Source organism: Bacillus sp. JJ1562 (assembly GCF_036962705.1).
In the GTDB taxonomy this organism is placed as follows: Bacteria; Bacillota; Bacilli; order Bacillales; family Bacillaceae_L; genus Ferdinandcohnia.
In genome coordinates this window covers 1-57,671 of sequence record NZ_JBALOQ010000013.1, presented here as the reverse complement: position 1 = coordinate 57,671, position 57,671 = coordinate 1, and the positions used below count along the sequence as shown (strand labels likewise).

Sequence of the window (57,671 nt, the reverse complement as noted above, 5' to 3'; positions counted from 1 at the left end):
TGGTGAGATCTACCAACTTAATCCTGATGATTATCCTGATGAAGGTGTCATTGTGAAAGCATACCTCTCTGTCAATAGCTTTCTAGGAGAAACAGTAGACGCAATAAAAGAGGCTATCAACAATCTATTGCTTTTTGATATTGACTTGGGACATAACAAAATCACTATTAGTGAAGTTCATGAGGAAGAATGGGCTACAGCATGGAAAAAGTATTATCACCCTGTCAAAATCTCCGAGAAATTCACCATCGTTCCGACATGGGAAATGTATGAGCCTGTTCATAGTGATGAATTAATTATCGAGCTAGATCCCGGAATGGCCTTTGGAACAGGTACACATCCTACAACAGTCATGAGTATTCAAGCTCTTGAACGAACCGTCAAAAAGGGAGATACAATCATCGACGTCGGAACTGGTTCTGGTGTGTTAAGCATCGCTGCTGCAATGCTTGGTGCAAGCTCTATTAAAGCTCTTGATTTAGACACGGTCGCTGTTGAAAGTGCTAAGCTTAATATAAAATTAAACAAAGTACATGAAGTAGTTAATGTCTCTCAAAATAATCTGCTTGATGATATAAATGGACCGGTGGATCTCATAGTGGCGAATATTCTTGCTGAAATCATTGTCCGATTTACAGATGATGCAGCAAAAATCTTAAAACCAAATGGAGCATTTATTGTATCTGGGATCATTAATACGAAAAAACAGGAAGTAAAAGATTGTCTTCTAGCTTCTGGTTTCATAATTGAGGAAGTACTTGTTATGGAAGACTGGGTATCAATGATTGCTAGAAAGAAGAGTGAGTAAAGGATTCTTGCAGGTGGTGGAAAAATAGATGCAACGATATTTCGTTAATCAAATGAGCGAAACACAAGCCACAATTTTAGGTGAAGATGTTAACCATATTACACGAGTCATGAGAATGTCAGTTGGAGACTCTATTTATTGTTGTTATAATGGAAGGGTAGCACTGTGTGCAATTACTGAAATTACCAATGATATGATTTTGGCAAATGTTGTAGAATGGGTAGAGAACGCGAGCGAGCTCCCCGTTAAGGTATGTATTGCAAGTGGATTACCAAAAGGGGACAAGCTTGAATATGTAATCCAAAAAGGGACGGAGCTTGGGGCATCTGAGTTTGTCCCTTTTGTTGCGGGTCGTTCAATTGTCAAATGGGATGAAAAAAAGGGACAAAAAAAGGTAGAGCGCTGGGGAAAAATTGCAAAGGAAGCAGCAGAGCAATCACACCGTACAGTAGTACCTGGTGTGAGTAAACCTTTGTCTTTTAAAGAATTATTGTCTTTTAGTCAATCCTTTACTTATAAAGTAGTAGCATATGAAGAAGACGCAAAGCGCGGTGAGAGTTCAAATCTGGCACGTGTTTTATCACAATTGAAACATGGAGATTCTCTTTTTGTTGTGATCGGGCCTGAAGGTGGGCTAACCGAAAAAGAGGTTACAACATTGATAGAGAATGAATTTATTTCCTGTAGCTTTGGTCCAAGAATTTTACGAACTGAGACAGCACCATTATATGTTTTATCTGCTGTATCATATTATTTTGAATTAGCGAGGTGACAACAATGTCATTAGTTGCATTCCACACATTAGGATGTAAAGTCAATCATTATGAAACAGAAGCAATTTGGCAGCTATTTAAAGACAATGGGTATGAACGTACCGAATTTGAAAGCACTGCTGATGTGTATGTTATTAATACTTGTACTGTTACAAATACAGGAGATAAAAAGAGTAGACAGGTCATTCGTAGAGCAATCCGTAAGAACCCTGATGCTGTTATTTGTGTTACGGGTTGTTATGCGCAAACTTCTCCAGCAGAAATCATGGCGATCCCTGGCGTAGATATTGTTGTAGGAACACAGGATCGAAAGAAAATGCTTGAGTATATTGAGCAATACAAACATGAACGCACGCCAATTAATGGTGTAGGTAATATTATGAAAACACGTGTATATGAAGAACTAGATGTACCTGCATTTACAGACCGTACTCGTGCGTCATTAAAAATTCAAGAGGGCTGTAACAATTTCTGTACCTTCTGTATCATTCCATGGGCTCGAGGTTTAATGCGTTCTCGTGATCCAGAAGAGGTCATTAAACAAGCACAACAGCTTGTTAATGCAGGGTATAAAGAAATTGTCCTAACAGGCATTCATACAGGTGGCTATGGTGAGGATATGAAGGACTACAATCTAGCTGCCCTTTTACGTGATTTAGAATCTAAGGTAATTGGTCTTAAGAGAATTCGTATTTCGTCCATCGAGGCTAGTCAGATTACCGATGAGATTATTGAAGTACTTGATCAATCGACAAAAGTTGTAAGACATCTACATGTTCCATTGCAATCTGGTTCGAACACTGTGTTAAAACGTATGAGACGTAAATACACAATGGAATTTTTTGCTGAGCGTTTAACAAAATTACGTCAAGCATTACCAGGATTAGCGTTAACATCTGATGTTATTGTTGGATTCCCTGGTGAGACAGAAGAAGAGTTTATGGAAACTTATAATTTTGTAAAAGAACATCAATTTTCTGAATTACACGTTTTCCCGTACTCTAAGCGCACTGGTACACCAGCAGCAAGAATGGAAGACCAAATTGATGAAGAAGTGAAAAATGAGCGTGTACACCGTCTAATTTCACTTTCTGACCAATTAGCGAAGGAATATGCATCTAATTACGAAGGAGAAGTATTAGAGGTTATTCCTGAGGAGCTAGAAAAGGACAATCCAACAAGCGGCTTATATATTGGATATACTGACAACTATTTAAAAGTTAAGTTTGATGCGTCTGAAGATATGATTGGTAAAATCGTGAAAGTTAAAATCACAAAAGCTGGTTATCCATATAACGAGGGTCAATTTGTAAAAGTCGAAGAAGATCTTCCAATTGAAGCAGAAGAAGCAAGAACAACCGCATAACTTAAAAAGTAATGAAAAGAAGTTAATCATTTGATTAGCTTCTTTTTTTTGTCCCATACTATAAAGTGAAACTTCAATCAGTGGGTGTTTTCCTGCCCGTTAATGCGGGATAAATGCTAGTCAACCTAATCCAATAATGATATGATGTTAGAGGTACGTACAACTAAAAAGGTAAAAGGAGAAATACATAATGACGAATATTGCTAAAATGATTGACCATACAGCATTAAAAGCAGATACAACGAAAGAGCAAATTGAAAAGCTTTGTGCAGAGGCAAAGGAATATGGATTTATGTCTGTTTGTGTGAATCCAACATGGGTTGAAACAGCTGCTAGCCTGTTAAAAGATTCTGAAGTAAAGGTTTGTACTGTTATCGGATTTCCATTAGGAGCAAGTACTTCAGAAACGAAAGCATTTGAAACAAAGGATGCTATTGAAAAAGGTGCAACTGAAGTGGATATGGTCATTAATATCGGTGCCCTTAAGGATAAAAATGACGAATTAGTTGAAAAAGACATCCGCGCTGTTGTAGAAGCGGCAAAAGGCAAAGCACTTACAAAGGTTATTTTTGAAACTTGTCTACTAACGGACGAGGAAAAAGTAAGAGCCTGTGAACTTTCAGTTAAAGCCGGGGCTGATTTTGTGAAAACATCAACTGGTTTCTCAACCGGTGGGGCTACTGTGGAAGACATTCGCTTAATGCGTAAAACAGTCGGACCGAATATTGGAGTAAAAGCATCTGGTGGAGTTCGTGACGTAAAAGGCACCCAGGATATGATAGATGCTGGAGCAACTAGAATCGGGGCAAGTGCAGGAGTAGCAATCGTTAACGGACTAACAGGATCTTCTGACTATTAAAAATTGCAAAAGCTGGCTGATTTTGGCCAGCCTTTCTTATGTAGTTCGGTGGACTTTCTTGATAAAATTCGTCAACATCCCGACAAAAGGTAAAAAGAGCAGTGAAGTAAGAACATTGAAAATTAAACTAACATGGGCAATTTGAACATCAGGATGGGATGTAAGCAACATGGCAATTTGGCCAAGTACATTTATTAACGGGAAAAATAAAACAACACCGATCACATTGACCCAAATATGGGTATATGCAGCTAATTTTGCTTCATGTCTACTCCCAATACTCGCAATATAAGCAGTAATACATGTCCCAATATTCGCTCCAAGTAACACTGCAATTCCAGCATTTAAAGTTAATAGCTGTTCATTCATAAACCCCATAATGATTCCAGTAGTTGCAGTACTAGATTGAATAATAGAAGTCAAAATGGTCCCTACACCTACCCCAAAAAGACCACTTTCATTTGTATGCTGAAAAAAGGTATGAATGGAAGGGAATTGTGAGATTGGCCTTGCAAGCTGCTCAAATCCATTCATTGCAACAAACATGCATCCTAATCCGAACAAAAAAGCACCAAAGCTAAAAACCTGTTGATTACTAATAAACAAACATAAAAACCCTATTATTAAAATCGGAACAATCCATTCAAATATATCAAAGGTTATCATTTCTGCCGTAAAGGTTGTTCCTATATTGGTACCAAGAATGATTCCAATTGATTGTTTAAAGGTTAAGTATCCTGTTGCAATTAAACCGACAACAAGCACCATGACAGCAGAGCTGCTGTGAATAATGGCGGTAATGATCATCCCAGTAAATAATCCCTTTATCGGGTTATCGGTAAAACGAATCAGCCAAACCCTTACTCTATCTCCGGTAAGATTATAAAGGCCTGTCCTCATCACAGTCATACCAAAGAGAAAAATCGTAATAAATACAGCAAATAACGATATAAGTTCAATCATGCATTCTCACCCCTATCACATTGTATGGACAAGGATACGTGAAAATGACTACTTCAACTTTTTTTACCTTATACATACTCAATTTAAATTAGTTACTACACAGACTATAAAAAGAGAGGATTTAACAGGAATAACAGTAAAAAAAATTATCAAAACTAGTAGAGGACAGATGATTTATAGCGATACTATTGTGAATTACAGTTGACCAAAAATCATGCATATATTATAATTGCAAAGTACATGTTTATTTTTTCGACGATTTTTTTCGATCGACACTTAGAAAATGAAATAGAACATGTGTCTTAATTAGAGTTAGTGGTTGTTTTCGGAGGGAGGGAATTAGAATGTCAAAAACGGTCGTTCGTAAAAACGAATCGCTTGAAGATGCTCTTCGCCGCTTCAAACGTACTGTATCTAAATCAGGTACGATTCAAGAAGCTAGAAAGCGCGAATTCTATGAAAAGCCTAGCGTAAAGCGTAAGAAGAAATCTGAAGCTGCTAGAAAGCGTAAATTCTAAAAGAGGGTGTAGTTTTATGAGTCTTCTCGAGCGTTTAAATAGTGATATGAAAACAGCGATGAAGAATAAAGAGAAAGATAAGCTATCTGTTATTCGAATGGTGAAGGCTGCACTTCAAAATGAAGGTATAAAGTTTGGAACCAGTGAACTATCAGATGAAGCAGAACTAACAGTTCTAACTCGTGAATTAAAACAACGAAAAGATTCCCTCCGCGAATTTAGTAACGCTGGTCGTGAAGATCTTGTTAATAAAATTCAAACTGAAATTGAGATATTAGAGGTATACCTTCCAGAACAATTATCTGAAGAGGATCTTGTTGAGATTGTAAAAGAAACAGTACAAGAGGTCAATGCTTCTTCAAAGGCTGACATGGGTAAAGTGATGGCTGCAATCATGCCTAAGGTAAAAGGTAAGGCTGACGGCGGTCTCGTTAACAAACTTGTTCAGCAGCAATTATCTTAAAAAAAACACCTTACATCGAGTAAGGTGTTTTTTCTTTTTAATTGCATCCTCAAATAGATATATAACAGGTAAGTATTACCAATAGAAAAGTTGCATAGAAACATGCAAAAAGTGAAACCAGTTGTTCATTTCAAACGTATAACATACTATCAAGACGTAAAAATGAAAAGAGAGGGGGGAACACGATTTGAAAAAATGGAGAATCCTTTTATTCCTTTCCATTATTCTCTTGCCACTAATTCTCACATTAACGCCAAATAAAAGCTTAAGCGCTGCAGACCAGGTGGTGTATTTTATCCCATTAGAAGAAACAGTCGAAAAAGGTTTAAGCGCTTTTATCGACCGTTCGATTACAGACGCTGAGAATAAGGGAGCAGACATCATTATTTTTGAAATCAATACCCCTGGTGGGGCGGTTGATGCTGCTACACAAATTGGGAAACGAATCCAAGAATCGACCATTCCTACCGTTGCCTATATTAATAACGATGCTATTTCAGCTGGTGCTTTTATCGCATTAAATGCAGATATGATCTATATGTCTGAGAATGGTAGAATGGGAGCTGCTGGCATCATTGACCAAGCTGGAAATACTGCTGATGAAAAAGCCGTTTCCTACTGGCTTTCAGCGATGAAAGGTGCTGCAGAAAACAATGGACGTGATCCGATTTATGCTTTAGCAATGGCAGACAAAGAGATTGATCTTCCAGAGTTAGGAGCTGAAAAAGGAAAATTCCTAACCTTAACAGCCAAACAAGCCCTTTCAGTTAATTATGCAGAAGGAATTGTAAAGGACAGAGCTGATTTATTAAAGACACTAGGCTATGAAAAGGCTGCTGTTGAGCAAGCTGAGGTTAGTCTAGCTGAAAAAATTGCTCGCTTTATTACAAATCCAATTGTTGTTTCGCTTCTTTTAACAATCGGAAGCTTAGGATTAGTTGTTGAATTATACTCTCCTGGGTTTGGTATTCCTGGTATAATGGGAATATCAGCACTATTGCTCTTTTTCTATGGGCATTTAGTAGCGGGGCTAGCAGGAATGGAAACCATTATCCTATTTGTAGTAGGAATTGTATTAATATTATTGGAGTTTGTTTTGCCGGGGGGGATTATTGGTTTGATAGGATTAGGAGCTATTTTAACGAGCTTTTTCTTAGCAGGAAGCAGTGTAATGGTAATTGGTATTTCACTATTAGTAGCGTTAATAGCAACGATTGTTGTATCAATCATTTTAGTGAAAGTATTCGGCAAGAACCTGCATGCATTTAAAAAGATTATCCTTTTTGATTCTACCGATACCGAAAGTGGGTATGTCTCAAATAAGAATCGGGAAGATCTAATTGGAAAACAAGGCATTGCATTAACCACATTAAGACCTTCTGGTACTGCCATAATCAATGATGAAAGAATAGATGTTGTTACACAAGGGAATTACATTGAGAAAAATTCAAAAATTGAAGTCATCAAAACAGAAGGTTCTCGAATCGTGGTTCGAGAAATTGCTGATATTGATAAATAAAAATTAGTAGGAGGAAAAATAGAATGCCAACAAGTATGATTACAATTCTTATTTTGGTTGCACTAGCTATTATTTTATTGGCTGTACTATTTACATTTGTGCCAGTTGCACTGTGGATTTCGGCGCTTGCTGCTGGTGTCCGTGTAAGTATCTTTACGTTAATCGGGATGAGGTTACGTCGGGTTATCCCGAACCGTGTAATTATCCCGTTAATTAAAGCTCAAAAAGCAGGTTTACAACTTAATACAAACCAATTGGAGAGTCACTATTTAGCTGGTGGTAATGTTGACCGTGTTGTAAATGCATTAATCGCTGCACAACGTGCAAACATTGATTTAACATTTGAAAGAGCAGCTGCAATCGACTTAGCAGGTCGTGACGTGTTAGAAGCAGTTCAAATGAGCGTTAACCCTAAAGTTATCGAGACACCATTTATTTCAGGTGTTGCGATGGATGGTATCGAAGTAAAAGCAAAAACTCGTATCACCGTTCGTGCCAATATTGATCGTTTAGTCGGGGGAGCAGGGGAAGAAACTGTTATTGCCCGTGTAGGAGAGGGTATTGTTAGTACAATTGGTTCTCAAAAGGACCACAAAAAGGTTCTCGAAAATCCTGATATGATTTCTCAAACGGTTTTAGCAAAAGGGCTAGATGCAGGTACTGCATTTGAAATCCTATCTATAGATATTGCAGATATTGATATCGGTAGAAACATAGGTGCCGTGCTTCAAACAGACCAAGCGGAAGCCGACAAGAAAATAGCCCAAGCGAAGGCTGAAGAACGCCGTGCAATGGCTGTTGCAAGTGAACAAGAAATGCGCGCTCGTGTAGAAGAAATGAAAGCGAAGGTTGTAGAAGCAGAAGCTGAAGTTCCTCTTGCAATGGCTGAAGCATTACGCTCTGGTAACCTTGGAGTTCTTGACTATACAAACCTAAAAAATATCATGGCTGACACTGATATGAGAGATTCAATTGGTAGAAGCACAAAAGATCATGACGAAGATAAATAATTATCAAAAATAAACCTCAATACGTGAAAGGAGGTTTACACTTTGGATTTGCTTTTACAAAATCTAATTGAAAAGATTATGTCAAATGCCTGGATTCTTATTGTCATAATTGGATTTGTACTTAATGCGTTTAAACGTTTTAACAGTGGTGAAAAAGAGCCTACAACTCAGATCCCAATGCCAAAACAGTTCAATCCGTTTGACCAAGAACCAAAACCTGAAAAAGAAGATCATCCGAAAGAAACAAAGTATGATTATGAAGAAATTGAATCTAAAGAGGTTTCTGATACTCAAGTTCCAAATACGTTCTATGAACGATATCAAGAGCTTCAGCAACAGGGAACCTATAGTGAAACAACAATCGAGGAAGAAGAACCGGCACTAACGGTTATTAAACCGACAGTAGCCACTTCAGAACAAAGAGGCGTCAAAAGCTTCTCGAAAAACAAGGTCGTTGAAGGGATTATTTGGTCTGAAATTCTTGGTCCTCCAAGGGCAAAAAGGCCTTATCAAACCCGTCGCTAAAATTTTTAACGTATAGTACTCCTATACAAAAAATGTTCTATGAACCCCCTTTTACTCATAAACATGAGTTGAAAGGGGGTTCTTTGTTATGCCTAAAAACCTAGGATTACGCATGAAAAGATGGATCACAAACAAGATGGAACTTCCTGCTGACGTCATGATGGATCTTCCAAGAATAACTATGATTGGTCAATTACATATTTACATAGAGAATCATCGAGGATTAATAACCTTTTCAGATAAAGAGGTACGGCTTTTATTGAAACAGGGACAACTTCTGATCAAAGGAAATGCATTTGTAATTAAAACCATATTACCTGAAGAAATAATGCTCGAAGGAAAAATTGAACATGTGCAATACATTGAGAAATGAAACACTAGGGGGATAAGCATGAAAAACCATTGGATGCATTTTTTTAGTGGGAGTGTCAAAGCTGTTATTTCTGGAAAAGGGACAGAGCGATTTATAAATGAATGTGTAAGACAAGGTATCGTTGTGTGGGATGTAAGGAAGCCAGGTACTCACGTCTTAAGCTTCTCAATGTATTTAAAGGATTTAAAAAAAATTCGAAGAGTTGTCCGTAAAAATGATTGTAAGCTTCGTTTTATTGGGAAGAAGGGCTTACCATTCCTTATCCAAAAGGCGTTATCTAATAGTGGCTTTTTAATCGGTGCTATTTCGTTTTTTATTATTGTTACATTATTATCAAATATGGTCTGGGGCATAAAGGTGGAGGGTGCTAAACCAGAAACAGAGCACCGCATTATTCAAGAATTGAAAAAGCTTGGTGTAGAAAAGGGGAAACTACAATTCTTTATTGAAGATAATGAATCGCTTCAAAGACACCTGGAGGATGCCATTAACGATATTACATGGATTGGTGTGGAATTAAATGGGACGACCTATCATTTTGAGGTTGTTGAAAAGAACCAGCCAGAGCCTACAGAGCAGTTTAGCCCAAGAAATCTGGTTGCTAATAAAAAGGCGACAATCAAGAAACTAATTGTGGAGGAAGGTAAGCCTGTTGTAGCTGAAAATGATTTTGTCAAAAAAGGCGATCTTTTGGTTACTGGTAAAATTGGAAAAGAGGGAGAGGAAGTCTACGTACCTGCACGTGGAAAAATTTTTGGTGAAACTTGGTACAAGTCCAAAGTAACGGTAGATATTACTACGAAACTAGATGTACTAACAGGGGATAATATAACAAAACATTATATTTCTTTAGGGGATATACGTATTCCGATCTGGGGATTTGGTAAGATTGAATATAAGGAGTATCAAACAGAACTAAATGAAAGACATATCAAATTTTTTAATTGGGAACTTCCAGTTGCGTATGAAAAAGAGACAATTAGGGAAAGTGAAAAAATCACCAGAACGTATACAACAAATGAGGCCATTGAAGTAGCAAAAGATATCGGAAGAAACAAATTAGCACAGCAATTGGGTAGTGATGCTGAAATTATAGAAGAAAAAGTTTTGCGTCAATCCATTAACAATGGTAAAGTAAAATTGGAAATAAAATATAATGTTATTGAGAATATCGTCACTACGATACCATTAGTTCAAGGAGACTAAAGGATGTCAGAAGATTTAGTAATGAGTAAACACCAACTAGAAAATCCAAATGAGGCACTTGTTTTATTTGGAAACAATGATCTTCATCTTAAAAGGATTGAAGAAGAATTAAATGTTTCAATTATCACAAGAGGTGAGGCTGTTCACGTCTCAGGTGACCCAACAAATGTTCAAATTGTTGAGGAAATACTTGAAAAGCTTCTTGGTGTGATACGAAAAGGAATACGTGTAAGTGAACGTGATGTTATTTACTGTATTCAAATGGCAAAAAGCGGAAGATTGGATTCGTTTGAAGAGTTATATGATGAAGAAATTACAAAAACCGCAAAAGGAAAATCCATTCGTGTTAAAACACACGGACAACGTCAATATGTGGCTGCCATCAAACAGCAAGATTTAGTATTCGGAATCGGGCCAGCGGGTACCGGAAAAACATATTTGGCCGTTGTTATGGCAGTTAACGCTTTGAAGAATGGACAGGTTAAACGAATAATTCTAACTCGTCCAGCTGTTGAAGCCGGTGAGAGTCTAGGATTTTTACCAGGAGATTTAAAAGAAAAGGTGGATCCATATTTACGTCCATTATATGATGGTTTACACGATGTACTTGGTGCTGAGCATACAGAACGTTTAATGGAACGAGGAATTATTGAAATTGCCCCATTAGCCTATATGAGAGGGCGCACACTTGACGATGCTTTCGTCATTTTAGATGAAGCGCAAAACACAACGTTGGCGCAAATGAAGATGTTTTTGACACGCTTAGGTTTTGGCTCTAAAATGGTCATAACAGGAGATATCTCGCAAATCGATTTACCTAAAGGGGTAAAATCCGGCTTACATGAAGCAATAAATATCCTGAAGGATGTATATGGTTCTGCGTTTATCTTTTTGGAACAGTCTGACGTTGTACGTCACCCTCTTGTAGCACGTATTATTGAAGCGTATGAAAAGGCTGAGGCTGATCAAAAGTAAAAGACCCATATGGAATGGGTCTTTTTTATCATTGAGGTAACTGGTAAAATAATCCTTAGAAAAGGAGGTTCAAGAAATGAGGAAAACGACTAAGGTAACAAATAAGTTGTCCGCTATTAAAAGCAATCAATCCTTACATATTTTGATTTATATCCTCCTTGCAGGAATTATGTTTTTAGTCATGTATAGTAATGTAAAACCGGAAGTTTTGCAATTAGAGGTTTTGCGTCCATCCGAACAGACAATTCGATCTCCATTAACAATTGAAGATAAAATTGCCACTAAGGCAAAACAGGATGCTGCAGCAAAAGAAGTTGACGATGTTTTCACCCTTAAATCCGAATACACAGATAATCAAGTGGATCTTGCAATTTCTATTTTTGACTCAATTGAAGAGACTAATACTGAAGCATTGGATGTGTATAATGCGAAGGTAAGAGAATGGGAAAGTCTCACGGAAGAAGACCGAGGGGAAGAACCAAAACAATTGACAGCTTCGGAAAAATTACAGATGTTAAAAACGAAGCTTCCACAAGATTTAACTAATCGAATCCCAGATGATGTCCTTACAGCTTTATTAACGGCCACTCATGATCAATTATCTCATGCAAAGGATGCGGTTATCACAGCTGTAAATAATGTAATGAACACTAGAATTCCTTCCTCTGAGGTAGAAAATGCTAAAAATAAAGTAGTGGAAGAATTACAATACTCCAGTGTGGATACAGCGCTACGAGAGCCAATGCGTGAAATGGCGCGTTTTGCAGTCGTTCAAAACGTCTATTATGATGTAGAAGCCACCGATGAAAAACGCCAACAAGCAATTGAAGCAGTGGAGCCTGTCAAAATTCTACAGGGTCAAATTATCGTGGAAGAAGGACAATTAATTACTAGAGATATTTATCGTCAACTAGAGCTTCTAGGAATGACTAGCACCAATAACCCAATTCAACCATTCATCGGCTTGGCGTTAATTATTGTGTTAGTAATAACGGCACTAGTATATCATTTTCATAACGAAATGATTCCAACTGATCGACATCGCAATATTTATTTATTAATTTTTGCGATTATCTTTTCTGTTACCATTCTATTAATGAAGGGTATTAGTTTATTCCAACAAATCGATTATTCTGATATAGGATATATTGTTCCAGTGGCTATGGGTGCAATGTTAATAAAACTACTGATTAATGAAAAAGTCGCCATTCTCTCAAGTATGATTTTTGCTGTTTGTGGGAGTCTTATCTTTAATGAGGGTGTTACAGGTACGCTTAATTTCACAGCAGGAATTTATTTCTTATTTGGTTGTTTAGCTGGCGTGTTGTTTTTAAGTAAGCATAATCGTAGAGGGAAAATTCTCCAAGCGGGGCTTTTTGTTGCCTTGATCAATATTATCGTGATATTTTCGATCATGTTATTACAAAATGGTAGTTATTCGAGTTTAGATTATGGTTCATCCATTATTATGGCGGTTTTATCAGGTGTTATAGCTGCTGTTCTAACTATTGGGCTACTACCGTTCTTTGAAGCTGGATTTAATATTCTATCAACCATGAAATTAATCGAATTATCGAACCCAAATCATCCGTTATTACGCAAAATTTTAACGGAAGCACCGGGCACTTATCATCACAGTGTCATGGTTGCGAATTTATCTGAGTCCGCCTGTGAAGCAATTGGGGCGAATGGATTATTAGCTAGAGTGTCATCGTATTATCATGATATTGGAAAAACTAAACGACCGCATTTCTTTATCGAAAATCAAATGAACATTGAAAATCCACATGATAAGATTGCACCCCAGCTTAGTAAAACGATAATTACAGCACATGCTACAGATGGTGGAGAAACGTTGAGAAAATATAAAATGCCCAAAGAAATCGTTGACATTGCTGAGCAACATCATGGGACAACATTGTTAAAATATTTTTATCATAAAGCAAAGCAGCAAAGTGATCGAGAAGTTCTTGAATCTGATTTCAGATATGTAGGACCTAAAGCACAAACAAAAGAGGCTTCAGTAATCGGGATTGCAGATAGCGTTGAAGCAGCGGTACGTTCATTATCAAATCCAACTCCGCAAAAAATCGAATCACTAGTTAATAGCATTATTGCTGACCGATTACAGGATGGGCAATTTGATGAATGTGATATAACGCTGAAAGAGCTTGATATCGTTGCAAAAACACTTTGTGAATCATTAAAGGGAATCTTCCACTCAAGGATTGAATACCCTGCGGAGACCACAAAACAGAAGGTGAAGGAAGCATGAGATTAGAAATTGATTTCAATGATGAAATTGGAGAAGTAAGAGAAGAAGAATGTAAATTAGTGCAGGAACTACTTGTTTTAGCCGCTGAAAAAGAAGGCGTCAAAGAAGGAACAGAGGTTTCGATTACATTTGTTGATAATGACCGTATTCAAGAAATAAATCGAGAATACCGCGATAAAGATCAACCAACAGATGTTATTTCCTTTGCCATGGAAGAAATGGGCGAGGGAGAGATTGCGATAATCGGTGAAGACATACCCAAGCTATTAGGAGATATCATTATCTCAATCCCTAGGGCAAGGGAGCAGGCTGAGGATTATGGTCATTCCTTTGCTAGGGAATTAGGTTTCCTTGCTGTTCATGGCTTCTTACATTTGCTTGGTTATGACCATCTGACAAAAGAGGATGAGGAAAAAATGTTTTCAAAACAAAACGAAATCTTAGAGGCCTATGGACTTGAAAGATAAAAGTAAATGGACGCGCTTAATCAAAAGCTTTTCGTATGCTTTACAAGGCTTGCGAGAAGCATTTTTTTCGGAACGCAATTTACAGATACACTTTTTGTTTTCGTTAATTGTTGTGATTTGTGGTTTCTTTTTTCAAATCACAAATGTGGAATGGATGGTTATTCTTCTTTTAATCGGTGGAATGTTTTCAATTGAATTGATGAACACAGCAGTCGAAAAAGTGGTGGATCTAGTTACTAGTGAATTTCATCCCTTGGCTAAGAAAGCTAAGGATATCTCGGCAGGAGCTGTCCTTATCTATGCGATCATATCTGTTATTGTGGGATTGATCATTTTCCTACCTTACTTAACTGATCTAATTTAAAGAAAATTCTTACAATTATGTAACAAATGAATCAAACCCATGCATTAATCAAGATTTTTATGTAAAATAAAAATACACTTCCGTACTAACATACGCAGAAAGGAAGATAGAAGTGAAAACAGAGGAACTAATCAACGAAGCGAAAAAAGCAAGAGAACTAGCATATGTTCCATATTCAAACTTTAAGGTAGGGGCTGCTCTACTAACAAAAGATGGTAAAGTGTACCATGGCTGTAATATTGAAAATGCAGGTTATAGTGCAACCAATTGTGCAGAGAGAACTGCTATTTTTAAGGCCGTTTCTGAAGGAGATAAGAAGTTTGTAGCAATGGCTGTAGTGGCAGATACAGACCGACCAGTGCCCCCATGTGGCGTTTGTCGTCAAGTAATTTCAGAGCTATGCCAGCCTGATATGAAGGTTTATTTATCAAACCTAAAAGGCGATGTACAAGAGACAACGATTAATGAATTACTACCAGGGGCTTTTACACCGGAGGATTTACATGGAAAATAAGAATGGATATAAATCAGGCTTTGTTTCAATTATTGGAAGGCCAAATGTGGGGAAATCCACATTTTTAAATCATGTTATCGGACAAAAAATTGCGATTATGAGTGATAAACCTCAAACGACACGCAACAAGGTGCAAGGGGTTTTTACTGAAGAAAATTCTCAAATTATTTTTATTGATACGCCAGGGATTCATAAACCAAAACATAAGCTTGGCGATTTTATGATGAAGGTTGCCCAGAACACTCTAAAGGAAGTCGATATCGTTTTATTTATGATCAATGCAGAAGAGGGCTATGGGCGTGGTGATGAATTCATCATTGAACGCTTAAATAATATTCAGACACCAGTTTTTCTTGTTGTTAATAAAATAGACCGAATACATCCTGACAAATTATTAGAATTAATCGAGAAGTACAAAGGGCTCTATCCTTTTAAGGAAATTGTTCCGATTTCGGCGTTGCAGGGTACGAATACCCCAAGATTAGTTGATCAAATCAAAAAATACTTACCGGAGGGACCTCAGTATTATCCTGCTGATCAGGTAACAGACCATCCTGAACGATTTATTATCACCGAATTAATTCGCGAAAAAGTACTTCACCTTACAAGAGAGGAAGTACCACATTCCATTGCAGTTGTTATGGATTCGCTAGAAAGACGAGAAGGTGGCAATACCGTATACGTTGGTGCAACTATTATTGTCGAACGCAATTCGCAAAAAGGAATTGTGATTGGAAAACAAGGAAGTATGCTTAAAGAGGTTGGAAAGCGAGCAAGGGAAGATATTGAAGCATTGTTGGGGTCGAAGGTATTTTTAGAGCTTTGGGTAAAAGTTCAAAAGGACTGGCGAAACAAAATGTCACAGCTCCGTGATTATGGGTTTAGAGAGGATGAATACTAGAGCACGAACGCAACAGTATTTGCGTTTCTGAAAAAAATTCACGGATTAGCAAAATTTATGTAACATGTTTTTTAGGATTTTCGGTCAAGATATTCATACAAGTGAATGAAATTGGAGTAGTCTTTGCTAGTTAAAATAACGAAAAAGGTGGGGTTACTATGTTAGATTTTACCTGGAAGGTGTTTAGTGAAACAGGTAATGTTGATACGTATCTTCTTTTTAAGGAATTGGAACAAGAGAAGACTGAGAGACCCGAAACACAGAATGAGGAGCTAGCATCAATAGATTTTCCAATTACTTGACCATCCAAAAAAAGCGTCTTAGACTATCTAAGAGCGCAATATTTTAGTAACAAAGGTAATTGGGGTTGCCTTGTTGCCAATGGATGGTGACAGAAGTGCTGCAAAAATGCGAAGGTATTATCATAAGAACAAGTGATTATGGTGAAACGAATAAAATCGTTACTTTGTATACCCGTGAATGGGGAAAAATTGGGGTAATGGCAAGAGGCGCTAAGAAACCAAGCAGTCGCCTTGCTGCTATTACCCAGGTTTTTACATATGGACAGTTTTTAGTTCAAAAGACGTCTGGTTTAGGCGTTTTACAACAAGGTGAAACCATTTCAACCTTCCGTTCCATTCGAGAAGATATTTTCTTAACTGCATATGCGTCTTATGTGGTTGAATTAACCGATAAATGTACGGAAGAAAAGAGATCAAATCCTTTTCTTTTTGAAATGCTATATCAAACATTAAATTACTTAAATGAAGGATATGATCCCGATATTCTTCTTTATATTTATGAGCTTAAAATGCTTCCATTACTCGGATTGTATCCTCGACTTGACGAATGTACAATTTGTAAAAGAACAGAAGGCGAATTTGCTTTTTCAATAAAAGAAGGTGGCCTCCTTTGTCATCGCTGCTATGAAAAAGAACCTTATCATCTTAAGGTATCGCAAGCAACAATTCGATTACTTCGCTTGTTTTATTACTTTGATTTAAGTCGGTTAGGTAGTATCGCCGTAAAGGAAGAAACGAAGAAAGAACTAAAAATGGTTATTGGTATGTATTACGAAGAATATTCAGGCTTGTATCTAAAATCAAAACGATTCTTAGATCAACTTGAAAATTTTCACCTACCGTAAAGAGTCTACTTGACATGGGTGTAAATTTGGACTATAGTTCAATTAAAAATATCGCACGGTGAAGGAAAATAGTACTTATTCAGAGTTCATAAAAGCGAACCTAGGACGGTGGAAGCTAGGGTATGAACTGATAAGGAAGGCGTTCCAGAGTGTAACACATGAAAGAGGCAATAACTCATTATACGGGTTAGTTGCAAATAGGGTGGAACCGCGGGTAAACTCTCGTCCCTATGTCTACAATTAGGCATAGAGGAGGGGAGTTTTTTATTTTTGTAACAAAATTAACTTAGGATTATTTTTTATGTAATTTTACCGGAGGTGCGAGATTAATGAATATACAAGAAATGATATTAACGTTACAAAAGCATTGGTCAGATCAAGGCTGCATCCTCATGCAAGCCTATGACGTAGAAAAGGGTGCGGGAACCATGAGCCCCTATACATTCCTAAGAAGCCTTGGTCCTGAGCCTTGGAATGTCGCATATGTTGAACCATCAAGACGTCCGGTCGATGGCCGCTACGGAGAAAACCCAAACCGCCTTTACCAACACCATCAGTTCCAAGTTATCATGAAGCCATCACCTGATAATATTCAGGAGCTTTACCTTGATTCCTTACGGAAATTAGGAATTGATCCATTAGAGCATGACATTCGCTTCGTTGAAGATAACTGGGAGGCGCCAACATTAGGAGCAGCAGGACTTGGTTGGGAAGTATGGCTTGACGGAATGGAGGTCACACAATTTACATATTTCCAACAGGTAGGTGGCCTTGAATGTAAACCAGTATCTGTTGAAATCACATACGGAATTGAACGTTTAGCCTCTTATATTCAAGATAAGGAAAATGTTTTTGATTTAGAATGGACAAAAGGCTTTACTGTTCGTGATATTTTCCAACAGCCTGAATATGAGCATTCAAAATATACATTTGAAACATCTGACCCTGAAATGCTTTTTAACCTATTTAGCATTTATGAAAAGGAAGCACACCGTCAAATGGACGAGGGCCTTGTTCATCCAGCATATGACTATGTTCTAAAATGTTCACATACCTTTAACCAGTTAGATGCTAGGGGAGCAATCTCAGTCACAGAACGAACAGGGTATATCGGCAGAGTACGTAATTTAGCTCGTAAAGTAGCTAAAACGTTTTATGAAGAGCGGGAAAAATTGGGCTTCCCAATGCTGAAGGCAAAAGGAGACGATCGTCATGAGTAATCGAGATTTATTGATAGAAATTGGTTTAGAGGAAATGCCAGCACGGTTTGTAACAGATGCCATGAATCAACTTTCTGACAAGGTTACAAACTGGCTGCTTGAACATAATATTTCATTTGAACAGGTCGAACGTTTTTCTTCACCTAGAAGACTAGCCGTACTTGTTCATGATGTTGCGGAAAAACAAAAGGATGTTGAACTTGAAGCGAAAGGTCCTGCGAAAAAAGTCGCCTTAGACCAAGATGGAAATTGGTCAAAAGCTGCAATGGGCTTCACAAGAGGACAAGGTGCAACAGTTGAAGATATCTTTTTTAAAGAAATCAATGGTATAGAATACGCACATATTAATAAATTTATTAAAGGGAAAGACACAAAAGAAATTTTAAATGAGCTTGAGGAAGTAATTACACATCTATCATTCCCTAAAAATATGCGCTGGGGCAATCAAGAGCTTCGCTATGTTCGTCCAATAAAATGGATTGTTTCATTATTCGGTGATGAGATTATTCCAATTTCAATCACTCATGTGACAGCGAGTAATAAAACTTGGGGACATCGTTTCTTAGGTCATGAGGTTGAAATTGCATCCCCAAGAGACTATGAAAAACTTCTAATGTCTCAATATGTAATTGCAGATTATCTTGAGCGAAAAGAAGCAATTACAAACCAAATTAAAATACTAGAAGAAGACAACAATTGGGAAATCCCAATTGATGAGGATTTATTAGAAGAGGTAACAAATCTTGTTGAATATCCAACTGCTTTTTATGGGAAATTTGAAGAAGAATTTTTAAATGTACCAGAAGAAGCGTTAATCACAAGCATGAGAGAGCATCAACGCTATTTTCCTGTAAAGGATAAAAATGGTGCCCTTCTTCCATTCTTTGTAGCGGTACGCAATGGGGACCATAAGCATCTTGAAACAGTCGCTAAAGGTAATGAGAAAGTACTTCGTGCTCGTTTATCTGATGCAGACTTCTTCTATAAAGAGGATCAAAAATTAAAAATTGATGACTTAATTCAAAAGCTTGATAAAATCATTTACCATGAAGAAATTGGTTCAATTGGTGATAAGGTTAGGCGGATTCAGCAAATCACGAGGCACTTATCAGGGCTTCTTGGACTAGATAGCGAAACAAAGGAAAAGGCAATTCGAGCTGCCGGGATTTGTAAATTTGACCTTGTCACAAATATGGTTTACGAATTCCCTGAGCTTCAAGGAGTCATGGGTGAACGATATGCAAGATTAAGTGGTGAAGATGAAGCTATTGCTGTAGCAATTAATGAGCATTACATGCCACGGCATGCTGATGACGTTAGTCCTTCATCAACCATTGGTGCTTTAATCAGTATTGCCGATAAGTTGGATACGATTGTTGGATGCTTCTCTATTGGTATCATCCCGACTGGTTCACAGGACCCTTATGCATTACGTCGTATGGCATCTGGTGTTGTTCAAATCTTGCTTGATAAAGACTGGAATTTTAGTCTGGAAGAGTTATTCGATTATGTATTAGGTCTATTTGTCGAAGCGAACATCGCAAAGCTTGAAAAACAAGAAATTAAAAAAGAACTTGTTCAATTCTTTAAATTACGTATCAAGCATGAATTAAACAATCGAAACATTCGCTACGATATAATTGATGCAGTTCTTGGTACAAATGTTGGAAATGTTGGACTCATTATTAGAAAAGCTGAAATGCTTGAAAAAAATAAAGACCATCATGACTTTAAAACAACAATCGAATCATTAGGAAGAGTATTAAATATCGCTAAAAAAGGTGAAGATGCTGAAATTAATCCAAGCCTTTTTGAATCTGATGAAGAAAAACATCTCTTTGAGAAGTTTACAGAGGTCAAACCAAAAGTAATCGAAAGCCTTAAAACACATGATGTAGTAGAAGCCTTCCGTTTCTTAGCTTCATTAAGAGAGTTAATTGACCAATATTTTGAACATACAATGGTAATGGCAGAAGATGAGGAAGTAAGGAAAAATCGTCTTGCTCAAATGGTTCAACTCTCAAAACTCATCTACCTTATCGGGGACATGAATTCCATTATTGTAAAATAAGGAGGAATAGCTAGGGGTATCTTGCTCCTAGTCTTTTTCTATACACTATACGTCTTTACGCAATTAGTATATAATAATTCTAATTAGTATAACCTTATTTGGAATACATAAACGGATAGATCTTAGGAATGGTGGTGAGTACAATAGAACTTAGCAAACGGCAAGAACACATTGTACAAATTGTAAAAGACAATGGACCAATTACAGGGGAAGCTATTGCAGACCGGTTAAGTTTGACGAGGGCAACCCTCCGTCCAGATCTCGCCATTTTAACAATGGCAGGCTACCTTGAAGCAAGGCCTCGTGTCGGCTATTTTTATACGGGAAAAACAGGTCAACAGTTACTAGCCGATAAAATAAAGAAAATCAAAGTGATGGATTATCAATCGATTCCTGTTGTGGTAAATGAGAGTATTTCTGTTTATGATGCGATTGTTACAATGTTTTTGGAAGATGTCGGAACATTATTTGTGGTGGATAAATCGTCACTTCTAGTAGGAGTTTTATCGAGAAAAGATTTACTGCGGGCAAGCCTTGGTAACCAGGATTTAAAATCTGTACCTGTCACGATTATTATGACCCGTATGCCTAATATAACAACATGTGAAAAAGATGATCATTTACTCGACGTGGCTCATAAATTAATTGAAAAACAAATTGATGCATTACCTGTGATAAAACACTCTGAACGTGGTATTGAGGTAATTGGAAGGATTACAAAGACAAATATGACAAAAGCCTTAGTGGCCCTCGCTGGGGATGAAATCCTCTAATTTTTGGTAAGGAGATGGAGTAGCAGATGATTAATCGTGTGGTATATGTAGTATCGGATTCAGTTGGAGAAACAGCAGAATTGGTTGTTAAAGCAGCAGTAAGTCAATTTAACGGATCACATACAGATATTAAACGAATTCCTTATGTTGAAGATACATCTACATTGTCAGAGGTTGTAGCCCTTGCGAAGCTTAATAATGCAATTATAGCTTTTACACTTGTAGTTCCTGAACTAAGAGACTTCCTTGTGAAGGAAGCGGAGCGAGAAGGAGTAATTGTAAATGATATTATTGGTCCGCTAATTGATAAAATGTCAGGTCTTTATGAAAGTAACCCAAGATTTGAAGCAGGACTTGTAAGAAAACTAGACGAAGATTATTTCAAAAAAATAGAAGCAATTGAATTTGCGGTTAAATATGATGATGGACGTGATCCAAGGGGAATTCTTCGCGCAGATATCGTGCTAATTGGTGTCTCAAGGACTTCTAAGACCCCATTATCCCAATACCTTGCACATAAGCGATATAAGGTAGCAAACGTTCCGATTGTTCCTGAGGTAGACCCACCGGAAGAACTATTCAAAGTATCGCCGAATAAATGCTTTGGATTAAAAATCAGTCCTGATAAACTAAATCATATCAGGCGAGAAAGATTAAAATCACTAGGCTTAGATGACCAGGCGATTTATGCAAATATTAACCGCATTAAAGAAGAACTTGATCACTTTGAATCAATCATTTCTAAAATTGGTTGTGATGTTATCGATGTTTCAAATAAAGCAGTTGAAGAAACGGCAAACATTATTTTAAATCAAATCAGTAAGCGAAGAACTAACTAAAAAATTCCTATTAATATAAAGAGTAAACATATCTTAAAAAGATATGTTTTTTTATGGCACTTGAAGGAATTTTATATTATAATAAAAAATTGTGATAAAAATACATATTTTTAGGTTTAGAGTTCGATTGGATAGAATAAACTATGTATTGAAGGTTGTCAAGGGTAAGATAAGGAAATAGGTGAATTAATTTTCGACATTATTTTCTCATTTCAAAATTTTTCTTTCCAAAAATTCTTTTGAATATCCGTTCTTATTACTCACCTAAAGATTAGACAATCACAGATTTTGAACATATTTTAAATCTTTTTCTGGAAAAGAAGGATTCTCTGGAGTGATGTAGAATAGAGAAATATGACGAAAAAAAGAATAAAATATTTGTTGATGCAGACGCATGTCCTGTTAAAGAAGAAATACTTAGCATTGCAGGTACATATAATATCAATGTTGTATTTGTTGCTTCTTATGCCCATGTTATGTCAAATCCCATGGGTGGAAAATGGGTGTACGTGGATGCTGAGAAAGAGGCTGCAGATCTCTATATTATGAATCATGCAAATAATAAAGACATCGTCATAACCCAGGATACTGGCTTAGCAAGTATTTTAGTTAACAGAGGTGTAACAGTAATATCACCCCGTGGCAAAGAGTTTAAGGAAGAGGATATGGAACAAATTCTCCATTTCCGATTTTTATCCGCAAAGGAAAGACGTAATGGCTCCTACTCGAAAGGGCCAAAACCCTTTACTGATGAAGACAGACAACATTTTACTAAAACTTTTAAAAAAAGTTTGTCGAATATTGCAGGATTTAAACTCTAAATATAGAATAAATTAGTACTTGGGGATGTTAAACATGGGGTATCGAATTCCCGAAGAAACAATCGAAAAAATTCGTATTTCTGTTGACATTGTTGATGTTATTAGTGAATATGTTCAATTGAAGAAGCAAGGCAGAAATTATTTTGGCTTATGTCCATTTCACGGTGAAAATACCCCTTCATTTTCTGTTTCCCCTGACAAACAAATCTTTCATTGTTTCGGGTGTGGAGCAGGTGGAAATGTATTTTCTTTTTTAATGGACTTAGAAGGCTATTCATTCGCAGAGGCTGCAGTAAACTTAGCTAAAAAAGTGAACATAGACTTATCAGATTATGAACAGCAAACAGCTGTTTCTGATAAAAATAATGATGCATCAAAAATGCAAGAAGCACACGAATTATTAAAGAAATTCTATCATCACCTATTACTTAATACAAAAGAGGGTCAACCAGCGCTAGACTATTTAACAAATAGGGGCTTCACAAGAGAAATTATCGATAAATTTGAAATTGGCTATGCCCTCGACTCGTGGGAATTTGCAACGAAATTTCTCCAAAAAAGAGGCTTTGGACCTGAGTTGATGGAACGGGCCGGATTACTCGTGAAAAAGGAGGATACCGGAACATTCTTTGATAGATTTCGAAACCGCATTATGTTCCCGATTTGGGATCATCAAGGCAAAACAATTGCATTCTCTGGCAGGGTGCTTGATAAGGGGCAGGAACCAAAATATTTAAACAGTCCTGAAACGATTATTTTTAATAAAAGTAAAACCCTTTACAATTTCCATCAAGCAAGACTTGATATTCGAAAACAGCAGCAAGTAGTTCTTTTTGAGGGATTTGCAGACGTAATTGCAGCTGATACAGCAGATGTTCCAAATTCAATTGGTACAATGGGTACATCCTTAACGGATGAACATGTAAAAATAATTAGAAGGAATGTGGAATCAGTTATCATCTGCTATGACTCTGATAATGCTGGGCTCGATGCCGCTTTACGGGCTTCATCCTTGCTTGCAAGTGCGGGCTGTTTTGTGAGAGTTGCAACAATGCCGAATGGCATGGACCCTGATGACTACATTAACAAATATGGCGCGGAGAAGTTTAAAAATGATGTAATAGGGGCAAGTCTTACATTAATGGCATTTAAAATGCAGTACTTAAGAAGAGGAAAAAATCTTCAGGATGAAGGAGAACGCATTCGTTATATAGAAGATGTACTTAAGGAAATTTCCTCTTTGGAAAAGGCTGTTGAAAGAGATCATTATTTGCGCCAGCTATCAAGTGAATTTTCAATCTCGCTTGATGCATTAAAAACACAACAGCTTCAGTACTATAAATCTGAACGGAAAAAAAGGGATAATTTCTCTGGGAATAGAAATAATACGAAAGCGCAACCCACCGTATCTAAACACTTACTTAAAGCCTATCATAATGCGGAACGTTTTTTACTTGCGTATATGCTAAGGAGTCGGGAAATTGCTGATAAAGTGCAAGATCAGCTCCAAGCCGAATTTAACATTGAAGAGCATCGAGCAATTGTAACGTATTTATATGCATATTATGAAGAAGGCCATGAACCTGATATCAGCACATTTCTAACAAGGATACATGATGATAATTTAAAACCGATTGTGACTGATATAGCAATGATGTCAGTTGAAGAAGAAGTATCAGATTCTGTGTTATCAGATTATGTGAAACAGGTGTTGAATCACAAAAAAATGTCAATGATAAAAGAAAAAGTATCTGAACAACTTGAGGCTGAACGTAGTAAGGATTATTTGAAGGCCGCTACGATTGCAAATGAAATTATTCAAATGAAAAAAGCATTACATTAAAATAGGTTTTCTAACCTCTATGTCTTACTAGTTTTGGAAGGAGGGGAACAAATGGCTGAAAAGTCTAAAGAAGTTGATACAGAATTAACATTAGAGCAAGTTAAAGAAAAATTAACAGAGTTAGGTAAAAAACGCGGAGTATTAACCTATGAGGAAATCGCTGAGCGTATGTCCGGTTTTGAAGTTGAATCAGACAATCTTGATGAATACTATGAGTTCCTTGGAGAGCAGGGGATTGAATTAATAGGTGAAGGCGATGGTCGTGATGCTGCCGATGATAATGAAGATGATCCAAACATCCAAGATTTATCCAAGGAAGAAGAATTTGACCTAAATGACCTAAGTGTTCCTCCAGGAGTTAAGATTAATGACCCGGTACGTATGTACCTAAAAGAAATTGGTCGTGTTGACTTACTTTCAGCAGATGATGAAATTAAGCTCGCTGAAAGAATCGAACAAGGTGATGAAGAGGCCAAACGTCGACTTGCTGAAGCCAATTTGCGACTTGTTGTAAGTATTGCAAAGCGTTACGTTGGTCGTGGGATGCTGTTCCTGGATTTAATCCAAGAAGGAAATATGGGACTTATTAAAGCTGTTGAGAAATTTGATTATCGCAAAGGCTTCAAATTCAGTACTTATGCCACTTGGTGGATTCGTCAAGCTATTACACGTGCGATAGCAGACCAAGCTAGAACCATTCGTATCCCTGTTCATATGGTCGAAACAATCAATAAATTAATCCGAGTGCAACGTCAGTTACTCCAGGATCTTGGACGCGAACCAACTCCTGAAGAAATTGCTGAGGATATGGATTTAACCCCTGAAAAGGTTAGAGAAATCTTAAAGATTGCTCAAGAGCCTGTGTCATTAGAAACACCAATTGGTGAAGAAGATGACTCGCATCTTGGTGATTTTATTGAAGATCAGGATGCTACATCTCCATCAGAGCATGCTGCATATGAGCTTTTAAAGGAACAACTTGAAGATGTTCTTGATACCTTAACAGACAGAGAAGAAAACGTATTACGTCTACGTTTCGGTTTAGACGACGGACGCACTCGTACTCTTGAAGAAGTAGGTAAGGTATTTGGTGTTACTCGTGAGCGCATACGCCAAATCGAGGCAAAAGCACTACGAAAGCTTCGTCACCCAAGCCGTAGCAAGAGACTAAAAGATTTCTTGGAATAAACATTTTCATTTACATTACGTAGTTTACTTCATAAAATTGAAGTAAACTATTTTTTTTACTATTATTAGGCCCACACGACGTGGGTCACAAAGACTTTGGCACAGGACTGGCGTTTTTAGTCTTTGATTAAAGCTCGAAAAAGGTGAACGCTTTCATGAATCAAGATAGAAAAAAGATCATTATTAATGAAATCCTCTATTGGCGTGAAAATAAATTACTGCCAGAAGCATATTGTAATTTTCTTCTCTCGTTATACACAGAAGGGGAAGGAGTTGAAGCAACAAAGAAAACAGCTCCACCTAAGAAAAAAACCATTATTTCGATACTCGGAATTGGTTTACTTTTACCAGTTTTATTTCTTGTCACTTATTTTACTGAAATATCGCCTATATTGCAAATGGTAATAAACTTTATTTTTATAATTATCTGTACTTTAGGTCTGACTTTCAACAGAAAAAATGCTTTTTTCGTACATATTGGTTCCATCATTCTTGCTCTTTTTATCCTTCTTTTATCAGTAAACGGAAGTGATCTCCTATTTAAAGGACATGGATATTATTTGTTCGGTATCATTTTATTGAATTGTGTCTGTTGGGGAATTGTTGGCATTTTTTCAAAGAAAAAATATTTTTTAATCGCCGGCATTCTTGGAAGTATCTCTTCAGTCGCAATATTATTTACTATTTAAATTGTTTGAAAATTGACGAACACCCCTTATAATAGATAGTGAAAACGCATACAACGGGAGGGGTACTATGAATTTCGATTTAACGACAGAGCAAAAAATGATTCAAAAAACCATAAGGGAGTTTTCTGAAGCAGAAGTTGCTCCAGGCGCCGAACAACGAGATAAAGACAAACGTTTTCCAATTGAAGTATTTCAAAAGCTTGGTGAATTAGGAATGATGGGTCTACCGTTTCCAGAAGAGTATGGTGGTGCCGATTCAGATACAATCAGCTTCGCAATTGTAGTCGAAGAACTAAGCCGTGCCTGTGGGTCTACCGGAATTACATACTCAGCACATATCTCGCTTGGTGGTGCACCCCTTCAATTATTTGGAACCAAGGAACAAAAACAAAAATATTTAATACCTATCTGTACAGGTGAGTCCCTCGGAGCATTTGGACTGACTGAACCAAATGCCGGTTCAGATGCAGGAGGAACGCAGACAGAGGCCGTACTTAAGAATAATGAGTTTATTATAAATGGAAATAAATGTTTTATAACTAATGCAAGCTTTGCGAAACATCTTGCTCTTACTGCAATAACAGGTCGAAATGGAGAGAAAAAAGAAATCAGTGCAATCATTGTTCCAACTAATGCAGATGGATTTAAAGTAATCGATAATTATGAAAAAATGGGACTTAATGCTTCGGATACGACAGAATTAGTTTTAGAGGATGTTCGTGTCTCAGAGGAAAACTTACTTGGGAAACGAGGAGAAGGCTTCAGGCAGTTTCTAATCACACTAGATGGTGGCAGAATCGGAATTGGAGCAATGGCAGTAGGGATTGCACAGGCGGCGTATGAAAAGGCGTTATCGTATGCTAAAGAGCGAAAGCAATTTGGGCGATCGATTTCTAGCTTTCAAGCGATTCAATTTAAATTAGCAGATATGGCGATGAAAATTGAATTAGCACGAAATATGGTGTATAAAGCCGCGTGGTTGAAGGACCAAAGTCGTAATTTTTCGAAAGAAGCTTCAATGGCTAAGCTATATGCATCTGAAATTTGCATGGAGGTAACAAACCAAGCTGTGCAGATTCACGGTGGATATGGCTATATGAAAGAATATCATGTTGAAAGGTTTATGCGGGATGCGAAGCTTTTAGAAATCGGAGAAGGGACATCTGAAATACAACGTATGGTTATTGCCAGAACAATTGGATGTTAAAATTTTTATTTAACTGTGAAAACTCCTTTCCGTCGTGAGAGGAGTTTTATCAATATTTATGACAAATTTGTGACGTTTTTGTGTAAAATAATTTTGCAAGAATATGTTAATAGTCTTCTTTGTACAATTAGGACTTTCACTTCTACCATTTTTCAAGTAAAATAGAGAGTGTTTGTATAGAATATATCTAATAACTTCTTTAATGATGTACATAATGTAAGGGAGGTCAGAAAATGAAAAAGAATCCATTAATACCATTTGCTTTAATTGCAGTTTTCGGTATTGGACTTATGTTCCTATTAGGCTTTGTTGGACTAGGTAACATGGACGAAATGGCAAACAAAGGTGAAGAGGCTCCAGAAACAGCTGCGGCTTCCCCAGAAGAGATTGTCAAAAGTACATGTGCGGCATGTCATGGTCAGGATTTATCTGGTCAAGGTACTGCACCTGCATTGAAAGGTCTTGACTTATCCGTTGAAGAGATTCAAGATGTAATTACAAATGGTAAAGGTGCAATGCCAGGTGGCTTAGTAAAAGACCCTGCACAAGTACAAGAAATAGCAAATTGGTTAGTTGAACAAAAATAAATAATAGATAAAACCCTTTGCATTTTATGTAAGGGGTTTTTTTCTGTTGAATGGAAGTTTACCTGCACTTCTTGTATAATTAACTTTATTCAGCTGAGGCTGAATAAAGTTAAAGCCTCCGGCGGATGTCACAGATTTTTCAGAGGTAGTTTTTCGAGCTTGCTCGAAAAAATCTGGGCGCAAATACGCAAGGGTGTATTTGATTCTAATTAATAAAAAATGTGGTGTTATTATGAATGAAGAGAAATTATCAAAGCGACTTGAAACGGTCGCATCTTACATACCAAAAGGAGCTATTTTAGCAGACATCGGCTCTGATCATGCGTATTTACCATGCTATGCATATCTTAATGGCATGATCTCAAAAGGAATCGCAGGAGAAGTCGCAGATGGCCCTTTACTATCAGCAAAAAAGCAAATCTCCAAAAATCAACTTAACCGGGTATTAGAAGCTAGAAAAGGGGATGGCTTAGAAGTCATTCATCCAAATGAAGTAACATGTATCACCATTGCCGGAATGGGAGGCTCACTGATCCGCTCCATCCTTGACAATGGCAAAAGCAAACTACTAGGTGTGGAACGACTTATCCTCCAACCGAATATCGGAGCTTCTACAATCAGAGAATGGCTGATTGAAAACGATTGGGAGCTAATCGCTGAAGAAATTTTAGAAGAAGACAAAAAAATCTATGAAGTATTAGTTGCCGAAAAAGGAAACCCACAAAAACCGTATAAAAATAAAGAACAAGAGCTATTGCTTGGTCCATTTTTATTAAAAGAAAAAAATCCTTTTTTCATTAAAAAATGGACACACGAGCTCAAACACTGGGAAAGAATATTAAACCAGCTTATGACTGCAGGGGAAACTCCCGAAAACCGTTTACGAAAAGAAGAACTCGGACAAAAGATCGAGATCGTTAAGGAGGCATTAAAATGAGCAAAATACCAAATGGATTTGAAGTTATCCAAGTATTTGAGCAATTTTCCCCAAAGTATTTAGCTGTTGAAGGTGACAGGGAAAGAAATGGTCTTCAAATTGGAACATTAAACAAACCTGTAAAGAAAATAATGGTCGTACTTGATATGTTAGAGGACGTTGTAGATGAAGCCATTTCAAATGAAGTCGATTTGATTATCGCTCATCATCCTCCGGTTTTCCGTCCCTTAAAAGCCGTTCAAACCGATACACCATCGGGAAGAATCATTGAAAAATGTATTTTACATAAGATAGCGGTCTATGCAGCCCATACAAATCTCGATGTGACAGTCGGTGGTGTCAATGATTTATTAGCGGATGCATTGGAGCTAACAAATATCGAATTGCTCGCCCCAACTTACGAGGAAAGACTAAAAAAACTAGCTGTATATGTTCCAAGGGAATCTGCCGAGGAAGTACGGACGGCATTAGGGACGGCTGGTGCAGGTTTTATAGGAAATTATAGTCACTGTACGTTTAATACACAGGGTACCGGAACCTTTTTGCCACAAGAGGGAACAAACCCTCATATCGGGGAAGTTGGCAGATTAGAAGAAGTAGTTGAAATCAAAATCGAATCGGTATTTCCAAGTAGTCTCCAAAAAAAGGTTGTTACGGCTATGCTTAAGGCACATCCGTATGAAGAGGTTGCCTATGACATTTATCCTCTTGAAAATGACGGAAATGTACTTGGTCTTGGTCGAGTTGGTTATCTTGAACAAGAGATGACACTTGAGCTATTCGCACAGCATGTGAAGGATAAATTAGAGGTAGATGGCATCCGTGTCGTTGGTTCACTCTCAGATAAAGTAAAAAAGGTAGCTGTACTGGGTGGTGACGGCAATAAATATATCTCACATGCTAAACGCGCTGGTGCAGATGTGTATGTAACCGGAGATATGTATTACCATGTTGCTCATGATGCAATGATGATGGGGCTTAATATTGTGGATCCTGGTCATAATGTTGAAAAGGTCATGAAAAAAGGAGTGGCAAACGTCCTAACTGAGCGCTTTAAAGAAAAGAAATACGACGTTTCAGTTATCATATCAGAACTAAACACAGATCCATTCAAATTTCTATAAATAAAAACGGTACTCCGAATTTGGAGTACCGTTTTCTTATTTTTTTGGAACTTTTACTTTTGGTAACACTTTAGCAAGTGGAACTTTTCGAACGCGTTCCCATGTTTCTTCAATTTCTGGGTCATATTGTTCAAAGAAGTTTATTACTTCTTTTGTAATTGGTGTTGGAGTTGAAGCACCTGCTGTTACAGCTACCTTCTCGACACCTTCAAGCCATTCAAGCTGGATGTCACTTACATCTGCTACGCGATAAGCTGTAGTACCTGCAATTTCCTCAGAAACCTGTGCAAGTCGGTTTGAGTTATTGCTCATTGGGTCTCCAACTACGATTGTTAAGTCTGCCACTTTTGCTTGTTCCGCAACCGCTTCTTGACGAACCTGTGTAGCTAGACAAATTTCATTATGAACTTCTGTATGAGGGAATTTTTCTTTTACCTTTTCCATAACATGAAGAACATCCCATTGGCTCATAGTTGTTTGGTTGGTAACTACAAGCTTTTCACTATTAAGCTCAAGATTTTCAACATCTTCAACTGTTTGAACAAGATGAACGAAATCAGGTGCAACACCGATTGCTCCTTCTGGCTCCGGATGACCTTTTTTACCAATATAGATAATGTGGTAGTCTTCTGCTGCTTTTTCCTTGATTAAATCATGTGTTCTCGTTACGTCAGGGCAAGTCGCATCAAGAGTAACAAGACCTCTTTCCTTCGCTAATCGTTTCACCTCAGGTGATACACCATGCGCTGTGAAAATGACAGTACCTTCTTTAACTTGATCTAGGATATCTAAACGATTCGATCCATCAAGCGTAATAATTCCTTCTTCCTCAAAGGCATCTGTTACATGTTTATTATGAACAATCATTCCTAATATATAAATGGGTCTAGGTAATGTTTTATCTAAAGCGGCATTTTTAGCAATTACCATCGCATCCACTACACCGTAGCAATAACCGCGCGGTGCAATTTTGATTACTTCCATGCACTTCTCCTCCTCAGGTAATAAATCGGATAGCTTATACCAATCAATCAAATGAGCCTTAGCGAATTTGCGCCCGATTTTTAGGCCCACAGGAAGTGGGTCATAAAGACGTTGCCACAGGAAGTAGCGTATTTAGTCTTTGATCTTACTGCTCGAAAAATTTCCTTTAAAAAATCGTGGCATCCGCCGGAGGCTTAACTTTATTCACTCGTGTTTTGAACCCTAAGCAAAGTTTATACATAATACATCTAGTGGGGACATCTACCGAATAAAGTTTACTGGTACTCTCGTAATCTCGTATTTATTATATCTGAGTATGAAGGATAATACAAAGTGTTTTAAATGTAAAGCTTTGGTACTGATTTTCTAGAACCGGTTGCTTTCGGTTTTTCTTCCTTCTTTTCAAAATCGTCTTCATTAGAAGTTACGTCAGAAAGTGAGATTGTTTCTGTTTTATTATTATCTTTCTTTTCCTCTTCATTTCCTGCATTTTTTATGGCACTGTACATTCTAATCATTGCTGGAATATTTTTCATTAATGGCCCATATTGCTGCACCATTGGAACAACGGATTCTGCCATCTTTAAGGTTTTTTGTACATTACCCATCATTGCACTAAGGTTCGAAGGATTTGCTAAATTTTGAAGTGTACCGGGATTCACTCCTTGTGAAGGATTTAAGAAACCAGACATTCCCCCCATTCCTTGCATCGGATTTGACTTCCCCATTCCAGGGATTAACTTTTTTAAAAGACCGCCTAAACCGGATCTTCCTTGTCCTTGCATTCTTTGCCCTTGCATTCCTTGCATTCCACCGAACATTCCTTGTGGTCGGAAACCATATTGCTGTGGATACATAGATGGTGGCCTTATCTGTCTCATCTGTCTCATCTGGCTCATCTGCCTCATTGGTCTCATTTGGTTCATTGGTTGTCTTGGATAAAACATTTACTTATCCTCCTTTCACATTGTTAAAGGCTAAGTAGTAGGATGAGTTTAGTAATAATACCTTGTTTTTAGGATATGCGAAAAGGCAAATGAATGTTTAATTAAATCGCTCAATTGGGCTTGATTGGTGTTTTTCGATGCTTTCCTTTATAATTAATTGTTAGGTTATATTTGATACATTTAGTGGAATAAAACCTTACTTACAAAATTCATATTTATTTAAATGAGGGATCGTAATGACAGTACAAGATTTTGAACATTTTCAATTTCAGCCTTTTATACTTGAGGCATTAAAGGATATTAAATTTACAAAGCCAACCGAAATTCAAGAACGATTAATACCAAGCATCCAGCGTGGTGAAAGTGCCATTGGCCAGTCGCAAACAGGTACAGGTAAAACCCATGCTTACCTGTTACCAATTATCAATAAGATTGACCCGGAAAGACAAGAGGTACAAGCGGTTATAACAGCACCAACAAGAGAGCTTGCGACCCAAATCCATCAAGAAATTGGCAAGATTACTAAATTTAGTGAAGTAAATCCAATCACAGCAAAGTTATTTGTGGGTGGGACTGATAAGTCACGTGCAATTGAAAAACTAAAAACACAGCCACATATCGTTGTTGGAACCCCTGGAAGAATTAATGATTTAGTGAAGGAGCAGGCCCTTCAGGTTTATACGGCCAATCAAATCGTTGTAGATGAAGCAGACTTGATGCTTGATATGGGATTCATTGAAGATGTTGATCAAATTGCAGCAAGAATGCCAGAAGACCTTCAAATTTTGGTGTTTTCAGCAACAATACCTGAAAAATTAAAGCCCTTTTTAAAAAAATATATGGAAAATCCTCGATTCACCCATGTTGCACCAGAGCAGGCTACAGCTGCAAAGGTCGAACATATTCTTGTTCCACTCCGCCATCGAAACAAGCTAAGTCTGCTAAAGTCCGTGTTGGAGGCGTATAACCCATACTTGGCGATTATTTTTACAAACACAAAAAAAATGGCTGATGTAGTAGCTGATGGCCTAATCGAAAAAGGGATGAAAGTAGGAAGAATCCACGGGGATCTTCCACCTCGTGAGCGAAAAAAGGTCATGAAACAAATTAATTCACTTGATTTTCAATATGTCGTAGCGACGGATTTAGCTGCAAGAGGAATTGATATTGAAGGTGTCAGCCATGTTATCAACTATGAACTGCCTAGTGATCTTGATTTTTACATCCATAGAGTTGGTAGAACGGCAAGAGCGGGATACTCTGGAATTGCTGCAACCATTTATGAACTTTCTGATGAAGATGCAATTGTAAGGCTCGAAAAAATGGGCATTTCTTTTGTAAATATGGATCTCGAAAAGGGTGAATGGGTGCAAATTGGTGAGCGGAATAAACGAAAGGCTCGTAAAAAACAAGTAGATGAGATTGATGAACTTGCGAAAAGTAAGGTGAAAAAGCCTACAAAGGTGAAGCCGGGCTATAAGAAAAAAATGAACAGGGAAATGGAAGATTTCAAAAAGCGCCAAAGAAGATTAAAAAGAAAATAACTGAAATTTATGGTAAAATAGATGTACGGGACTGTTAAAGGGATTGGAGTGTAAAGTATGCTTAAAATAGGCTCACATGTTTCGATGAGTGGCAAAAAGATGCTTCTAGCAGCAAGTGAAGAAGCAGTTTCTTATGGTGCAAATACATTTATGATTTATACTGGTGCACCACAAAATACAAGACGTAAAAAAATTGAAGACTTAAATATTGAGGCAGGACAAGCCCATATGAAGGAAAACGGGATTGATGAAATCGTTGTCCATGCTCCTTATATTATTAATATCGGCAACACCTCAAATCCGGCTACATTTGAACTGGGTGTTAATTTCTTACGTTCGGAAATTGAGAGAACAGAAGCATTAGGAGCAAATCAAATTGTTCTTCATCCAGGTGCACATGTAGGTGCTGGTGCTGAAGCGGGAATCAAGAAGATCATCGAGGGATTAAATGAGGTTCTGATAAAGGACCAAAAAGTACAAATAGCATTAGAAACAATGGCTGGAAAAGGGTCTGAATGTGGAAGGTCTTTTGAAGAACTCGCGCAGATTATTGATGGTGTCACACATAATGACAGGCTATCTGTTTGCTTCGATACATGTCATATACATGATGCTGGTTATGACATTGTGAATGATTTTGATGGGGTACTAGACCAATTCGACAAATTGGTTGGCCTAGATCGAATTAAAGTTCTTCATATTAATGACAGCAAAAATGAAAAAGGTGCTGGAAAAGACCGTCACGAAAATATTGGATTTGGAAAAATTGGATTTAAGGCAATTAATTATATTGTCCATCATCCATCTCTTGAAAATGTCCCTAAAATTCTAGAAACACCATATGTTGGGGAAGACAAAAACAATAAGAAAGCTCCATATAAGTTTGAAATTGAGATGATTCGAAAGGGATCATTTGATGAGGGCTTATTAGAGGAAATTATGAATCAATAATATATTGAAAAAAGCTGTCTAGTGTTGACAGCTTTTTTCAACCCGTAAATTTGATAAACAATTGGTTTAATTTTCTAGCAACCTCAGGACTTGTTATCTGGGCAATTTCTCTTAATAATTGATTTTTTTCATCCGGATTAAAGATATTGATATTTTTCTTTTTTCGAATCAATTTTAACACATTTGTTGCTTGAGACTTGGATACATATATATCGTATTGTTTCCCATACATTACTAAGTCATCCGGTGATAAGGTTTTTAATTTTTGGTTAATGATTTGCTGATAAATATTCATATTTACAAACTTCACCTTCCTCACGTTAGTCTATTTCAACACGAAAAGGTGTGTGCATAAACAATCTAGAAAAGCCAATACTTTTTCGAATTGGAGTGATGAGATGATTAGAGAGCATAAAAAGGAGAGGGTTTCACATATCATATTTCGTATGATTATGATTATTGTTGGTGCAGCTTTTGCTGCCGCATCGATTGAACTTTTCTTAATTCCCAATAAAATTATTGATGGTGGAATCATAGGTATTTCGTTAATTGTGGATTATTTAACACCGAGCTATATTTCATTTGGTTTTCTTGTTGTCATCTTTAACTTACCATTTATGTATTCAGGGTATAAACAAATCGGTAAGACTTTTATGTGGTCTACCATCCTAGGGATTGTAGCGTTAGCTATCATTGAAACCTTACTTCACTATATTCAGCCTTTTGATATTGAACCAATCCTCGCTGCTGTATTTGGAGGTCTTCTTCTTGGTACAGGAGTTGGTCTTGTCATCCGTAATGGCGGGTCAATGGATGGAACGGAAATTTTATCGATTATTTTAACGAAAAAGCTACCGTTCTCTGTTGGGGAATTTGTGATGTTTATCAATGTATTTATTTTTGCAATAGCAGGTTTTGTTTTTGGTATTGAATCTGCGATGTATTCCGTATTAGCCTATTACATTGCATTTAAAACAATTGATACCGTTGTAGAAGGGCTAGATGAAACAAAGGCTGCGATTATCGTTTCAGAGCAATTTAATGAGATATCAGATGCCATCTTACACCGGCTTGGTCGTGGAACAACAAAGCTAAAAGGCAGAGGTGGATATACGGACGAAGAAAAGGAAGTTGTTTATGTTGTTGTCACAAGACTTGAGGTAACGAAACTGAAAGTAATCATTCAAGAAGTTGATCCAAATGCCTTTATAACAATTATGGATACCCATGAGGTAAGAGGTGGTCGCTTTAAATCTGCTGTACACTAAAAAGTGATTAACTCTTTTTCAAAAAGCACTGTTAACAAACAGGTTTTTTTAAAAAGGGTTAATTTTTTTCGCGTTATCAATTATCTTTACTTTATAAAATCCATCCTGTATACTTCATAAAGTATAAATCGTAATGATTCTTAATAAGATTAAAATAAACAATATAAATAAGGTGATAACTTGAAACAGTCAAATTCGGTATTGACGATAAAGGATCTTTCCTTTCGATATGATGAACAAACCGTATTAGAAAACATCAATTTAGTTGTCCCCAAAAGTTCGTTCTTAGCGATAGTTGGACCTAATGGTTCTGGTAAAACAACATTGCTAAAAAGTATCCTAGGACTTGTAAAACTTCAAAAAGGGACAATTGAAATATTTGGAACACCCATTTCGAAATTTAAAGATTGGCCAAAAATTGGATTTGTATCTCAAAAAGCCAATAGCTTTAACTCTGGATTTCCGGCAACAGTATTTGAAGTTGTGTCAAGTGGATTGACAGCAAAGCTTGGGTTGTTTCATTTTTTAAAGCATGAACAAAAGAAAAAAATTATCGAAGCCCTTCAATCGGTTGGAATGGAAAAATTTTTATATCGAAACATTGGCGAGCTTTCAGGAGGGCAACAGCAGCGTATTTTCATCGCAAGGGCCCTTGTGAGTGAACCAGAACTTCTAATCCTTGATGAACCTACAGTAGGGGTTGATGCTAAGACGGTTCAAACTTTTTACCATATGCTCGAAGACATTAATAAGAATAAGGGAATTACATTGATTTTAGTCACCCATGATGTTGGGACGATTTCGGAAAAGGTATCCCAAGTCGCATGTTTGAATAAGTATCTTCACTTCCATGGAAGTGCTGAAGAATTTGAACATGTTCAGGACCAGGATTTATCCCAATTTTATGGTCATTCACTTCAAGTAATTACCCATGAACATAACCATGGGAAGGTGAAATGATGCTGTCAGACATTTTTCAATATGAATTTTTACAAAATGCATTCTTAAGTGGTTTGCTGATTGGGTTGATTGCACCATTGCTTGGTGTTTTTATTGTGGTAAGACGGCTATCACTTATTGCAGATGCCCTAAGTCATGTGACATTAGCAGGAATTGCAGCTAGTCTTTTACTTGAAAGGAAGCTAGGACTAACTCAGCCAATTAATCCTATATACATGGGGATGACCTTTTCAGTTGCTGGTTCTCTCTTTATTGAACGTTTAAGAACGGTATACAAGCATTATCAAGAGCTTGCAATTCCGATCATATTATCTGGTGGTATTGGTTTAGGTGTTATTTTTATTTCTCTTGCAGACGGTTTTAACACCGATTTATTTAATTATTTATTCGGAAGCTTGAGTGCAATTAGTCGTTCAGATTTATGGACCATTCTTGGGATATCGGTGCTTGTGATATTAATTATCATATTTCTATATAAGGAATTATTTCTTTTATCATTTGATGAGGAACATGCAGCTGTTTCAGGAATTAATGCAAAAACGATCCACTTTATTTTTATTGTGACAGTGGCATTAGTTATTGCTGCTTCCATGAGGATTGTCGGTATATTATTAGTATCTTCCTTAATGACATTACCGGTTGCGGCAGCGATTCGGATTGCAAAAGGCTTTAAACAAACGATTATTCTTTCGGTCGTATTCGGTGAATTAGCTGTCATTTTTGGATTATTACTTTCTTATTATCTTGATTTGGCTCCTGGAGGAACCATCGTTGTACTAGCAATCATGATTCTTTTAGGTGCAATTAGCTGGAAAAAATGGTGGAAAGGAAGAGCAGCATGAATGTATCTGAAGCTATGCAATTAATGAAGGATAAAGGCTTTAAACATACAGGCAAAAGGCAGGAAATGCTTGAGCTATTTTCTATTTCGGATAAATATTTAACCGCAAAGGATGTGTTGGACAGGTTAAAGGGACACTATCCAGGACTGAGCTTTGACACGATTTACCGAAACCTTTCTTTATTTGTGGATCTCGGCATTTTGGAAATGACAGAGCTAACAGGTGAAAAACATTTCCGCTTTACCTGTGGTGGGAGTCACCATCACCATCATTTTATTTGCTTAGAATGTGGAAAAACGAAGGAAATTGAATCATGTCCGATGGATAAAGTTTTCGACAATTTATCAGGTTATGATGTAACCGGTCATAAATTTGAAATTTATGGATCATGCCCGGAATGTAGGGTTTAAGGTTTTCGATTTAAAAGCACTAATGGTTCTATAGTCAATGATTAACAATTATATTTTACCCTCCTTTCACTCATACTATAAATGCTCCTTACCCATAAGGAAAGCGAGGGATAAGCATGGCAGAACAAGATAATAACGTAAGAAATTCTCAAGACAATAATGATTTTGATTACTACGTTGATCCAAACATAGGTGCAAATGCTGACTCAAGCTATAATGAGGAAACGGCAGCAGAGGTTGCCGCTCCAATCAATTATGGAACCACAAATCGTGAGGCGAACAACAATGTAGGAGATAATACGCAAGATAGAGCAGGTGGCGCAGGTTTAGGCTGGTTAGCTCTTGCTTTATCAATTATTTCCTTATTCGTAATGCCTGTATTATTAGGAGCAGCAGGTATTATTATCGGATTCATTGCACGCCGACGTGGAGCAACTGGTTTAGGAGCATGGGCAATCGGGATCGGTGCTGTATCGATTATCGTAGGCATCTTCATCCTCCCATTCTTTTAACAAATAATTGGAAATAAAAAACAAGCCCGACACTCTAAGTGTGCCGGGCTTGTTTTATTATTTTTGTTCAGCAGCTTGTTTTGCGTAATATTCTTCAGCAAGCTTGTCTATTTCCTTTTTCAATTCTTCTACCATTGTTTCCTCAGGTACCTTACGAACGGTTTTACCGTGACGGAAAAGTAGTCCTTCTCCTCTTGCACCTGCAATACCGATATCAGCCTCTTTAGCCTCTCCAGGGCCATTAACCGCACAGCCTAATACTGAAACCTTAATTGGGGCTTTAATAGTTGAAATATATTCTTCAACTTCATTTGCGATTTTGATAAGGTCAATTTCGATTCTCCCACATGTTGGACATGAAATTAAAGTTGCTGCATTAGCCGCTAAACCAAATGATTTTAGTAATTCGCGTGCAACTTTAATTTCCTCAACAGGGTCTGCACTTAGTGAAATACGTAATGTATTTCCAATACCCATACTTAAAATAGCACCTAAACCGGCAGCACTTTTGACTGTTCCAGAGAAAAGTGTTCCAGATTCAGTAATACCTAAGTGAAGAGGGTAATCGAATGCCTGTGCTGCTTTTTCATATGCTTCAATCGCAAGTGGTACACTGGAAGCCTTCATTGACACGATAATGTCATGGAAATCAAGGTCCTCTAAGATTTTAATATGGTGTAATGCACTTTCAACCATTCCGTCTGCAGTAGGGTACCCATATTTATCAAGGATACGCTTCTCTAATGAACCAGCGTTTACCCCAATACGAATTGGAATTCCTTTTTCCTTTGCTGCTTTAACAACAGCTTCAACCTTTTCTTTACGACCGATGTTACCAGGGTTAATCCGAATTTTATCGGCTCCTCCCTCAATCGCTTTTAAGGCTAATTTATAATCGAAATGAATATCAACTACGAGAGGAATTGAAATTCTTTTTTTGATTTCTGATATCGCATTCGCTGCACGTTCATCAGGACATGCAACACGAACAATTTGACATCCTGCTTCTTCAAGACGTTTGATCTCAGCAACAGTTGCCTCAACATCATGTGTCTTTGTGGTGGTCATACTTTGAATTACTACCTCATTATTACCACCAATCGTTAAATTACCAACCTTTACAGGACGTGTTTTTGTACGATGGATGATTTCACTCACGAATATCGCTCCTTTAAATATCAAATGCGCCTTGGCGTATTTTGCGCCCAGATTTTTTCGAGCATGCTCGAAAGTTTCCATTGAAAATCGCATGTCTCCGCCGGAGGCTTACTTTATTCTGCGAGTCTTTTGCAGAATAAAGTTGAACCTATTTAATCACTTATTTAAGAGTAATCCTTTATTAGAAAAATATCTAGTCTAAAGAATCATTTACTTGCCTATTTTACAGTTGAATCAAAAAATTGACAAGAAAAGACCATTATTCATTTGTATATAGTGGGAATTTATAGGTTTTTCCAATTTGGAGAAGCTCGGCTTTACTATCAGGGTTAAGCTCTTCAAAATCCATAATGACAGTTTCTATGGAGGAAATCTGCTTCCCTTCATTCACTTTTTCAACAATTGATAATAAAGTGTCCCCGGCCTTTACTGTAATTTCCTTGAATGGGTTACTTGGAGTTATGGCAACTACCTCTGTTGCTTCTATTGTTTCATTTTTTGCAACTGGTAGAGTTCCAAATCTTACATCATAATAAATAATAAATAAAATAAAAATAATTGCTAGGAATGCAAAGAATCGCTTCATCTCCATAACCTCCGCTAGGTCTACTTAATAAAGAATATGATTGACATACATTTATATTCCTAAAAATAATAGAAAAAGTATAAAATTTAATAGGGAAGCTAGAATTACATACAGGGAGGTTTAGTACATGGGATTTCTAATGTGGACGATTATTATTGTAATGTTTGTAATTGCCTTTGTTGGGCTTGTCTATCCAATCATTCCGAGTGTACTCTTTATTGCCGGCGGCTTTTTGGTGTATGGATTTTTTCAAGGCTTTGATTCCTTGCCAATTTGGTTCTGGTTAATCGAAGGGTTGTTTCTCCTTCTATTATTAGGGGCAGATTACGCAACCAATTTACTAGGAGTGAAAAAGTATGGTGGAAGCAAGGCTGCTGTTTGGGGAAGTACAATTGGGCTTCTTGTTGGACCCTTTGTGATTCCGGTTTTTGGTATTATCATCGGTCCATTCCTTGGAGCTTTTCTAGCAGAATTACTTGTACATAAAAAGGATCTAAAGGATGCTTTTAAAAGTGGTATTGGCTCCCTCATTGGTTTTCTTAGTGGTGTACTTGCAAAAGGGGTCATTCAAGCCATTATGATTATTTATTTTTTATTTGTAGTTTTTTGAGGATAACTTCTTCTTTTCAAGGGAACTATAAAATCTGGTGTTGGTGTATTACTTAATAACAGAGCGTTTTATTTGAAAGATTATACTAATTTTGGTAATCTAACAAGTGAGGGCTAATGAAAGCGAATTCGTTTTCAAAGGGTTCAATATTACATATATTTTTAAGGAGGAATTTACCATGGCATACGAATTACCACAATTACCTTATGCTTATGATGCATTAGAACCACACATTGACAAGGAAACAATGAACATTCACCACACTAAGCACCACAACACTTACATTACTAATGTAAACAATGCGATTGCTGGTAAAGCTGATTTAGAAGGTAAATCAGTTGAAGAACTAGTTTCTAATCTTGATGCTGTTCCAGAAGATATCCGTACAGCAGTAAGAAACAATGGTGGTGGGCATGCAAACCACAGCTTATTCTGGACTATTCTTTCTCCAAATGGTGGCGGTGAGCCAACTGGCGAATTAGCTGAAGCTATCAACAGCAAATTCGGAAGCTTTGAAGCATTCAAAGACGAGTTCTCTAAAGCAGCTACAACTCGTTTCGGTTCTGGTTGGGCTTGGTTAGCTGTTAACAACGGTGAGCTTGAAGTAACAAGCACTCCAAACCAAGACTCTCCATTAATGGAAGGAAAAACTCCAATTCTTGGATTAGATGTTTGGGAGCATGCTTACTACCTAAACTATCAAAACCGTCGTCCTGATTACATTTCTGCATTCTTCAATGTAGTAAATTGGGAAGAAGTAGCAAACCGTTACAACTCAGGAAAATAATGATGACTAAAGCCAGTGGATTCGTCCACTGGCTTTTTGTCTGCTGTTTTTTAGTGCTTAGCATACGTCCCACTTAGTGTTTTTCTAAGTATATCTCCTTTTTTTTATCACACAATAATGAGTGTAGATAAAAAAGGGGAGTCAGCAAATGTTTCGTTTTAAAAAGGTACTCGGTGATGTACCCATACACAGGGATTTAATTTTGTTACTTGTCATTGGTGGATTATATGCACTAAGTATCGCTTTATCAAACACATTCGTGAACGTATATTTATGGAAGCAGTCAGGAGATTTTAAAGATTTAGGCTTATATAATTTAGCAGTTGTCGTCCTACAGCCTTTAACTTTTATCCTTGCGGGTAGGTGGGCAAAAAAAATAGATAGAGTGATTGTACTAAGGCTTGGAGTTTCATTCTTAGCCATTTTTTATATCACTGTTTTATGGATTGGTGAAAATGCTTCACACTATTTATTAATTTTAGGAGCGCTGCTTGGGATAGGTTATGGATTTTACTGGCTAGCCTTTAATGTCTTAACCTTTGAAATTACAGAACCTGAAACGCGAGACTTTTTCAACGGATTTTTAGGATTGCTTGGTTCGTTTGCTGGAATGATTGGTCCTATTGCAGCGGGAATCATCATTTCTTCAATGGAAAGCTTTACTGGCTATACCGTCATTTTTGGAATATCCTTAGGGTTGTTTGCCGGTGCAGTTGTGCTAAGCTTTTTCTTAAAAAGGCGAAGTGCCGAAGGGGATTTTGTTTTCAGACGAATTCTTAACGAACGAAAAAATAATTCAAATTGGAAGAATATCCTACATGCACATTTTTTCCAAGGAATTCGTGAAGGGACATTTGTGTTTGTCATCTCCGTATTTGTATTCGTTGCAACCGGGAGCGAGCTAGCTTTAGGGAAATTTGGTTTAATTAATTCAGCCGTATCCTTTTTGTTTTATTTCTTAGCAACGAGGTTAATCAAAAAGAAAATGCGCAAAAAAGCAATTCTTGTTGGTGGTTTAATGGTTTATCTTGCTATATTTGCGATTCTTTTTGATGTAACCTATGCAAGGCTGATTTTATATGGTGTAATTATTGGGGCTGCATATCCAATTTTGCTTGTTCCATATAATTCTTTAACCTATGATGTAATTGGCAAAGGGTGGAACGCAAAAGAGATGAGGATCGAATATGTAGTCGTTAGGGAAATCTATTTAAATCTCGGTAGGATTTTATCCATTGTACTATTCCTATTCGCAGTCACATTCTTTGATGAAAAACAAAGCATTCCAATTCTTCTAGCCGTGGTCGGTGCAGGTCATGTACTACTTTATTTTCCAATCAGACGAATTAAAACTCTCGATGCAGCTGGTGCAGTTCAATCAAAATCGGCTGCAAACCGAAAACTAATCGAAGGCGAAGGTGGCTCGACTGCCTAACTTGATTCAGCATGCGCTGAATCAAGTTCCCTCCGGTGCCTCAGATTTTCAGAGGAAGTTTCGAGAAAGCTCGGAAAATCTGGGCGGCAAATACGCAAGGCGTATTTGATTTAGCATTTTTTATCATGGAAAAAAGTTTGAGTTTCTTTTACAATAGAAGATAAAGGCACCTAGCCTGGCTAGGTGTTTTTTTATTCATAAGAATCAGTGCAATGATAAAATTAGTAATAGGAAAAAATAAAGGTAGTTGATGATAATGATTAAAAAGAAAAAATCACATGTTCCCTTCCGTCTTAATATGTTATTTTTTGCTGTCTTTTTACTTTTTTCAGCCCTAATATTGCGACTTGGGGTTGTTCAAATTGTTCACGGTGAGAAATTTCAAAAGGAAGTAGATAAGACAGAAAATGATACTGTAAATCTTCCTGTACCACGTGGTAAGATTTATGACAAAAATGGAAATGTCATAGTTGATAATAAAGCTTTAAATGCCATCACGTACACTAGGGCTAGGGGGACAAAGCAAGAAGAAGTATTAAAGGTTGCAGAAACACTTGCGACACTTATTGAAATGAAGCCGGACAAAGTGAAAGAGCGTGATCTAAAGGACTTTTGGATGCTTAAACATCCAGATGAAGCAAAAGAAAAGGTAAAGCAAGAATTGGAGAAAATAGAAGATGGGGAACTTGAATTATCAAATAAAGAAATTTATAAACTTCAAATTGAACGAATAACCGAAAAAGACATTAATCAGATTACCGAAGCCGAGCTAGAAGTAGCTGCTATCTTCCGAGAAATGACAAAGGGCTACGCACTTGTTCCGCAAATTGTAAAAAATGAGGATGTTACATCAGAGGAATATGCTGTTGTTAGTGAAAATCTTGAAAATTTACCAGGTGTCAATACCACAACGGATTGGATAAGAGATTATAAATTTGATAACACTTTAAAAACAATCCTTGGCAGAATCTCTGATACTGATGAAGGACTACCAAATGATAAACTGGATTATTATTTAGCCAGAGGCTACAACCGAAATGACCGTGTTGGATTGAGTTATTTAGAGGCACAATATGAATCTGTGTTGCATGGTCAGAAGGCCAAAGTAGAATATGTTATCAAAGGGAATGCCGTTCAAGAAACAATTGTAAAATCTGAAGGTCAAAGAGGTAGTGACCTTGTTCTAACCATTGATATGGAGCTTCAACAAGCTGTTGAACAAATTATAGAAGATCAGATGTTAGCCCATAAACAGATGAATGGGACACAATATCTTGACCGTGCATTTGTCGTCATGATGAACCCCAATACAGGCGAAATTTTAAGTATGGCTGGAAAGGTTTATACAAGAGGGGAAGACGGCACAATGGAGTTTCAGGATTATGCATTAGGTACAATGAACGCTGCCTATGAAATGGGATCTGCTGTCAAAGGTGCCACTATGTTAACAGGATATGATACGGGTGTAATTGATATTGGTTCTATGTACTATGATTCACCAATGAAAATTGGAAGAGAAGGCTCTCTAAAGGGATCTTGGAAAACTTTAGGACCGACGAATGATCTAAAAGCACTTGAAATGTCATCGAACGTATATATGTTTAGGACGTTCCTTGATTTAGCTGGTGGAAATTATGTTTATGGCCAACCTATTTCCATTGATTATGATGCCTTTCGGACTGTTAGAAATTATTTCGGTCAGTTTGGTTTAGGTGTAAAGACAGGAATTGATTTACCTGGAGAAGCTACAGGAGTTTTAGGATCTGATCTTAATGCTGGTTTCCTTATGGACTTAGGGATTGGCCAGTACGATACGTATACAACCTTACAATTAGCACAGTATGTGTCCACGATTGCGAATGATGGATATAGAATGCAACCTAAGATAGTAAGAGAAATTCATCAACCAACGTTGGAAGAAAATGAGTTAGGTCCAATTCAACAGCCATTTGAACCAACCGTTTTAAACAAACTTGATATAGATCAGAAATATTTTGATAGGGTTCAACAAGGATTTAAACTAGTTTTTCAAGGATCTGGAGGTACAGCTCGGAGTACATTTGCGGGTAAACCATATAACGCTGCTGGAAAAACAGGTTCCGCCCAATCGTTTATCAAGGGTGTGGAAGCAGTAAATAGTACACTTGTTGGTTATGCACCATTTGATAATCCAGAGGTAGCTTTCGCTGTAGTCATCCCATACGCATATTATGGAAACACATCCCATACGATGAACAATAAAGTTGGGGAAGCAATATTAGACAAATATTTTGAACTAAAAGAAAAGAGAGCAACGCAACCACAACAAATATCAGATACACCAGATGAAGATTCACAGCAAGAAACACCAGAGAATGAAGCCCAAACTGAAGAAACTGAATCATAATCAAGTTAAGCCTAGCGATTTCGTTAGGCTTTTTTCTATACAATTAAATGGATTTAACATCGACAAAAAAAGGGTAAATTCATCATTTTACGCAAATTTACAAAACCTTTACATTCAATTCATACGAGATTAATAGAATGAGATTATTCTAATCATGTAAGACAAAGCAAGTCAAAAGCAAGACAAACTCACTCTTAGGGGGAATAAAGGAAATGAAACGCATTAAGTTTTTAGGTTTAGCAATGATTACTTTCGCACTGCTTGTATTAGCAGCATGTGGTGGAAATGAAGGCAGCACAGAAAAAGAAGAACCTCAAACAGGAAGCGAAACTGAAAGTGCTGAATTAGAAGGCAGCGTAGTAATTGATGGATCTGGAACAGTATTTCCTTTCATGTCTAAAATGGCAGAAAATTATATGTTAAATGAACAAGAAGGTGTATCAGTAGAAGTAAGTCGCGCTGGAACAAGTGCAGGATTCAAAAAGTTCTTAGTTGAAGAAGGCGGAACAGACTTTAACGACGCATCACGTGTAATTAAAGATGAAGAAGCAGCAACTGCTGAAGAGCTAGGAATTGATGTAAAAGAATTAAAGGTAGCTCTTGATGGACTAACATTCGTTGTACATCCTAACAACGATTGGGCAGAAGAACTAACTCAACAAGAAGTAATTGATATTTTCCTTGCAAGTGCTGGTAAAACAAATTGGTCAGATGTTCGTGAAGGTTTCCCAAGTGAGCCAATTAAAGCTTACGGACCAAATGAAAACCACGGTACGTATGAATTCTTCTGGGAAAACATTTTAGATGAGCAAGATTTAAGAGCTGATGCAAATCTACAACAAGAATACTCTACATTAGTAGATTTAGTATCTAAGGATGAAAATGCAATTGGGTTCTTTGGTTATGGTTATGCAGTAAACAACAAAGACAAAGTTAAAATTGTGAAAATTGATTTTGGTAACGGTCCTATAGAACCAAGTACAGATACAATTAGTGAAGATGGTGACTACGCTCCATTTACAAGACCAGTATTTACTTACCTAAATGTAAATATGGCGAAAGAAAAGCCACAAGTATTAGACTATGCAATCTACACAATGAAAAATGCAGCTGAAGTAGCAGCAGAAACTGGATTCGCTCCACTTCCAGAAGATGAATTACAAAAGGTAGTTGGAGAATTAGAAGGTTTAAAATAAAAATTTTAAATTGAAGATGAGAGCAGCTTTGCTCTCATCTTCAACCTAGTTATAGATAGAAAAAATAATTTTGGTCTTTATAAATCCTGAAATGGATTGAAGGGAGTTTGTCATGAAGGAAGGTTCTAAAGCTTTAAATGTACGCGAGCTGATTGCTAAAAATAAAAGCAATAAAAGTATGAACTCATTGATTGAAAAAGTAATTCCGAAAGGATTGCTTTTAATTGCGATTATCTCCATATTAACTACAATTGGTATCGTCTTTACACTTCTTTTTGAAACATTCGAATTTTTTAAACGTGTACCGTTTCTCGATTTCTATACTGGTACCGTCTTAAAACCCCTCGGTGACAATGCTCAGTTCGGGGTTTTACCTCTAATAACAGGAACAGTTATTTCATCGACTATAGCAATGTTTGTCGCAATTCCAATCGGTTTGATGTCAGCTATTTATTTAAGTGAATATGCTTCAGACCGAGTTAGAAGAATTTTAAAGCCAATTCTAGAAATTCTTGCAGGAATTCCGACGATTGTCTATGGTTTCTTTGCATTAACGTTCATGACGCCTCTATTACAATTTATTATTCCTGGTCTTGAACCGACCAATATTCTCAGTCCAGGTATTGTAATGGGAATAATGATCATTCCAATGGTCGCCTCTCTTTCGGAGGATGCAATGAGCTCAGTTCCAAATTCCATGAGAGAAGGAGCACTTGGTCTTGGCTCAACAAAGCTTGAAGTAACCTGGAAGGTTGTTATTCCTGCTGCAATGTCTGGAATCATAGCTTCTTTTGTTCTGGGTATATCCAGAGCAATTGGTGAAACCATGATTGTTACTCTTGCAAGTGGAAGTACTAAAAACTTTACGTTTGATCTTACTCAATCAATGCAAACAATGACTTCTTATATTGTTGAAGTCAATAGTGGTGATGCACCTGCTGGATCAACTTTATATTATAGTTTATATGCTGTAGCTATTACACTATTCGTATTTACATTAGTTATGAACTTACTTGCACAATATATTTCTCGCAAGTTTAAGGAGGAATATTAAAATGAAATATGTAAATGCAGAACAGGTGCAAAAGAAACTTAATACACGTTTAACAATAAATAAAATTGCAAAAACCGTATTTTTAATCTCAATACTTTTTAGTTTAGTCGTTTTATTAATCCTTTTTTATCGTGTCATTTCCCAAAGTCTTGGTTGGATCGACCTTCAATTTTTAACAAATAAATTATCAACTGTTGCTGAAAATGCTGGGGTTATGGGCGCAATTCTTGGAACCCTTTGGTTAATGATCGTTGTAGCTCCAATTACACTTCTTCTTGGTGTTGGAACAGCTATTTATCTTGAAGAGTATGCTACAAAAGGGCGCCTTCAACGCTTTATTCAAACAAATATTTCTAACCTTGCAGGTGTTCCTTCAATCGTATTTGGAATTTTAGGATTAACTGTTTTTGTTCGTGGATTTGGATTAGGAAATATTGTATTAGCTGGTGGACTCACAATGTCACTATTGGTACTTCCTATCGTTGTTGTGGCAAGTCAAGAAGCAATTCGTGCTGTTCCTAACTTTTTACGTGAAGCTTCATACGGAATGGGAGCTACAAAATGGCAAACGATTAAAAATGTTGTATTACCAGCGTCGTTACCGGGAATTTTAACAGGAGTTATTTTGGCTCTTTCTAGAGCAGTTGGTGAAACAGCTCCATTAACCGTGCTCGGAATTCCGGCACTATTAATGCCATTTCCAGATAGTATTTTTGACAAGTTCACAGTACTGCCAATGCAAATTTATTATTGGACACTTGATTCTGCACTTGTTGCTGAATACGCAAATCTAGCAGCAGCAGCAATTGTTGTTTTGTTAATCATCTTATTTTTAATGAATTCAATCGCAATTCTGATTCGAAATAAGTTCCAAAGAAGGTTCTAACTGATTTTTGCAGAAGCCGCCACTTCTGCAAAAAAAGTTAAAGCCTCCGGCGGATGCCACGATTTTTCAAAGGGAATTTTCGGGCGCAAATACGCCAAGGCGCATTTGATGTTTAATTGAAGGGGAGAAACTCAAACGATGACATTTAAAGTAGTTACTAATAATAATATAAATTTAGATCAAACTGATAAGAAAATTGTTTATGATACAAAGGATTTAAACCTTTGGTATGGAGAAGACCATGCGTTAAAAAATATTAACTTTCCTATATATGAAAACGAAGTGACGGCGATCATTGGGCCGTCAGGATGTGGAAAATCAACCTATATTAAAACATTAAACCGTATGGTTGAACTAGTACCGATTGTACGAATTTCCGGAGAGATTTTATATAAAGAAAGAAATATTTTTGATAAGACTTATAAAGAAGAAGAGCTTCGAACAAAGGTTGGAATGGTTTTCCAAAAGCCAAATCCGTTTCCAAAATCCATTTACGACAATATTGCCTATGGTCCTAGAATCCACGGAATTCGAAATAAAAAGGTGCTTGATGAAATTGTAGAAAAAAGCTTACGAGGTGCAGCCATTTGGGATGAAGTAAAAGACCGACTTAATGAGAATGCATATGGTCTATCAGGCGGACAGCAACAAAGAATTTGTATTGCTAGATGTTTAGCAATCGAACCAGATGTTATACTAATGGATGAGCCAACTTCTGCCCTTGACCCGATCTCAACATTAAAAATTGAAGAACTAGTTCAAGAACTGAAAAAAGACTTTAGTATCATTATCGTTACACATAACATGCAACAAGCAGCACGAATCTCTGACAGAACAGCATTTTTCCTTAGTGGGGAAGTCATCGAATATGCAAAAACTGATAAAATGTTCTCAAACCCATCTGACAAGCGCACAGAAGACTATATCACAGGTCGTTTCGGGTAAAAAAATAGATAAGGGGAGTAGTGTATGTCCATACGCACAACGCTAGATAAAGATTTAGATCGCCTTAAAGAATTACTAATTGAAATGGTAAATTTATCAAAAACAGCTGTAGGAAAATCAGTCCAATCACTTTCAGAGCAAAATATCGAAATGGCTGAGAAAATCATTGAAGAAGACGCAAAAATTAATGAGTTAGAAGAGCAAATCAATAACCTGATCATTCTACTAATCGCTCAACAACAGCCGGTGGCATCTGATCTCCGTACTATTATCGCTGGATTGAAAATTTCAAATGATGTTGAGCGAATCGGGGACCTAGCTGTAAATATCGCAAAATCCGTTATCCATATTGGAGACGGCCCATTAATTAAGCCAATTGTTGATATTCCTAAAATGGCTGATATGGCTTTAGACATGTTAAATAACGTAATCAAAGCCTATATTGAAAAAGATATCGAATTAGCGATTACAACAGCTAAGACCGATGACGAGGTCGATGCTTTATATGGTAAAATTCTCAAAGAACTACTTGAATTAATGCCAAGTAAACCAGATTCATTCAATCAGATCACTCAGTTATCCTTTGTTTCCCGTAATATCGAACGGATAGCAGACCATACAACAAATATGTCAGAGCATATCATTTATATGGTAAAAGGAAAGAATGTCGATTTAAATGCTTAACGAAAAAACTCAAGCCAATCATAGGCTTGAGTTTTTTAAGTAGTTAAATAGTAAATAGCTCCATAAATAATGGTTGATATGATCAATCCGATTGCGATTCCTCGTAATAAATATTTATCCATTACATGAGCCCCATTTTCTTTGCTTGTTCTAGGATGAGTCGAACTTCTTCAACTGGCAAATTTGTTTTTTTTCCGATTTCCTCGTAGCTCAAACCTTTATCATATAAAGATAAAATGGAAGTATTTGATAAAGACATTGCACTTGTTGGCGGTCCTATTTCATCATCAATGTCATTTGTGAGTAGTTCTTCCTCTAAGATCCTCATTTTTTTCTTTAATAGATACGTTTCCTGAATCACAGAAAGCGAAAGTTGATCTATTTCTTCTTGCACCATTTTTATCCGATCCTTACCATAAAAGGAGATGACAAGAAGAAGAATTGCGATACCTAATAAAATAATAAATGCGTATTCCATATCTTCACTCCATTCCATAACTAATCTTATCGTAACTTACTAGCGTGGACAACACTTTGTATACCTGTTAATTGTATTTTGATATAGTGATCAGAATTTCTTTCTCACCAAAAAAAGGACTGGAATTTTGAATAGTTAAGTGGTATGATAGGTAAGTCTGATTAATGCTTTATATGTTTGGAGGGAAATAATCATGCGTGTTAAAATCACTTTAGCTTGTACTGAAACTGGTGATCGTAATTATATTACAAAGAAAAATAAGCGAAACAACCCTGACCGTCTTGAACTTAAGAAATATAGCCCAAGACTTAAAAAGGTTACTCTACACCGCGAAACAAAGTAACAGTAGGAAAGAAATTTCCTACTGTTTTTTTATATAATAAAAGCGATGATTTGAGGGAGGCGAATAAGTTGAAAACGAAACAGGACCTGAGAAAAGCGATAATGGGGACTTTACGTTCGATTGATAAAAATACTTTAGATAAATGGTCGAAGGAAATTACAAAACAAGTCCTTTCTTTACGAGAGTGGGTAAACGCGAAGACAATTGGCATTACAATCTCCGGGGAGTATGAGGTAAATACGAAATACTTGATTGAGAAAGCGTGGGAATCAAAGAAACGAGTGGCTGTTCCAAAATGTCATCCAAAGACAAAAACGATGTCATTCCGTGAAATTACATCATTTTCACAGTTGGAGGTGGTCTATTATGGGCTACAAGAGCCAATTGAAGAACAAACACGAGAAATCTTACATAATGAAATGGATGTATTAATTGTCCCTGGCCTATGCTTTGCAACAAACGGATACCGACTTGGCCACGGCGGTGGGTATTATGATCGGTATTTAACGGAATATAAGGGGAACACCCTTTCATTAGCATTTCCAAAGCAACTTGTTGAGAAAATACCACTTGAGCCATTTGATATTCCTGTGCAGAAAATCGTGACAAATTCAAAGGTTATTGATGCTCATGATTAATCTCTTTATCCAAATTATTGCTACCGTAGTTGTAGCAGTTTCAGGTTATAAAAAAAAATCATTAACAATTAGTGGAGCGGTAGGGACGATTATTGTTGGAAGTGCCGTGTCGATTGGTTTCGGATATCGGGGTTTGCTTTTATTAGGTGTCTTTTTTGCAAGTTCTAATTTTTGGAGTAAGTTCAAGGCTGAAAAAAAGGAAAGTCTCAAACATAAAGTGGCAAAAGGTGAGCAACGTGATATGGTTCAAGTCTTTGCCAATGGTGGTGTTGCTGCATTTGCCGGTTTAATGTTTGCGTGGACTGATTCATTCATATGGCTATTTTTATTTATTGGATCCATCGCAGCTGCAACCGCCGATACTTGGGCTTCCGAAATTGGGCCTCTTAGTAAGAAACAGCCAATCCTCCTTACGAAAATGAAACGGGTGGATGCAGGAACATCAGGGGCAATTTCAGTATTAGGAACGATTGCTGGCTTCTTAGGCTCACTTCTCATTAGCATCATTTCATTTTTAGTTTGGCCAGAACTATCAGTTATTCTGTTAGTCGGACTTACATTGGTCGGTTTCTGTGGCAATTTAATTGATACAATCATGGGAGCAACCGTTCAAGTCGTATATAAATGCTCAGTTTGTGGAATGGAAACGGAAAAAGGGGTCCATTGTGGACGGGAAACAAACTATCTCAAGGGTTTTCAATTTTGCAATAATGATGTTGTGAATTTTATCTCAATCCTCCTTGCTTCTGGACTTGGGACATATTTCCTTTCATTTTTACAAGGATAAAATGAAAGGGATAATCAAAAAGTATATCTAGGAGGGATAAAAAATGTTGAGCTTATTGACCCGAATAGCTTTACTTTTTGGAGCGATTTATGCTGTCTACAGGTACCGTTATCGCATTTTTAATCGCGTGTTTGGTAACCCGGCAGTTCGACGTGTCTTTATCAGTTCGTCGATGAAACTCCCATTTATTCGAAATAGAATGATACACCACGCCTTCCGCTAGAAAAGAAAACCTGTTGAACTCACTTCAACGGGTTTTTTCGTTTTTTAAGACAGAAATTTGGTAACTGTTATAGAAAAACGTTTATAATAAAAGAAACTTATTGGACGAGGGGGGATTTGGTGTTCAAACAGGATTATCTTTATTGGAAAATGATCGAGGGGCTTCAGTTAGAAGGTGGCTACCGAATTCTCCAATTATCTAAATCAAACAATGAAATTTGGTTAGAAACAACACAAAAAAATAACCCAAGAATAATTCGCATCCTACGCCATGATTTGGATTGGAGCAATTGGATGCAGAGGGATATGGAACTCACAGCCGGGCGATTGGAGCAGTTAAGGAAACGTCTATTTTCACGTAAACTGGATGCTCTCAATATTTATATTACTACTTACCCACCTGTCGATGATTGGAAATTTCGATTAGACGACTCACTCGTTGCAGGTGCTAAAGGCCTTACTACTTTACATACCGTTTTAATTGATTCGGAACATCAGGATACAGGATTACAGGAAATATCAAAGTTTATTCATACCGACTTTGATTTGGATGATTCCATCAATATAGACGTTGAAACACTTGAAAACATCAAAAATGAGGTTATTTCCGTTGCAAATAAACGGATTTCAAGTGAAAAGCAAATTTTCCAAAATGGGAAACCTTTTTTTACATATATCTTAATTGCCATTCAATTAATTATGTTTGCTATTTTAGAGTTGAATGGTGGAAGCACAAATACGGAAACCTTACTGAAATATGGGGCAAAGGAAAACTTCCGGATTTTAAATGGTGAATGGTGGCGCTTTTTCACACCGATGATTTTACATATCGGATTCATTCATCTTCTTATGAATACCTTCGCGTTATATTATTTAGGGACAGAGGTTGAACGGCTATACGGAAAATTCAGGTTTTTAATGATTTATGTATTTGCAGGATTTGTAGGAAGTCTTGCGAGCTTTGTGTTTAATACAAATATTTCTGCTGGGGCTTCAGGTGCCATCTTTGGATGCTTTGGTGCACTATTGTTTTTTGGAACTGCCTACCCTAGCCTATTTTTTAGAACAATGGGTCCAAATATTATTGGAATCATTATCATCAACCTAGTACTAGGATTTATGATTCCTGGAATCGATAACTCAGGTCATATTGGAGGTTTGGTTGGTGGTTTTTTAGCAGCAAGCATCGTTCATTTCCCTAAGCGAAAAGAATTGGCTAAGCGATTAGGCGGACTTGTGGTAACAATGGTGACTGTTGGGGTACTTTTTTATGTTGGTTATGTGGTTCAGCCACATTCTGATAATCCTCAATTTGTCGTGCAAACCGCACAGGAATACATTCAATCAAATGAGTTTCAAAAAGCATATGACATGTTAATAACTGCCGAGGAAAAAGGTGCAGACGCACCAGAAGTGTATTTTTATTTATCCTATACGGAGATTAAACTAGGTAAGTTTGAAGAGGCAAGAGATCATTTAGAACTTGTCACGATTAAAGCACCTGAAATCTCCGAAGCACATTATAATCTTGCATTAGTTTATGTCCAGCTCCAGGATTTCGATAATGCAAAAAAAGCTGCAGAACAAGCGATTGAAGAAGACCCAGATAATGAAAATTACAAAGAACTGTTAAAAGAAATAAATGACATGGAAAATGGTCAATTGTAAAAAGTGTCTCGCATTTGAGGCACTTTTCTTTATTCCCCTCAATTAGTATGTTTTTCCAGTTTTACGTCAATGATGGATTAGTAGCCTAAACAAGTTGCTATTGTGGAGTGATTCAAATGGGAAATGAAAAAGAAAAGCCAATACATCGGGTCTCAACAAATCTACAAGAAAATCAAAGCTATTTAAAAGAAGCACTAGGTGTAGACAAAAGCTTTGATGTCATTCAACATGACGTAGAATATATCGGTAAAGAAATGTCCTTTTTTTTAATTGATGGTCTTGTTAAAGATGATATTTTACACCTTTTGCAAAAATTTCTCGCAAATCAAGATGAGAGTATTTTTAAGACAGATGGATTAGAAAAGCTTCTTAAGACGTATATTCCATATGTTGAAGTTGAAAGCACAGATGATCTAGATAAAGTTGTTGACATGGTGCTTGCGGGTCAAACTGGTCTTGTCATTGATGGACTGGAAAAAGTGATTTTAATTGATGCAAGAACATATCCAGTTAGAGGACCAGAAGAGCCTGATACGGAAAGAGTTGTTAGAGGTTCAAGGGATGGCTTTGTTGAAACAATTGTTTTTAATACTGCCTTAACAAGAAGAAGAGTTCGGGATAAATCTCTCCGAATGGAATATATGCAGGTGGGAAGACGTTCAAAAACGGATATCGTTGTTAGTTATATTGAGGATATTGCCGATCCTGCTCATGTTAAGGAAGTAAAAGATGCGATATCAAAGATTGATACCGATGGCTTACCTATGGCTGAGAAGACAATTGAGGAATATATTTCAGGTCGACATTATAATCCTTATCCTGTTGTTAGATATACAGAAAGGCCTGATACAGCAGCATCCCATCTTTTTGAAGGCCATATCATTATTTTGGTCGATGGTTCGCCAAGTGTTCTTATCACGCCAACAACATTTTGGCATCATATGCAGCATGCTGAGGAATATCGGAATAGTCCGGTTGCCGGTCTGTACCTTCGCTTAGTTCGCTATCTAGGAGTATGGGCATCACTCTTTTTATTACCACTCTGGTATTTGTTTGCTGTTCATCCAGAACTGTTGCCAGAAAATCTTAAATTTATCGGTCCAAATGATGACGGCAGATTACCGTTAATTTTACAGTTCTTTTTTATTGAAATAGGAATTGATCTATTAAGAATGGCAGCCATTCACACGCCGACATCCCTTGCTACAGCACTTGGACTTGTCGCTGCGATGTTAATCGGACAGGTAGCAGTTGAAGTTGGATTATTCACAAACGAGGTAATTTTGTATTTAGCAATCGCCGCGATTGGGACATTCGCAACGCCGAGCTATGAGATGAGTCTTGCAAACCGCTTGGCTCGATTATTTCTGTTATTAACAACGAGTATTTTTGGGGTAATCGGTTTTGTCGGTGGGATTACACTCTGGGTTCTCTACTTAGCTCGAATGAAATCCTTTAATGTACCGTATTTATGGCCATTTATTCCATTTTCTTTCAAAGGATTTAAGGATGTCTTATTCCGTGCACCAATACCATTAAAAAGAAATAGACCAAAAATATTGCATCCACAGGATCCAGATAAATAAAAAATTTTTAGGGAGTGTTCACTAGATGAGCACTTCTTTTACATTTTTAAGGACTTTTATTCGAAAGGCTTGCTTGTTTGTTTATTTTTGAATAAGCTAGATTTATATTGTGGAATGCAGAAGGTGAAAATGTGAAGACAATTTATGATATTCAACAATTTCTCAAAAAATTTGGTACCATTATTTATGTTGGTGACCGAGTAGCTGATCTTGAACTAATGGAAGCTGAGATCCAGGAGCTATTCAATTCACAGCTTATTGAAACAAAGGACTATCAATTAGCCATCTTTCTTCTCCGTCAAGAAATCGTATGGGAAACAGAAAAAAAGGCTAAAAACAAATAAATAAAGGAATGGGAATACATATGGAAAATTTATTGATAGGCATTGATTTAGGTGGCACAACGGTTAAGTTAGCCTTTATTACACAAGAAGGTGAAATTATCACAAAATGGGAAATCCCAACTGATAAATCAGGAGATAAAATTATCCCCGACATTGCTGAAACAATTAAGGCAAAAATGAATGAATTACAGCTTACAAAAGAAAAATTTGCTGGTGTAGGGATGGGGGCACCTGGTCCTGTTAATTTCGAGGAAGGTATTTTCTATAAAGCAACCAACCTAGGAATGAAGGAAATGTTCCCATTAAAAGCAGAGCTAGAGAAAACAATCGGTTTACCTGCTGCCGTAGACAACGATGCGAACGTAGCGGCTATCGGTGAGATGTGGAAGGGTGCAGGTGAAGGAGCTAAGGATCTAATCTGTGTAACATTGGGAACTGGGGTTGGTGGAGGTATTATCTCCAATCGTGAGGTTGTTCGCGGAGCAAATGGTGCAGGTGGAGAGATTGGTCATATCACATCCATACCTGAAGGTGGTGCTCTATGTGGATGTGGCAAGACTGGCTGTATTGAAACAATAGCATCTGCAACAGGCATTGCACGTCTGGCAAAAGAGGCGATTCAAGCTCAAAACGAACCTAGCCTTATTCGTGACAAATTTAAACAAACTGGTGAAATCACCTCTAAGGATGTCTTTGAAGCAGCAGAAAAAGGAGATCAGCTTGCGAAGAACATCATTGATCATGTAACCTATCACCTTGGCCTAACGTTAAGTCATGTTGCGAATGGACTAAACCCTGAAAAAATCGTAATCGGTGGTGGTGTCTCAAAAGCAGGTAACCAATTGCTATTACCATTAAGAAACCAATTCAAACGCTTTGCGTTTTCGAGGGTTGCTGATGCTGCTGAAATCACAATTGCCACGTTAGGAAATGATGCAGGTGTGATTGGTGCCGCATTTTTGGCAAGAAATAAGTTGACTTAAATAATCCAAAAGTACTAGAAAAAAGAGATTTCACAATGAAATCTCTTTTTTTACATTTGTGTTAGAAAATTTAAAAGATTATTACTTTTAATTACTATGAAACTTTCTAGTCAACTAATCGTCTTATAAGTATATACATAATGTACATTAAT

General features: G+C 37.1%; 61 protein-coding genes (1 of these 61 running past the window's edge). 54 read left to right on the top strand and 7 right to left on the bottom strand.

The window, feature by feature from the left end; translation table 11 throughout:
* The 4 genes from prmA to deoC form a co-directional block, all read left to right on the top strand.
* Positions 1–808: the 3' portion of a 50S ribosomal protein L11 methyltransferase gene (prmA, locus tag V7097_RS07845; RefSeq protein ID WP_335703048.1), read on the top strand. The gene continues 137 nt to the left of window position 1, outside the view; the window shows 808 of its 945 coding nt (coding positions 138–945); its start codon lies off the left edge, out of view; it ends in the stop codon at positions 806–808.
* A 28-nt stretch (positions 809–836) separates the two neighbouring features.
* On the top strand, positions 837–1,580 hold the full coding sequence (locus V7097_RS07840) for a 16S rRNA (uracil(1498)-N(3))-methyltransferase (protein WP_335703047.1): 744 nt from the start codon (positions 837–839) through the stop codon (positions 1,578–1,580).
* A gap of 5 nt (positions 1,581–1,585) precedes the next feature.
* Positions 1,586–2,947, top strand: coding sequence for a tRNA (N(6)-L-threonylcarbamoyladenosine(37)-C(2))-methylthiotransferase MtaB (gene mtaB / locus V7097_RS07835; protein ID WP_335703046.1), 1,362 nt, complete (start codon positions 1,586–1,588; stop codon positions 2,945–2,947).
* A 190-nt stretch (positions 2,948–3,137) separates the two neighbouring features.
* Positions 3,138–3,806, top strand: coding sequence for a deoxyribose-phosphate aldolase (gene deoC / locus V7097_RS07830; protein WP_335703045.1), 669 nt, complete (start codon positions 3,138–3,140; stop codon positions 3,804–3,806).
* A 36-nt stretch (positions 3,807–3,842) separates the two neighbouring features.
* Here the strand turns inward: deoC and V7097_RS07825 are convergent, their stop codons facing one another.
* On the bottom strand, positions 3,843–4,769 hold the full coding sequence (locus V7097_RS07825; protein WP_335703044.1) for a Na/Pi symporter: 927 nt from the start codon (positions 4,767–4,769) through the stop codon (positions 3,843–3,845).
* A 344-nt stretch (positions 4,770–5,113) separates the two neighbouring features.
* Here V7097_RS07825 and rpsU point away from each other — a divergent pair, with 344 nt between their 5' ends.
* The 27 genes from rpsU (at position 5,114) to V7097_RS07690 (ending at position 30,325) form a co-directional block, all read left to right on the top strand.
* Positions 5,114–5,287, top strand: coding sequence for a 30S ribosomal protein S21 (gene rpsU / locus V7097_RS07820; RefSeq protein ID WP_015595024.1), 174 nt, complete (start codon positions 5,114–5,116; stop codon positions 5,285–5,287).
* 16 nt (positions 5,288–5,303) lie between these two features.
* Positions 5,304–5,750, top strand: a complete 447-nt coding sequence (locus V7097_RS07815) for a GatB/YqeY domain-containing protein (protein ID WP_335703043.1) — start codon at positions 5,304–5,306, stop codon at positions 5,748–5,750.
* Positions 5,751–5,937: 187 nt separating this feature from the next.
* Positions 5,938–7,269 (top strand): NfeD family protein, encoded by a 1,332-nt coding sequence (locus tag V7097_RS07810; protein WP_335703042.1) that lies wholly within the window; start codon positions 5,938–5,940, stop codon positions 7,267–7,269.
* Positions 7,270–7,292: 23 nt separating this feature from the next.
* Positions 7,293–8,279: a flotillin-like protein FloA gene (gene floA, locus V7097_RS07805; RefSeq protein ID WP_335703041.1), complete on the top strand. Its 987-nt coding sequence runs from the start codon at positions 7,293–7,295 to the stop codon at positions 8,277–8,279.
* Positions 8,280–8,321: 42 nt separating this feature from the next.
* Positions 8,322–8,804 (top strand): hypothetical protein, encoded by a 483-nt coding sequence (locus V7097_RS07800; protein WP_335703040.1) that lies wholly within the window; start codon positions 8,322–8,324, stop codon positions 8,802–8,804.
* 88 nt (positions 8,805–8,892) lie between these two features.
* Positions 8,893–9,177, top strand: a complete 285-nt coding sequence (gene yqfC / locus V7097_RS07795) for a sporulation protein YqfC (RefSeq protein ID WP_335703039.1) — start codon at positions 8,893–8,895, stop codon at positions 9,175–9,177.
* 18 nt (positions 9,178–9,195) lie between these two features.
* On the top strand, positions 9,196–10,383 hold the full coding sequence (gene yqfD, locus V7097_RS07790; protein WP_335703038.1) for a sporulation protein YqfD: 1,188 nt from the start codon (positions 9,196–9,198) through the stop codon (positions 10,381–10,383).
* Between the two features lie 3 nt (positions 10,384–10,386).
* Positions 10,387–11,358 carry a PhoH family protein gene (locus tag V7097_RS07785; protein ID WP_335703037.1) on the top strand — a complete coding sequence of 324 codons (972 nt, stop codon included), beginning with the start codon at positions 10,387–10,389 and terminating at the stop codon, positions 11,356–11,358.
* A gap of 76 nt (positions 11,359–11,434) precedes the next feature.
* On the top strand, positions 11,435–13,633 hold the full coding sequence (locus tag V7097_RS07780; RefSeq protein ID WP_335703036.1) for an HD family phosphohydrolase: 2,199 nt from the start codon (positions 11,435–11,437) through the stop codon (positions 13,631–13,633).
* Positions 13,630–14,100: an rRNA maturation RNase YbeY gene (gene ybeY, locus V7097_RS07775; RefSeq protein ID WP_335703035.1), complete on the top strand. Its 471-nt coding sequence runs from the start codon at positions 13,630–13,632 to the stop codon at positions 14,098–14,100. The genes V7097_RS07780 and ybeY overlap by 4 nt, the downstream gene beginning before the upstream one ends.
* The gene (locus V7097_RS07770) at positions 14,084–14,464 is read left to right on the top strand and encodes a diacylglycerol kinase family protein (protein WP_335703034.1); all 381 of its coding nucleotides are present in this window, start codon (positions 14,084–14,086) and stop codon (positions 14,462–14,464) included. The genes ybeY and V7097_RS07770 overlap by 17 nt, the downstream gene beginning before the upstream one ends.
* 112 nt (positions 14,465–14,576) lie before the next feature.
* The gene (locus V7097_RS07765) at positions 14,577–14,978 is read left to right on the top strand and encodes a cytidine deaminase (protein ID WP_438824213.1); all 402 of its coding nucleotides are present in this window, start codon (positions 14,577–14,579) and stop codon (positions 14,976–14,978) included.
* On the top strand, positions 14,968–15,879 hold the full coding sequence (gene era, locus V7097_RS07760) for a GTPase Era (protein ID WP_335703033.1): 912 nt from the start codon (positions 14,968–14,970) through the stop codon (positions 15,877–15,879). The genes V7097_RS07765 and era overlap by 11 nt, the downstream gene beginning before the upstream one ends.
* Before the next feature lie 158 nt (positions 15,880–16,037).
* Positions 16,038–16,181: a YqzL family protein gene (locus V7097_RS07755; RefSeq protein ID WP_335703032.1), complete on the top strand. Its 144-nt coding sequence runs from the start codon at positions 16,038–16,040 to the stop codon at positions 16,179–16,181.
* Positions 16,182–16,276: 95 nt separating this feature from the next.
* The gene (gene recO / locus V7097_RS07750; RefSeq protein WP_335703031.1) at positions 16,277–17,026 is read left to right on the top strand and encodes a DNA repair protein RecO; all 750 of its coding nucleotides are present in this window, start codon (positions 16,277–16,279) and stop codon (positions 17,024–17,026) included.
* A gap of 329 nt (positions 17,027–17,355) precedes the next feature.
* Positions 17,356–18,246 (top strand): glycine--tRNA ligase subunit alpha, encoded by an 891-nt coding sequence (gene glyQ / locus V7097_RS07745; protein WP_335703030.1) that lies wholly within the window; start codon positions 17,356–17,358, stop codon positions 18,244–18,246.
* Complete coding sequence (glyS, locus tag V7097_RS07740; protein WP_335703029.1) at positions 18,239–20,317, top strand: glycine--tRNA ligase subunit beta; 2,079 nt, start codon at positions 18,239–18,241, stop codon at positions 20,315–20,317. The genes glyQ and glyS overlap by 8 nt, the downstream gene beginning before the upstream one ends.
* Before the next feature lie 134 nt (positions 20,318–20,451).
* Positions 20,452–21,090: a helix-turn-helix transcriptional regulator gene (locus V7097_RS07735; protein ID WP_335703028.1), complete on the top strand. Its 639-nt coding sequence runs from the start codon at positions 20,452–20,454 to the stop codon at positions 21,088–21,090.
* 26 nt (positions 21,091–21,116) lie between these two features.
* Positions 21,117–21,929: a pyruvate, water dikinase regulatory protein gene (locus tag V7097_RS07730; protein WP_335703027.1), complete on the top strand. Its 813-nt coding sequence runs from the start codon at positions 21,117–21,119 to the stop codon at positions 21,927–21,929.
* A 344-nt stretch (positions 21,930–22,273) separates the two neighbouring features.
* Complete coding sequence (locus V7097_RS07725; RefSeq protein ID WP_335703265.1) at positions 22,274–22,750, top strand: YaiI/YqxD family protein; 477 nt, start codon at positions 22,274–22,276, stop codon at positions 22,748–22,750.
* A gap of 34 nt (positions 22,751–22,784) precedes the next feature.
* On the top strand, positions 22,785–24,593 hold the full coding sequence (dnaG, locus tag V7097_RS07720) for a DNA primase (RefSeq protein WP_335703026.1): 1,809 nt from the start codon (positions 22,785–22,787) through the stop codon (positions 24,591–24,593).
* 51 nt (positions 24,594–24,644) lie between these two features.
* On the top strand, positions 24,645–25,781 hold the full coding sequence (gene rpoD, locus V7097_RS07715; RefSeq protein ID WP_335703025.1) for an RNA polymerase sigma factor RpoD: 1,137 nt from the start codon (positions 24,645–24,647) through the stop codon (positions 25,779–25,781).
* 155 nt (positions 25,782–25,936) lie between these two features.
* A complete protein-coding gene (locus V7097_RS07710; protein ID WP_335703024.1) occupies positions 25,937–26,470 on the top strand; it encodes a hypothetical protein in 534 nt (177 codons plus the stop codon).
* Between the two features lie 67 nt (positions 26,471–26,537).
* Positions 26,538–27,677, top strand: a complete 1,140-nt coding sequence (locus V7097_RS07705) for an acyl-CoA dehydrogenase family protein (RefSeq protein WP_335703023.1) — start codon at positions 26,538–26,540, stop codon at positions 27,675–27,677.
* 233 nt (positions 27,678–27,910) lie between these two features.
* The gene (cccA, locus tag V7097_RS07700; RefSeq protein ID WP_335703022.1) at positions 27,911–28,264 is read left to right on the top strand and encodes a cytochrome c550; all 354 of its coding nucleotides are present in this window, start codon (positions 27,911–27,913) and stop codon (positions 28,262–28,264) included.
* 232 nt (positions 28,265–28,496) lie between these two features.
* Positions 28,497–29,201, top strand: a complete 705-nt coding sequence (locus V7097_RS07695; RefSeq protein ID WP_335703021.1) for a tRNA (adenine(22)-N(1))-methyltransferase — start codon at positions 28,497–28,499, stop codon at positions 29,199–29,201.
* Entirely contained in the window at positions 29,198–30,325 is a 1,128-nt protein-coding gene (locus V7097_RS07690; protein WP_335703020.1) for a Nif3-like dinuclear metal center hexameric protein, read from the top strand. The genes V7097_RS07695 and V7097_RS07690 overlap by 4 nt, the downstream gene beginning before the upstream one ends.
* Positions 30,326–30,361: 36 nt before the next feature.
* Here the strand turns inward: V7097_RS07690 and V7097_RS07685 are convergent, their stop codons facing one another.
* Together V7097_RS07685 and vrrA are read right to left on the bottom strand one after the other, a co-directional pair.
* Positions 30,362–31,309, bottom strand: a complete 948-nt coding sequence (locus tag V7097_RS07685) for a 4-hydroxy-3-methylbut-2-enyl diphosphate reductase (RefSeq protein WP_335703019.1) — start codon at positions 31,307–31,309, stop codon at positions 30,362–30,364.
* A gap of 338 nt (positions 31,310–31,647) precedes the next feature.
* Entirely contained in the window at positions 31,648–32,256 is a 609-nt protein-coding gene (gene vrrA, locus V7097_RS07680; protein WP_335703018.1) for a VrrA/YqfQ family protein, read from the bottom strand.
* Between the two features lie 236 nt (positions 32,257–32,492).
* Here vrrA and V7097_RS07675 point away from each other — a divergent pair, with 236 nt between their 5' ends.
* Both V7097_RS07675 and V7097_RS07670 read left to right on the top strand, forming a co-directional pair.
* A complete protein-coding gene (locus V7097_RS07675; RefSeq protein ID WP_335703017.1) occupies positions 32,493–33,800 on the top strand; it encodes a DEAD/DEAH box helicase in 1,308 nt (435 codons plus the stop codon).
* Between the two features lie 57 nt (positions 33,801–33,857).
* Positions 33,858–34,751 carry a deoxyribonuclease IV gene (locus V7097_RS07670; RefSeq protein ID WP_335703016.1) on the top strand — a complete coding sequence of 298 codons (894 nt, stop codon included), beginning with the start codon at positions 33,858–33,860 and terminating at the stop codon, positions 34,749–34,751.
* A gap of 37 nt (positions 34,752–34,788) precedes the next feature.
* Here V7097_RS07670 and V7097_RS07665 read toward each other — a convergent pair whose 3' ends face one another.
* Positions 34,789–35,046, bottom strand: coding sequence for a DUF2624 domain-containing protein (locus tag V7097_RS07665; RefSeq protein ID WP_335703015.1), 258 nt, complete (start codon positions 35,044–35,046; stop codon positions 34,789–34,791).
* A 103-nt stretch (positions 35,047–35,149) separates the two neighbouring features.
* On the opposite strand from V7097_RS07665, the gene V7097_RS07660 reads away from it, so the two are divergent.
* The 5 genes from V7097_RS07660 to V7097_RS07640 all read left to right on the top strand — a co-directional run bounded on the left by V7097_RS07660 (position 35,150) and on the right by V7097_RS07640 (position 38,743).
* Positions 35,150–36,019 carry a YitT family protein gene (locus tag V7097_RS07660; protein WP_335703014.1) on the top strand — a complete coding sequence of 290 codons (870 nt, stop codon included), beginning with the start codon at positions 35,150–35,152 and terminating at the stop codon, positions 36,017–36,019.
* Between the two features lie 180 nt (positions 36,020–36,199).
* Positions 36,200–36,979 carry a metal ABC transporter ATP-binding protein gene (locus V7097_RS07655; protein WP_335703013.1) on the top strand — a complete coding sequence of 260 codons (780 nt, stop codon included), beginning with the start codon at positions 36,200–36,202 and terminating at the stop codon, positions 36,977–36,979.
* Positions 36,979–37,821 (top strand): metal ABC transporter permease, encoded by an 843-nt coding sequence (locus tag V7097_RS07650; protein ID WP_335703012.1) that lies wholly within the window; start codon positions 36,979–36,981, stop codon positions 37,819–37,821. Before V7097_RS07655 ends, V7097_RS07650 begins: the two co-directional genes overlap by 1 nt.
* Positions 37,818–38,231 (top strand): Fur family transcriptional regulator, encoded by a 414-nt coding sequence (locus V7097_RS07645; protein WP_335703011.1) that lies wholly within the window; start codon positions 37,818–37,820, stop codon positions 38,229–38,231. Before V7097_RS07650 ends, V7097_RS07645 begins: the two co-directional genes overlap by 4 nt.
* Positions 38,232–38,347: 116 nt before the next feature.
* A complete protein-coding gene (locus tag V7097_RS07640; protein ID WP_335703010.1) occupies positions 38,348–38,743 on the top strand; it encodes a DUF308 domain-containing protein in 396 nt (131 codons plus the stop codon).
* A 57-nt stretch (positions 38,744–38,800) separates the two neighbouring features.
* Here V7097_RS07640 and ispG read toward each other — a convergent pair whose 3' ends face one another.
* Positions 38,801–39,907 carry a flavodoxin-dependent (E)-4-hydroxy-3-methylbut-2-enyl-diphosphate synthase gene (gene ispG / locus V7097_RS07635; protein ID WP_335703264.1) on the bottom strand — a complete coding sequence of 369 codons (1,107 nt, stop codon included), beginning with the start codon at positions 39,905–39,907 and terminating at the stop codon, positions 38,801–38,803.
* Positions 39,908–40,160: 253 nt separating this feature from the next.
* Positions 40,161–40,487, bottom strand: a complete 327-nt coding sequence (locus tag V7097_RS07630) for a LysM peptidoglycan-binding domain-containing protein (RefSeq protein WP_335703009.1) — start codon at positions 40,485–40,487, stop codon at positions 40,161–40,163.
* Between the two features lie 127 nt (positions 40,488–40,614).
* On the opposite strand from V7097_RS07630, the gene V7097_RS07625 reads away from it, so the two are divergent.
* The 9 genes from V7097_RS07625 to phoU all read left to right on the top strand — a co-directional run bounded on the left by V7097_RS07625 (position 40,615) and on the right by phoU (position 50,470).
* Positions 40,615–41,097, top strand: coding sequence for a DUF456 domain-containing protein (locus V7097_RS07625; protein WP_335703008.1), 483 nt, complete (start codon positions 40,615–40,617; stop codon positions 41,095–41,097).
* 178 nt (positions 41,098–41,275) lie between these two features.
* Entirely contained in the window at positions 41,276–41,884 is a 609-nt protein-coding gene (gene sodA / locus V7097_RS07620; RefSeq protein WP_335703007.1) for a superoxide dismutase SodA, read from the top strand.
* A gap of 148 nt (positions 41,885–42,032) precedes the next feature.
* A complete protein-coding gene (locus tag V7097_RS07615) occupies positions 42,033–43,319 on the top strand; it encodes an MFS transporter (RefSeq protein WP_335703006.1) in 1,287 nt (428 codons plus the stop codon).
* Positions 43,320–43,575: 256 nt separating this feature from the next.
* Positions 43,576–45,705 carry a peptidoglycan D,D-transpeptidase FtsI family protein gene (locus tag V7097_RS07610; RefSeq protein WP_335703005.1) on the top strand — a complete coding sequence of 710 codons (2,130 nt, stop codon included), beginning with the start codon at positions 43,576–43,578 and terminating at the stop codon, positions 45,703–45,705.
* A gap of 212 nt (positions 45,706–45,917) precedes the next feature.
* On the top strand, positions 45,918–46,901 hold the full coding sequence (locus V7097_RS07605) for a PstS family phosphate ABC transporter substrate-binding protein (RefSeq protein ID WP_335703004.1): 984 nt from the start codon (positions 45,918–45,920) through the stop codon (positions 46,899–46,901).
* A gap of 112 nt (positions 46,902–47,013) precedes the next feature.
* Positions 47,014–47,955: a phosphate ABC transporter permease subunit PstC gene (gene pstC / locus V7097_RS07600; RefSeq protein ID WP_335703003.1), complete on the top strand. Its 942-nt coding sequence runs from the start codon at positions 47,014–47,016 to the stop codon at positions 47,953–47,955.
* A 1-nt stretch (position 47,956) separates the two neighbouring features.
* The gene (gene pstA / locus V7097_RS07595; RefSeq protein ID WP_335703002.1) at positions 47,957–48,841 is read left to right on the top strand and encodes a phosphate ABC transporter permease PstA; all 885 of its coding nucleotides are present in this window, start codon (positions 47,957–47,959) and stop codon (positions 48,839–48,841) included.
* Between the two features lie 138 nt (positions 48,842–48,979).
* Entirely contained in the window at positions 48,980–49,786 is an 807-nt protein-coding gene (gene pstB / locus V7097_RS07590; protein WP_335703001.1) for a phosphate ABC transporter ATP-binding protein PstB, read from the top strand.
* Positions 49,787–49,810: 24 nt separating this feature from the next.
* Complete coding sequence (phoU, locus tag V7097_RS07585) at positions 49,811–50,470, top strand: phosphate signaling complex protein PhoU (RefSeq protein ID WP_335703000.1); 660 nt, start codon at positions 49,811–49,813, stop codon at positions 50,468–50,470.
* A 121-nt stretch (positions 50,471–50,591) separates the two neighbouring features.
* Here the strand turns inward: phoU and V7097_RS07580 are convergent, their stop codons facing one another.
* The gene (locus V7097_RS07580; protein WP_335702999.1) at positions 50,592–50,948 is read right to left on the bottom strand and encodes a hypothetical protein; all 357 of its coding nucleotides are present in this window, start codon (positions 50,946–50,948) and stop codon (positions 50,592–50,594) included.
* 193 nt (positions 50,949–51,141) lie between these two features.
* Between V7097_RS07580 and rpmG the strand changes: the two genes are divergently transcribed.
* The 7 genes from rpmG to V7097_RS07545 all read left to right on the top strand — a co-directional run bounded on the left by rpmG (position 51,142) and on the right by V7097_RS07545 (position 57,519).
* On the top strand, positions 51,142–51,291 hold the full coding sequence (gene rpmG, locus V7097_RS07575) for a 50S ribosomal protein L33 (RefSeq protein ID WP_335370017.1): 150 nt from the start codon (positions 51,142–51,144) through the stop codon (positions 51,289–51,291).
* 68 nt (positions 51,292–51,359) lie between these two features.
* Positions 51,360–51,929: a 5-formyltetrahydrofolate cyclo-ligase gene (locus V7097_RS07570; RefSeq protein WP_335702998.1), complete on the top strand. Its 570-nt coding sequence runs from the start codon at positions 51,360–51,362 to the stop codon at positions 51,927–51,929.
* Complete coding sequence (locus V7097_RS07565) at positions 51,922–52,716, top strand: DUF92 domain-containing protein (RefSeq protein ID WP_335702997.1); 795 nt, start codon at positions 51,922–51,924, stop codon at positions 52,714–52,716. The genes V7097_RS07570 and V7097_RS07565 overlap by 8 nt, the downstream gene beginning before the upstream one ends.
* Before the next feature lie 342 nt (positions 52,717–53,058).
* Positions 53,059–54,606: a rhomboid family intramembrane serine protease gene (locus V7097_RS07560; protein ID WP_335702996.1), complete on the top strand. Its 1,548-nt coding sequence runs from the start codon at positions 53,059–53,061 to the stop codon at positions 54,604–54,606.
* Positions 54,607–54,722: 116 nt separating this feature from the next.
* The gene (locus tag V7097_RS07555) at positions 54,723–56,192 is read left to right on the top strand and encodes a spore germination protein (protein WP_335702995.1); all 1,470 of its coding nucleotides are present in this window, start codon (positions 54,723–54,725) and stop codon (positions 56,190–56,192) included.
* A gap of 131 nt (positions 56,193–56,323) precedes the next feature.
* Positions 56,324–56,536, top strand: a complete 213-nt coding sequence (locus V7097_RS07550; protein WP_335702994.1) for a YqgQ family protein — start codon at positions 56,324–56,326, stop codon at positions 56,534–56,536.
* 20 nt (positions 56,537–56,556) lie between these two features.
* A complete protein-coding gene (locus V7097_RS07545) occupies positions 56,557–57,519 on the top strand; it encodes an ROK family glucokinase (protein WP_335702993.1) in 963 nt (320 codons plus the stop codon).
* Positions 57,520–57,671 lie beyond the last annotated feature (152 nt).

Bases quoted from the DNA above. Each gene is read 5' to 3' on its own strand.
- V7097_RS07565 (WP_335702997.1), top strand. From the start codon at position 51,922: ATGATTAATCTCTTTATCCAAATTATTGCTACCGTAGTTGTAGCAGTT.
- V7097_RS07675 (WP_335703017.1), top strand. From the start codon at position 32,493: ATGACAGTACAAGATTTTGAACATTTTCAATTTCAGCCTTTTATACTT.
- dnaG (WP_335703026.1), top strand. From the start codon at position 22,785: ATGGGGTATCGAATTCCCGAAGAAACAATCGAAAAAATTCGTATTTCT.
- V7097_RS07785 (WP_335703037.1), top strand. From the start codon at position 10,387: ATGTCAGAAGATTTAGTAATGAGTAAACACCAACTAGAAAATCCAAAT.
- ybeY (WP_335703035.1), top strand. From the start codon at position 13,630: ATGAGATTAGAAATTGATTTCAATGATGAAATTGGAGAAGTAAGAGAA.
- era (WP_335703033.1), top strand. From the start codon at position 14,968: ATGGAAAATAAGAATGGATATAAATCAGGCTTTGTTTCAATTATTGGA.
- V7097_RS07755 (WP_335703032.1), top strand. From the start codon at position 16,038: ATGTTAGATTTTACCTGGAAGGTGTTTAGTGAAACAGGTAATGTTGAT.
- vrrA (WP_335703018.1), bottom strand. From the start codon at position 32,256: ATGTTTTATCCAAGACAACCAATGAACCAAATGAGACCAATGAGGCAG.
- V7097_RS07615 (WP_335703006.1), top strand. From the start codon at position 42,033: ATGTTTCGTTTTAAAAAGGTACTCGGTGATGTACCCATACACAGGGAT.
- floA (WP_335703041.1), top strand. From the start codon at position 7,293: ATGCCAACAAGTATGATTACAATTCTTATTTTGGTTGCACTAGCTATT.
- V7097_RS07610 (WP_335703005.1), top strand. From the start codon at position 43,576: ATGATTAAAAAGAAAAAATCACATGTTCCCTTCCGTCTTAATATGTTA.
- phoU (WP_335703000.1), top strand. From the start codon at position 49,811: ATGTCCATACGCACAACGCTAGATAAAGATTTAGATCGCCTTAAAGAA.
- yqfD (WP_335703038.1), top strand. From the start codon at position 9,196: ATGAAAAACCATTGGATGCATTTTTTTAGTGGGAGTGTCAAAGCTGTT.
- glyQ (WP_335703030.1), top strand. From the start codon at position 17,356: ATGAATATACAAGAAATGATATTAACGTTACAAAAGCATTGGTCAGAT.
- V7097_RS07630 (WP_335703009.1), bottom strand. From the start codon at position 40,487: ATGAAGCGATTCTTTGCATTCCTAGCAATTATTTTTATTTTATTTATT.
- pstB (WP_335703001.1), top strand. From the start codon at position 48,980: ATGACATTTAAAGTAGTTACTAATAATAATATAAATTTAGATCAAACT.
- V7097_RS07605 (WP_335703004.1), top strand. From the start codon at position 45,918: ATGAAACGCATTAAGTTTTTAGGTTTAGCAATGATTACTTTCGCACTG.
- yqfC (WP_335703039.1), top strand. From the start codon at position 8,893: ATGCCTAAAAACCTAGGATTACGCATGAAAAGATGGATCACAAACAAG.
- V7097_RS07640 (WP_335703010.1), top strand. From the start codon at position 38,348: ATGGCAGAACAAGATAATAACGTAAGAAATTCTCAAGACAATAATGAT.
- rpoD (WP_335703025.1), top strand. From the start codon at position 24,645: ATGGCTGAAAAGTCTAAAGAAGTTGATACAGAATTAACATTAGAGCAA.
- V7097_RS07825 (WP_335703044.1), bottom strand. From the start codon at position 4,769: ATGATTGAACTTATATCGTTATTTGCTGTATTTATTACGATTTTTCTC.
- rpmG (WP_335370017.1), top strand. From the start codon at position 51,142: ATGCGTGTTAAAATCACTTTAGCTTGTACTGAAACTGGTGATCGTAAT.
- pstC (WP_335703003.1), top strand. From the start codon at position 47,014: ATGAAGGAAGGTTCTAAAGCTTTAAATGTACGCGAGCTGATTGCTAAA.
- pstA (WP_335703002.1), top strand. From the start codon at position 47,957: ATGAAATATGTAAATGCAGAACAGGTGCAAAAGAAACTTAATACACGT.
- V7097_RS07840 (WP_335703047.1), top strand. From the start codon at position 837: ATGCAACGATATTTCGTTAATCAAATGAGCGAAACACAAGCCACAATT.
- V7097_RS07670 (WP_335703016.1), top strand. From the start codon at position 33,858: ATGCTTAAAATAGGCTCACATGTTTCGATGAGTGGCAAAAAGATGCTT.
- V7097_RS07660 (WP_335703014.1), top strand. From the start codon at position 35,150: ATGATTAGAGAGCATAAAAAGGAGAGGGTTTCACATATCATATTTCGT.
- V7097_RS07555 (WP_335702995.1), top strand. From the start codon at position 54,723: ATGGGAAATGAAAAAGAAAAGCCAATACATCGGGTCTCAACAAATCTA.
- V7097_RS07730 (WP_335703027.1), top strand. From the start codon at position 21,117: ATGATTAATCGTGTGGTATATGTAGTATCGGATTCAGTTGGAGAAACA.
- V7097_RS07690 (WP_335703020.1), top strand. From the start codon at position 29,198: ATGAGCAAAATACCAAATGGATTTGAAGTTATCCAAGTATTTGAGCAA.
- glyS (WP_335703029.1), top strand. From the start codon at position 18,239: ATGAGTAATCGAGATTTATTGATAGAAATTGGTTTAGAGGAAATGCCA.
- V7097_RS07695 (WP_335703021.1), top strand. From the start codon at position 28,497: ATGAATGAAGAGAAATTATCAAAGCGACTTGAAACGGTCGCATCTTAC.
- deoC (WP_335703045.1), top strand. From the start codon at position 3,138: ATGACGAATATTGCTAAAATGATTGACCATACAGCATTAAAAGCAGAT.
- V7097_RS07645 (WP_335703011.1), top strand. From the start codon at position 37,818: ATGAATGTATCTGAAGCTATGCAATTAATGAAGGATAAAGGCTTTAAA.
- rpsU (WP_015595024.1), top strand. From the start codon at position 5,114: ATGTCAAAAACGGTCGTTCGTAAAAACGAATCGCTTGAAGATGCTCTT.
- V7097_RS07650 (WP_335703012.1), top strand. From the start codon at position 36,979: ATGCTGTCAGACATTTTTCAATATGAATTTTTACAAAATGCATTCTTA.
- V7097_RS07815 (WP_335703043.1), top strand. From the start codon at position 5,304: ATGAGTCTTCTCGAGCGTTTAAATAGTGATATGAAAACAGCGATGAAG.
- V7097_RS07780 (WP_335703036.1), top strand. From the start codon at position 11,435: ATGAGGAAAACGACTAAGGTAACAAATAAGTTGTCCGCTATTAAAAGC.
- cccA (WP_335703022.1), top strand. From the start codon at position 27,911: ATGAAAAAGAATCCATTAATACCATTTGCTTTAATTGCAGTTTTCGGT.
- V7097_RS07665 (WP_335703015.1), bottom strand. From the start codon at position 35,046: ATGAATATTTATCAGCAAATCATTAACCAAAAATTAAAAACCTTATCA.
- V7097_RS07705 (WP_335703023.1), top strand. From the start codon at position 26,538: ATGAATTTCGATTTAACGACAGAGCAAAAAATGATTCAAAAAACCATA.
- V7097_RS07770 (WP_335703034.1), top strand. From the start codon at position 14,084: ATGGACTTGAAAGATAAAAGTAAATGGACGCGCTTAATCAAAAGCTTT.
- V7097_RS07625 (WP_335703008.1), top strand. From the start codon at position 40,615: ATGGGATTTCTAATGTGGACGATTATTATTGTAATGTTTGTAATTGCC.
- V7097_RS07545 (WP_335702993.1), top strand. From the start codon at position 56,557: ATGGAAAATTTATTGATAGGCATTGATTTAGGTGGCACAACGGTTAAG.
- mtaB (WP_335703046.1), top strand. From the start codon at position 1,586: ATGTCATTAGTTGCATTCCACACATTAGGATGTAAAGTCAATCATTAT.
- V7097_RS07710 (WP_335703024.1), top strand. From the start codon at position 25,937: ATGAATCAAGATAGAAAAAAGATCATTATTAATGAAATCCTCTATTGG.
- sodA (WP_335703007.1), top strand. From the start codon at position 41,276: ATGGCATACGAATTACCACAATTACCTTATGCTTATGATGCATTAGAA.
- V7097_RS07580 (WP_335702999.1), bottom strand. From the start codon at position 50,948: ATGGAATACGCATTTATTATTTTATTAGGTATCGCAATTCTTCTTCTT.
- V7097_RS07685 (WP_335703019.1), bottom strand. From the start codon at position 31,309: ATGGAAGTAATCAAAATTGCACCGCGCGGTTATTGCTACGGTGTAGTG.